This window comes from Kocuria sp. KKT182 (assembly GCF_055635395.1).
Window position 1 is genome coordinate 1,077,857 of the sequence record NZ_CM145757.1, and the last position, 55,436, is coordinate 1,133,292.

Below are 55,436 nucleotides of genomic sequence, written 5' to 3' on the forward strand. Positions count from 1 at the left end.
AGCGGGCCGGGGTCCCGGCCGGGTTCTTCCAGCGGAACAGGTGCTCCGGGGGCACCTCGGCCTCGCCGCCCGCCCCGAGGTCCCGCACGACGTGGCCGATCTGGACCCGCAGCACGCCCTCGAGGACGCGTACGCGCATCCCGAACCGTCGGTGGTAGTGGGCGAGCACCTCTCCCCCGGGCTCCACCTCGACGTGCAGCAGGGCGTGCTCGCCCTCGGTCTCGGCGCCGGTGCGCAACCACGTGATGGTGTCCCGTTGCACGGGATTGCGGTGCTGCGGGCGTCCCGCGCGCATCGCCTCGATCTGGTCGTCCGTCCGGTCCATGCTGATCGCCCCCGTGTCCCAGGCTACGCCGGAGCGCCCGGGTGTGTGCAGATGACGTCCACGACGACGACGGTCCGGCCCGCCCTCCGCGGAGGGCGGGCCGGACCGTCGTCGTCGTCGTGCAGGGCGCTCAGCCGAGCTGGGCGGCGAGGGCGCGCAGGCGGGTCAGGGAGGAGTCCTTGCCGAGGATCTCGAGGGACTCGAACAGGGGCGGCGAGATCCGCCGGCCCGAGACGGCGGTGCGGACGGGGCCGAAGGCCAGTCGCGGCTTGATCCCCAGCCCGTCCACGATGGCTTCGCGGAGCGCGGTCTCGAGGGCGGCGGCGCTCCAGTCCTCGAGCGGCTCCAGGGCGGCGAGCGCGGCCCGCAGGACGTCGCCGGCGGAGTCCTTGAGCTGCTTGCGGGCGTCGTCGGCGACCTCGATCTCGTCGTCGGCGGCGAAGAGGAAGGACAGCAGCTCGGGGGCCTCGCCGAGCAGGTTCATCCGCTCCTGGACCAGCGGGGCGGCCCGGTCGAGGATGTCCCGCTGGCGCTCGTCCAGGGTGTCCCCCAGCACGCCGCCGGCCTGCAGGTAGGGGACGAGCCGGTCGCGGAAGTCCTCGGGGGCGAGCCTGCGGACGTGGGTGCCGTTGATCGCGGTGGCCTTCTTGAGGTCGAAGCGCGCGGGGTTCGCCAGGACGTCATGGACGTCGAAGTGCTCCACGAGCTGCTCCACGGTGAAGACGTCCTCGTCCGCGGACAGGGACCAGCCCAGCAGGGCCAGGTAGTTGAGCAGGCCCTCGGGGACGAAGCCGCTGTCCCTGAGGTGGAAGAGGCTGGACTCGGGGTCGCGCTTGGACAGCTTCTTGTTGCCCTCGCCCATGACGTAGGGCAGGTGGCCGTACTCGGGCACGTACTTCGCGAAGCCGATCTCGACCAGGACGCGGAACAGCGCGATCTGGCGCGGTGTCGAGGAGAGCAGGTCCTCGCCGCGCAGCACGTGGGTGATCTCCATGAGGGCGTCGTCCACGGGGTTGGTCAGCGTGTACAGCGGCTGGCCGTTGGCGCGCACCACCACGTAGTCCGGGATGGAGCCGGCCCGGAAGACGATCTCGCCGCGGATCATGTCGTGGACCACGATGTCCTCGTCCGGCATCCGCAGCCGCAGCACGGGCTCCCGGCCCTCCGCCCGGTACGCCGCGATCTGCTCCTCGGTGAGGTCGCGGTCGAAGTTGTCGTAGCCGAGCTTGGGGTCGCGGCCGGCCGCCCGGTGCCGGGCCTCGACCTCCTCCGGGGTGGAGTACGCCTCGTAGACCGCCCCGTGCTCCCGGAGCCGGGCGGCCACGTCGCGGTAGACGTCCAGGCGCTGCGACTGCCGGTACGGGGCGTGCGGACCCCCGGTCTCGACGCCCTCGTCCCAGTCGATCCCCAGCCACGCGAGCGCCTCGAGCAGCTGCTGGTAGCTCTCCTCCGAGTCGCGCAGGGTGTCGGTGTCCTCGACGCGGAAGACCATGGTGCCGCCGGTGTGGCGGGCGTGGGCCCAGTTGAACAGCGCGGTGCGGATCAGTCCCACGTGCGGGGTGCCCGTCGGGGACGGGCAGAAGCGCACGCGCACGGGCGAGGAGGTGGTCGAGGCGGTGGCCGGGGTGGCGGGCGTGTCGGTCATGGCTCTTTCGTGGATCGGTCGGGGTCTGGGCGGGGTCGTGCGGTGGTGCGGGGCGCCGCGGTGCCCGCACGGGTCGGCGGTGCGGACCGGCGCCGGCCGGCGGTGCGGGTCAGCGGCGCAGGACGGTCGGCAGGACGCCGATGCCCTCGACCTCCACCTCGATCCGGTCGCCCTCGTCGACGATGCCGACGCCGGCGGGCGTGCCCGTGAGGATGACGTCGCCGGGCAGGAGCGTGAACGCCTGGGAGACGTAGGAGACGAGGAACGGGACGTCGAAGACCATGTCCCGGGTGTTGCCGTCCTGCTTGGTCTCGCCGTTGACGCGGCTGCGCACGGCGAGGGCGGAGGTGTCGAGGTCCGTCTCGATCCAGGGCCCGAGCGGGCAGGCCCCGTCGAAGCCCTTGGCGCGCGCCCACTGCCCGTCGGTCCTCTGCACGTCGCGGCCGGTGAGGTCGTTGGCGGCGGTGTAGCCGAAGACCACCTCGGGCACGCGCTCCACGGGGACGTCCTTGCACATCCGTCCGATGACGACGGCGAGCTCGGCCTCGTAGGAGACCTGCTCGGTCCACGCGGGCAGGGTCACGGGGTCGCCGGGGCCGGCGACGGACGTGTTGGGCTTGAAGAACAGCATCGGCGAGGTGGGCAGCTCGTTGCCCAGCTCCGCGGCGTGGTCGGCGTAGTTGCGGCCGACGCACACGATCTTGGAGCGCGGGATCACGGGGGCGAGGAGGCGGACGTCGGCGATGTCGTGGCGCTGCTGGGTGGGGTTGATCCCGGTGTAGAAGGGGTCGCCCGCGAGGACGGTGACCGTCTCCTCGCCGGCGGCGCCCTGCACCGCGCCGAAGTGGATCTCGCTGTCGACCGTGAACCTGGCAATTCGCATGGGACCAGGCTATCCCACGGTCCGCGGGCGGCCGCGCGGCCCCGGTGGCGCCACCGGGGCCGCGCGGGGCTCAGACCAGGCGGGTGAGCCAGCCGTGCGGGTCCTCCGCGCGGCCCGTCTGGATCTCCAGGAGCTGCCGGCGGATGTCCATGGTGACCTCGCCGGGCCGGGCGCCCTCGTCGCCGATGGTCTCCTCGGTGGAGACGAGCCGGCCGATGGGGGTGATGACGGCGGCGGTCCCGCACGCGAACGCCTCGGTGATGGTCCCGGCCTGCCAGCCCTCGCGCCACTCGTCGAGGGTGAAGCGGCGCTCCTCGACGGTCATCCCGCGGTCCTTCGCGAGCTGGATGATCGAGCGGCGGGTGACGCCCTCGAGGATCGTGCCGGTGAGCTCGGGGGTCACCAGGCGGCCGTCGTCGTAGACGAAGAACACGTTCATGCCGCCCAGCTCCTCGACGGCGTCGCCGCGGTCGCGGTCCAGGAACATCACCTGCTGGCACCCGTGGGCGTCGCCCTCCATCTGGGCGATCAGGGAGGCGGCGTAGTTGCCGCCGCACTTGGCCGCTCCCGTGCCGCCGCGGCCGGCGCGGGCCCAGTCGCGGGAGAGCCAGATGTCCACGGGCTTCACCGGGCCGCCGAAGTAGTTGCCGGCCGGGGAGGCGATCACGGAGTACAGCACCTGGCGGGACGGGCGCACGCCCAGGAACGCCTCCGTGGCGATCATGAACGGGCGCAGGTACAGGGACTCCCCGTCCCCGTCGGGCACCCACTGCTCGTCCACCGACACGAGCTCGCGCAGCGAGTCCAGGAACAGCTGCTCGGGCAGCTCCGGCAGCGCCAGCCGGCGGGCCGACAGGTTGAGCCGGGCGGCGTTGGCCTCGGCCCGGAACGTCCACACGGAGCCGTCCGCGTGCCGGTAGGCCTTGAGCCCCTCGAAGATCTCCTGGCCGTAGTGCAGCACGGCCGCGGCGGGGTCCAGCACCAGCGGACCGTACGGCTCGACCCGCGGGTCGCTCCAGCGGCCCGTGCCCTTCTCGACGTCCCCGAACCAGTCGATCTTCACCATGTGGTCCGTGAAGTTCGTGCCGAAGCCCGGCTCGGCGAGGATGGCCGCCCGGACCTCCTCCGGGACCGGGTCCTGGCTGAGGTGGTGGGCGAAGGTGGTGGGCTGTGTGGTCACTGCGTCTCCCTGCGAGGTCGACCCCGTGGCGACCGGCACGCGGGGCTCAGCTGTTGGTTCCGTGCCCCAGCCTATCCCCGGAGCACGGCCGGATCGGCTCAGGCGAGGGCGGCGAGCACGCCGTCGCCCACCTGGGCGGTGGTGCGGGACTCGTTGCCGTGGGCCGCGAGGTCCTGCTGCACGGCGGCCTCGATCCGGGCCGCCGGCCCGGAGTGGCCGAGGTGCTCCAGCATCATGGCGGTGGCGAGGATCGCCGCCACGGGGTTCGCCTTCTGCTGCCCGGCGATGTCCGGTGCGGAGCCGTGCACGGGCTCGAACATCGAGGGCGCCGTGCGGTCCGCGTTGATGTTGCCGGCCGGGGCCAGTCCGATGCCGCCCGTCACCGCGCCGGCGAGGTCGGTGAGGATGTCCCCGAAGAGGTTGTCGGTGACGATGACGTCGAAGCGCGCCGGGTCGGTCGTGAGGAAGATCGTGGCCGCGTCCACGTGCAGGTAGTCGACGGCGACGTCGGGGAACTCGGCACCGATCTCCTCGACGAGGCGCGCGTAGAGGCGGCCCGCGTTGACGAGCACGTTGTGCTTGTGGACGAGGGTCAGCCGCTTGCGCTCCCGCCCGGCGGCGAGCTCGAAGGCGTAGCGCACGAGGCGGCGCACGCCGTAGGCGGTGTTGAGCGAGACCTCGGTGGCGATCTCGGCGTCGGTGCCGCCGCGCAGCACCCCGCCGTTGCCGGCGTACGGGCCTTCGGTGCCCTCGCGCACCACCACGAAGTCGATGTCCCCGGGGTGGGAGAGCGGGCTGGTGGTGCCCGGGAAGAGCTTGGACGGGCGGAGGTTGACGAAGTGGTCGAGGCTGAAGCGCATCTTCAGCAGCACGTCGCGCTCGATGATCCCGGACGGGACCCGCCGGTCCCCGGGGGCGGCGCCGACCGCGCCGAACAGGATGGCGTCGTGGGTCCGCAGCTCGTCCAGCGTCCGGTCCGTGAGGGTCTCCCCCGTGTCCAGCCAGTGCTGCGCGCCGAGGCCGAACTCCGTCCTCTCCACCGTGACGCCGGCCGCGGCGGTCACCGCGTCGAGGACCTTCACCGCCTCGGCCACGACCTCGGGGCCGATGCCGTCACCGGGGACGAGGGCGATCTTCAGGTGGGCGGGGGCGGCTGCGGGCGTCGGCTGGCTCATGGCCCCAGGATAGGAGCCGACCGACCCGTCCGACCACGGTGTGGACGGACGTCTCACATGATGGACAGCCGATCGCCGCTCAGGACTGGAGTGCGGCGGGCTCCTCGTAGCGCGGGAACACCGGCGCGGGCGGGGGCAGCTCCGTGCCCGCCACGAGGGGCGTGTCCAGGGCGGTGAACAGGCGGGCGTCGCCCTCGGCCTGGCCGAGCACGTCGAGCAGCCGGGCGGCGGCGTCCGGCACCACCGGCTGGACCAGGATGCCGACCGTGCGCACCACCTCGAGCGTCACCCAGAGCACGGTGGCCATCCGCCCGGCGTCGGTCTTGCGCAGCTTCCAGGGCTCCATGGCGGTGAAGTACCGGTTGGCCTCGGCGACCACCCGCCAGATCCGCTCGAGCGCCCGGTGGAACTGCTGCTCGTCGAACTCGGCGCGCACCGGCGCGCAGAGCCCGGCGGCCGCGGCGAGCATGGCCCGGTCCTCGGGGGTGAGCTCCCCCGGCGCGGGGACCCGGCCCTCGCAGTTCTTGGCGACCATCGACAGCGAGCGCTGGGCGAGGTTGCCGAGGTCGTTGGCGAGGTCGGAGTTGATGCGGTTCTTGATCCCGTCGTGCGAGTAGCTGCCGTCCTGGCCGAACGGCACCTCGCGCAGCAGGAAGAAGCGCAGCGGGTCGAGGCCGTACTCGGCCACGAGGGCGTGCGGGTCGATGACGTTGCCCACGGACTTGGACATCTTCTCGCCCTGGTTGAACAGGAAGCCGTGGGCGAAGACGCGCCGGGGCAGGGGCAGGCCGGCGGACATCAGGAACGCCGGCCAGTACACGGCGTGGAAGCGGGCGATGTCCTTGCCGATCACGTGGGCGTCGGCGGGCCAGTACCGCTGGAACGTCTCGGACGCGGTGTCCGGGAAGCCCACGCCGGTGAGGTAGTTGGTGAGGGCGTCCACCCACACGTACATCACGTGGTCCGGGTTGCCGGGCACGGGCACGCCCCAGTCGAAGGTGGTGCGGGAGATGGAGAGGTCCTCCAGGCCCGAGCGCACGAAGGACGCGATCTCGTTGCGCCGGGTCTCGGGGTGGACGAAGCCCTCCCGCTCGTAGAGCTCCAGCAGCCGGTCCTGGTAGGCGGAGAGGCGGAAGAAGTAGGACTCCTCCTCGGTCCAGGTGACCTCCGTGCCGGTGCCCGTCGAGCACCGCACGCCGTCCGCGCGGAGCTCGGTCTCGTCCTCGCCGTAGAACGCCTCGTCGCGCACGGAGTACCAGCCGGCGTACTTGCCGAGGTAGATGTCCCCGGCCTCCTCCATCCGGCGCCAGAGGGCCGCCGACGCCGCGTAGTGGTCGGCGTCCGTGGTGCGGATGAAGCGGTCGTAGGAGATGTTCAGGGCGTCGTCCATCTCGCGGAAGCGCGCCGAGTTGCGGTCCGCGAGCTCCCGGGCCGTGAGGCCCTCCTTCTCCGCGGTCTGCTGCATCTTCTGGCCGTGCTCGTCGGTGCCGGTCAGGAAGCGGACGTCGTAGCCGTCCAGCCGCTTGAACCGGGCCATGACGTCGGTCGCGATGACCTCGTAGGCGTGCCCGATGTGCGGGGTGCCGTTGGGGTACGCGATGGCCGTGGTGATGTAGTACGGGGTGCGGTGGGAGGAAGTCACGGCCTCCACTCTACCGACCGCGGGGGCCGTGCGCGCCCGGGGCGGCCGGCGCTCGGGGCCCGGCCGGGTCGGCTCACCGCCGGGGGCGCCCCGCGCCCAGCCGCCCGCGGGTGAGGGCCACGACGAGCAGCGCGGCCCCGGCGTAGGTGCCGAACAGGACGAGGTCCACGGTGTCCAGCAGCCCGGTGTGCACCGGCTCCGCGGCCAGCAGGACGAGGTGGTCCTGGGCCGGCGTGAAGCTCGCGTGCAGCAGCACGCACAGCAGCACGCTGCCCGTGCGGTTGTACAGCGGCGTGTAGAGGAACGCGAGGACGAACGGCACCGCGAAGCCCAGCGGCCCGTAGAGCGGGACGTGCCACACCCCCCACAGCAGACCGAGCAGCGCGGTCGCCCGGAGCGGGCCCAGCCGCTCCTGCAGCCGGGGCAGCGCGAAGCCGCGCCAGCCGGGTTCCTCCAGGCCGCCCCCGAGCACCGCCACGAAGACGAAGGTCGCCAGGTAGGCGGGGGCCCGCTCGAGGGCCAGGGACCAGTCGACCTCCCGGCCCAGCGCCGCGAGCAGGGCGTTGACGACGGCGTACAGCAGCGCGGGCAGCCCCAGCGCCCAGGCCCACCAGCGGGCCGGGACCCGCCACCGCACGATCGCCCGGGCCCAGTCCCGCACCGGCTCCCCCGACAGCCACGTGACGGCCCACGCCGCCACGAACGGGCCGAGGCCGCCGAGCAGGAGCAGCGGCGTGCCGCCCGCCCCGAGCAGCAGGGGCGCCCAGCACGTCCAGGACCACGCGTACGTCAGGACGAAGAAGGCCGGCAGCTGGTGCCGGGCGACCCGCCCCCGCAGGCCCGGCCCGGGCTGCTGTGCCCGTGCTCCGACGTCCGCCATGCGGACCACCCCCCGGGATCGCGGCGACCGGCTCCGCCCCCAGGGTAGGACGCCGGACGCGGCGAGGGGCCGCGTCCGCACGGAATGCTCGGCGCATGACGTGCGGACGCGACCCCTCGGCCGGTGCCCCCGCGCCGCGCGCGGCGGTGGGGCGGGTGCGGATCAGCGGGCCGCGGTGCCCTCGACGTAGTCGGCGTCCGGCGAGGTCCACGCGAAGAGCTTGCGCAGCTCCCGGCCGGTGACCTCGATCGGGTGGGACTCCTCCTTCTCGCGCAGCTTCTTGAACTCGGCGCCCCCGTTGTCCTGGTCCTCGATGAAGCGCTTGGCGAAGGTGCCGTCCTGGATGTCGGCCAGCACGGCCTTCATGTTCTCCTTGACCGTGGGGCTGATCACCCGGGGGCCGGAGACGTAGTCGCCGTACTCGGCGGTGTCCGAGATGGACCAGCGCTGCTTGGCGATGCCGCCCTCGACCATGAGGTCCACGATGAGCTTGAGCTCGTGCAGGACCTCGAAGTAGGCGATCTCCGGCTGGTAGCCGGCCTCGGTCAGGGTCTCGAAGCCGTACTGGACCAGGTGGGACATGCCGCCGCACAGGACCGCCTGCTCGCCGAAGAGGTCGGACTCGGTCTCCTCGGTGAAGGTGGTCTTGATGACGCCCGCGCGGGTGCCGCCGATGCCCTTGGCGTAGGACAGGCCCAGCTCGAGGGCCTTGCCGGAGGCGTCCTTCTCCACGGCCACGAGGGCGGGCACGGCGCGGCCGGCCTCGAACTCGCGGCGCACGGTGTGGCCCGGGCCCTTCGGGGCGACCATGACGACGTCGACGCCCGCGGGGGCCTCGATGTAGCCGTAGCGGATGTTGAACCCGTGGGCGAAGAAGATGGCGTCGCCCTGCTCCAGGTTCGGGGCGATCGACTCGGCGTAGACGTGGCGCTGGACCTGGTCCGGCGTCAGGATCATGATGACGTCGGCTTCCTTGACGGCGTCCGCGACGGTGAGCACCCGCAGGCCCTCGGCCTCGGCCTTGGCCCGGGAGCGCGAGCCCTCGGCGAGGCCGATGCGCACGTCCACGCCGGAGTCGCGCAGGTTCAGCGCGTGGGCGTGGCCCTGCGAGCCGTAGCCGATGACGGCCACGGAGCGGTCCTGGATGATCGAGAGGTCGGCGTCGTCGTCGTAGAAGATCTCTGCCATGGGATTGTCTCCTTGAAGCATGGGTGGGCGCGGCGGGGGCACCGCCGCGAGGTGGTTGGGGTGTCTGTGGGCCGGCGCCCGCGTCCACCGCCGCCCGGGGGCGTCAGTGGCGCAGGGCGCGGTCGCTCATCGACTTGGGACCACGTCCGAGGGCCAGCGTACCGGCCCGGACGATCTCCCGGACGCCGAAGGGCTCCAGGATGTCCAGCAGCGCCCGGAGCTTCTCCGGGGCGCCGGTGGCCTCGATGACGAGCGACTCGGTGGAGACGTCGACAACGGTGGCCCGGAACAGGTCCGCGGCTTGGGTGACCTGCAGACGCGTCGCGGCGTCGGCGCGGACCTTGACCATGATGTGGTCCCGCTGCACCGACGAGTCGGGGGTGAGCTCGACGATCTTGATCACGTTGATGAGCTTGTTCAGCTGCTTGGTGACCTGTTCGAGCAGCTCGCCCTCGGCGTCCACCACCACGGTGATGCGGGAGACGCCGTCGAGCTCCGTGGGTCCCACGGCGAGCGAGTCGATGTTGAAGGCGCGGCGCGCGAACAGTCCGGCCACCCGGGTCAGCACGCCCGGCTTGTCCTCGACCAGCACGGAGAGGGTGTGTCGGCTCATGGGTCAGTCCTCCTCGTCCCAGTCGGGGGTCATGTTGCGGGCGATCTGGATCTGGTCGTTGGACACGCCGGTGGGCACCATCGGCCACACCATCGCGTCGGCGGAGACCACGAAGTCGATCACCACGGGGCGGTCGTTGATCTCGAGGGCCTGCCGGATGACGTCGTCCACGTCCTCGTCCCGGGTGCAGCGCAGGGCGGCGCACCCGTAGGCGTCGGCGAGCTTGACGAAGTCCGGCACCATGATGCTGTCGTGGCCCGTGTTCAGGTCGGTGTTGGAGTACCGGCCGTCGTAGAACAGGGTCTGCCACTGGCGCACCATGCCCAGCGAGGAGTTGTTGATCACCGCCACCTTGATCGGGATCTTGTTGATCGTGCAGGTGGCGAGCTCCTGGTTGGTCATCTGGAAGCAGCCGTCGCCGTCGATCGCCCAGACCACGCGGTCGGGCTGGGAGACCTTGGCCCCCATCGCGGCGGGCACGGCGAAGCCCATGGTCCCCAGTCCGGCCGAGTTCAGCCACTGCCGGGGCCGCTCGTACTGGACGAAGTGGGAGCTCCACATCTGGTGCTGGCCCACGCCGGAGACGTAGACGGCCTCCGGGCCGGTCAGGGCGGAGATCCGCTCGATGACGTGCTGCGGCGAGCCCAGCCCGTCCGCCGGCTTGGGGTAGCCCAGCGGGTAGGTGGCCTGCAGGCTGCTGAGCGCGGTCCACCACGAGGAGAGGTCGGGGCTGCCGCTGCGCTCGAACTCCTGGCGCACGGCGGTCACGAGGTCCGGCAGGATCTCCTTGACGTCGCCCACGATCGGGACGTCGGCGGTGCGGTTCTTGGAGATCTCGGCGGGGTCGATGTCCGCGTGGATGATCTTGGCCGTGGGGGCGAAGGTCTCCAGGTGGCCCGTGACGCGGTCGTCGAAGCGCGCGCCGAGGGTCACCAGCAGGTCGGCCTGCTGCATCGAGTACACCGCCGGGACGGTGCCGTGCATCCCTGGCATCCCCAGGTTCTGCTCGTGGGAGTCCGGGAACACGCCCCGGGCGGTCAGCGTGGTCACCACGGGGGCGCCGGTCAGCTCGGCCAGCTCCATGAGCTCGGCGGCCGCGTCGGCGCGCACCGTCCCGCCGCCCACGTAGAGCACGGGCCGCTGGGCCGCCGCGATGAGCTTGGCGGCCTCCCGGATCTGCTTGGCGTGCCCGCGCGTCACGGGCCGGTAGCCGGGCAGGTCCATCCGGGGCGGCCAGGAGAACGTCATGGTGTCCTGCTGGGCGTCCTTGGCGATGTCCACGAGCACCGGTCCCGGGCGCCCGGTCGAGGCCAGGTGGAACGCCTCGGCGAGCACCCGCGGGATGTCCTCGGCGTGCGTCACCAGGTAGGAGTGCTTGGTGACCGGCATCGTCATCCCCACGATGTCCGCCTCCTGGAAGGCGTCGGAGCCGATCACCTTGGACGAGACCTGCCCGGTGATCGCGACCATGGGGATGGAGTCCATGTGCGCGTCGGCGAGGGCGGTGACGAGGTTCGTGGCGCCGGGGCCGGAGGTCGCGATGCAGACGCCCACGCGGCCCGAGGCGAGGGCGTAGCCCTCGGCGGCGTGGCCGGCGCCCTGCTCGTGGCGGACCAGGATGTGGTTGATCCGGTCCGAGTCCAGGAGCGGGTCGTAGGTCGGCAGGATCGCGCCGCCCGGGAGGCCGAAGACGTCGGTGACGCCGAGCTCCTCCAGCGCCCGGATGACGGCCTGGGAGCCGGTCATCTCCGTGGGGGCCACCGTGCTGCCCGGGCCCATGACGGACGGGACGGCGGGGACGGACTTCTCCGGGGCCCCCGGGGGCCGGTGGTCAGCGGCGGTCTCCGCGCGCTTGGTGGCCATCAGCGCTGGGCTGATCGGCTGTCCCTTGCTCATGTCACTGTCCTTCTGGTCTGGCCTTCTGGGCTGGTGCTGCTGTTCCGGCTCGACTGTCGCTCCGCCGTGGGCGCCGGGCAAGAAAAAAGGCCCTCGCGGCACCGGGAGGTGCGACAGGGCCCGTGCGCTCGACCGGTCGTCGGCTCAGGCCCCGCGTCCGACGAGGACGCGTACCGTGAGCTGGACGACACCGTGGCTGAGTTGCATGCTCCCATGCTCTGCCGCCCGGCCGGGCGTGTCAATCTTCGGACTCCGTGTCCCACGATGTGAGACACGGCACGTCCGGATCACTCCTCCGCGTCCGCCGGGACGTCCAGCCGCCCCTCCTGCTGCAGGAACAGGGGCCGCTCCCCCGCGGCGATGCGCTCGAGCTGGGTCCGCAGCAGCCGCCGCACGCGCGGCTTGTAGGACGTGCAGGAACCACCGGTGTGCGGGGTGAGGATCGCCCCGGGGGCACGGAACAGCGGGTGGTCGCCGGGGAAGGGCTCGGGCTCGACGACGTCGAGGGCGCAGCGGAGCCGCCCGGACACGACCTCCGCGGTCAGCGCGGGGGTGTCGACCACCCGGCCGCGGCCCACGTTGACCACCAGGGCGTCGTCGGGCAGCAGGGACAGCACGCGGGCGTCGACGAGGCCGTCGGTCGCCGGGCTCGCGGGGAGGGCCACCACGAGCACGTCGGCGTCAGGCAGCAGGGCCGGCAGCTCGTCGATGCCGTGCACGGGGCCGCGCTCGTCGGTCCGGGCCCGGGAGGCCACCCTCGTGACCTCGACCTCGAAGGGGAGCAGCCGGTCGACCACGGCGGAGCCGATCTCGCCCACGCCCAGCACCAGGACGCGGCTGTCGGCCAGTGTCCGGGTCTCGAAGCGGCGCCAGATCCCGTCGCGCTGCTGCAGGACGGCGCGGTCGAGCTCCCGCTGGGCGGCGATCATCAGCCCCAGGGCCAGCTCGGCGGTCCCGGCGGCGTGCACCCAGCCCGCCGTCGAGAGGGCGAGGTCGGGCCCGATGGCCTCCGGCACGCCGTCGAAGCCGGTGCTCTGCAGCTGCACGAGCCGCAGGCGGGTCGCGGCGGGCAGGGCCCCCACCCAGCGGCCGGTGAAGTACGGAGCCACCGCCACGTCGATCTCATCGGCGCGGGCCCCGACCGGGTCCCCGGCCATGTCCCACAGGACGTAGCGGAAGCCCGGGACGCGGGCGCTCAGGTGGTCCACGAGCTCCTGCTCCGGGAGGGAGACCACGCGGAGTTCGGAGAGCGGGACGGACGGGGCGGACGGCGCGGGGGTCTGTGCGGAGGGCATGACGGCCATGCTAGACGCCGCCGCCGTCCGGACGGCGGCGGCGGAATGGACAAGGCGGGACGAGCTGGTAGAGTACTCTCTCGTTGCGAGGCGGGACCCGGCGGAAGCCGGCCGGCGCGATTCGGCCCCGGGCCGGGAGCGTGCTAGTGTTCTTGCCGCACCACCAGCGCCTCTAGCTCAATTGGCAGAGCAATTGACTCTTAATCAATGGGTTCTCGGTTCGAGTCCGAGGGGGCGCACCACAGGAGGACCCCACCGCGGAGCACCGCGGTGGGGTCCTTCGTCGTCCCCGGGGCACGGCGGCCCGCGGGCACGAAAAAACCCGGGGTCGTCGTGCCCCGGGTGCTCCCGCCGGAGGCCGCCGTCCGGCGACCTCGCGCGCCCTCGTGCCGGGGTCGTCCTCGACCCCGTGCCGACCCGCCCCGCGCCCGTCCGTGCCGGGACCGCGGGCCGCGGCCGTCTCAGGACGCGGTGTCCCCCGCCGTGCCGGCCTCGGCGATGTCGCGCGACTGCTCGGGCGTGGTCGCGTCGGCGGACCCGGCGTCGGTGACGGTCCCGTCCGGCTGGACCCGCAGCTTCCAGCGGGCGCCGCCGAGCGTGGTGATGATGTCGGCCAGCGTGCGGCGCAGGTTCTCGTCCGTGAGCAGCCCGTGGTCCACCAGCTCGTCCTCGAGCTGGGTGGCGGCCTCGAGAATGCGCAGGCCCTCCGGGGTGATCGACACGAGGTGGCTGCGGCGGTCGTGGACGTTCTTGGACCGGTTGACGTGGCCGTGCAGCTCGAGCCGGTGCAGCGTCTTGCCCATGGTCTGGGCCTGCACCCGGACGCGGTGCGCCAGCTGGGCCTGCGTCATGCTCCCCGCCGTCTTCAGCACGTCCAGCGCCATGACGCCCGCGTGGGTCACCCCGAGCGTGGCCAGGCGCTCGTTCCACGCGTGCTCCACGAGCCGGGCCGCGGTGGAGAGCAGTCGGTTGGTCGGCCATTGAGTGGTGAAAGGCATGCAAAGCAGTCTACCGACCTGCACCACGGAATACAGCACCATGCTAAGCAAACTGACGAGCATTTCTCCGCGGGCGGATCCGCGGCGGTCCTGAGCGCTCCCCCGGGACGGCCGGGACCACCGGGACGAGCGCCGGTAGTGTTCGTGGTCCGGGGCCGTCCCGCGGCACCCGACCCTCGCCCGGGCCCGGCCCGGACGGCACCACCGAACCGACGGAGGAACATCCCCATGGCAGCACGTCTCGAACCCGGCAGCCCGGCCCCCGACTTCTCCCTGCCCGACGCCCGGGGCGGGACCGTCTCCCTCGCCGACCACCGCGGGCGGCGGGTGGTCGTCTACTTCTACCCGAAGGCCTCGACCCCCGGCTGCACCACGCAGGCGTGCGACTTCCGCGACAGTCTGGAGCGCTTCGCCGCGGACGGGTTCGCCGTGCTCGGCATCTCGCCGGACTCCCCGGAGGCCCTCGCGCGGTTCGCCGAGGCCGAGTCCCTCACCTTCCCGCTGCTCTCCGACCCGGACCACCGGGTCGCCGAGGCGTACGGCGCCTGGGGCGAGAAGAAGAACTACGGCAAGACCTACGAGGGCCTGGTGCGCTCCACCGTGGTGGTCGGGCCCGAGGGCGAGGTGGAGCTCGCGCAGTACAACGTGCGCGCCGCGGGCCACGTGGCGAAGCTGCGCCGCGACCTCGGCCTGGAGGGCTGAGGCTAGGATGGGCGGGGGCCCGGACGGGCCCTTCGGCGCGAGTGGTGGAACTGGCAGACACGCAGGATTTAGGTTCCTGTGCCCTGACCGGCGTGCGGGTTCGAGTCCCGCCTCGCGCACCCCGCCGTCCCCGGGCACGCCCCGGGGCCGGCCCACGACGACACCCACGACAGATCCGGTGAGGCGGCGAAGGACCCATGGCGCCCAGGCGAACCCCCCGCACCGCGGCCGCGCTCGCGCTCGTCGCGGGGCTCCTCGCCCTCGGCGGGTGCGCCCCTGCGGGCGAGGGGCCCGGCACCCCCACCGCCGCCCGGTCCGTGCCGAGCGGGGAGTTCGTGTTCGCCAACGCCGCCGCCGCCCCCACCCTGGACCCGGCCACGGTCAACATCCTGGAGACGTCCCGGATCGGGGCCCAGATGCTCGAGGGGCTCGTCTCCGCCGACCCCTCCACGGGCGAGGCGGTGCCGGCCCTGGCGCGGTCGTGGGAGACCTCCGAGGACGGGCTCACCTACACCTTCGACCTGCGCCGGGACGTGCGCTTCCACGACGGCACCGCCCTGGACGCGGCGGCGGTGTGCGCGAACTTCGAGCGCTGGGAGGCCCTCGCCGCCGACGGGGCACGGACCCCCTTCGCCACGGTCCTGCGCACCGGCGCCCCCGGCATCGATTCCCTCTACGCGGGGTGCGCCGCGGCGTCGGAGTCCACGGTGGAGCTCTCGCTGACCGCGCCGCACACGCCCCTGCTCCGGGCGCTGACGCAGCCCGCGTTCGGGATCGCGTCCCCCGCGGCCCTGGCGGCCGGCACGCACGAGACGCACCCCGTGGGCACCGGCCCCTTCCGCTACGAGTCGGGGGACGGGACGAACGTGGTGCTGGTCGCGAACCCCGACTACTGGGGCGAGCTCGGGGACATCGGCCGGCTCGAGTTCCGCACGATCGCCGAGCCGGAGCTGCGCTACGTGGCGCTGCGCCTCGGCCAGGTGGACGGCTACGACCAGGTGGGCCTGGACTCCTTCGCCCCGCTCGCGCGCGAGGGCGTGCAGGTCCTCCAGCGCGACCCGTACTCCGTGTCCTACCTCGGCATCAACCAGGACGTGGAGCCCCTGGACGACCCCGAGGTGCGGGAGGCGATCGCCGCCGCCGTGGACCGCGGCGCGATCGTGCGCGAGCACTACCCCGACGGCACCCGGGTGGCGAACCAGTTCCTGCCCGCCCGCTTCGCGATGGACGGGACCGACCTGCAGGTCCCGTCCTACAACCCGCAGCGGGCGCGCGAGCTGCTGGCGGCGTCCTCCTACGCCGGCGAGCCGCTGCGGTTCTACTATCCCCGCGGCACCTCCCGCACCTACATGCAGGAGCCCGAGAAGATCTACGCCGACATCGCGGCCCAGCTCGTGCGGGCGGGGTTCGTGATCGAGCCCGTCCCGGTGGCCTGGTCGGACGGCTACGTGCAGCAGGTCCAGGACCCGGAGGGCGACCACGCCCTGCACCTGCTCGGCCTCAACGGCGGCTACCGCGACCCGGACTACTTCACGGCCGCCCTGTTCGGCGCCCCCCGCGGGGAGTTCGGCGCGGACGCCGTGTCACTGTTCGGCGCCGTCAACCGCGCGGCGGCGCTGCCCGACGGCGAGGACCGCTCGAGCGCGTACGTGTCGATCAACAACCGCGTCTCGCGGCTGCTGCCCGCCGTCCCGCTGGCCCACCCGATCTCCGCGGTCGCCGTCGGGGACTCCGTGACGTCCTTCCCCCTGAGCTCCACCGGCAACGAGGTCTTCAACCGGGTGGACCTCGGCGCCGCGCCGTGAGCACCGGCCCCGGCGCGCGCCCGGCCGCATTCGGGGTTCGTCCGGGCGTGGCGATAGTCTGATCCCGACCATTCACCGGCGCAGCGCCGGGCGTTCAACGGGAGCATCGACTGTGACATCACCTCAGACAACGGAATCGACCGACGTCCTCCTGATCGGCGGAGGCATCATGAGCGCCACCCTCGGCGTGTTCCTCAAGGAGCTCGAGCCGCAGTGGGACATCACGATGCTCGAGCGCCTCGACCAGGTGGGCGCGGAGAGCTCCAACGTCTGGAACAACGCCGGCACCGGCCACTCCGCGCTCTGCGAGCTCAACTACGCGCCCCAGGCCGCCGACGGGTCCGTGAGCCCGGAGAAGTCGCTCGGCATCAACGAGCAGTTCCAGCTCTCCCGCCAGTTCTGGGCCTCTCTCGTGTCGGAGGGCAAGCTGCGCGAGCCCGGCTCCTTCATCAACCCGGTGCCGCACATGTCCCTCGTCTTCGGCGACGCGCACAGCGACTACCTGCGCCGCCGCTGGGAGGCCCTGCAGCCGAACAAGCTCTTCGAGCGCATGGAGTACACCGAGGACCGTGAGAAGATCGCGGAGTGGGCGCCGCTGACCATGCACGGCCGCGGCGCGGGTCGCGTGGCGGCCTCCTGGTCCCCCGAGGGCACCGACGTCGACTTCGGCGAGCTGACCCGGCAGCAGGTCGCCCACCTGCAGGCCCGGGGCGGGGAGGTGCGCTACGGCCAGCAGGTCACGGACCTCGACCGGCAGGGCGACGGCACCTGGGTGGCGAGGGTCAAGAACCGCCTCAACACCGAGGGCGACCGGCTCGTGCGCGCGAAGTTCGTGTTCGTGGGGGCCGGCGGCGGCGCCCTGCCGCTGCTGCAGAAGTCCGGCATCCGGGAGGCCAAGGGCTACGGCGGGTTCCCGGTCTCCGGCCTGTGGCTGCGCAACTCCGACGAGGACGTGGCGGCCCAGCACAACGCCAAGGTCTACGGCCAGGCCTCCGTGGGCGCCCCGCCCATGTCCGTCCCGCACCTGGACACCCGCTACGAGCACGGACGGCGCGCGCTGCTGTTCGGCCCCTACGGCGGGTTCAAGCCCAACTTCCTGAAGCAGGGGTCCTACCTGGACCTGCCCCTGTCCGTGCGCCCGCACAACCTCTACCCGATGACCCGCGCGGGCCTGGCCAACCTGGATCTCGTGAAGTACCTGCTGAGCGAGCTGGCCAAGTCCAAGGGCCAGCGGGTCGAGGCGCTGCAGCAGTTCTACCCGACCGCCGACGGCTCGCAGTGGGAGCTGATCGAGGCCGGCCAGCGCGTGCAGGTCATGAAGCGGGACAAGCAGAAGGGCGGCGTGCTCCAGTTCGGCACCGAGCTGATCACCGCCGCGGACGGCTCCATCGCCGGCCTGCTGGGAGCCTCCCCCGGCGCGTCCACCGCGGTGCCCATCATGCTCAACCTCCTGGCGAAGTCCTTCCCGGCGCGGATGTCCGGGTGGGAGCCGCGGATCAAGGAGCTCATCCCCTCCTACGGCGTGAAGCTCAACGACAACCCGCAGCTCGCGGACGAGGTCATGGGCCGCACCGCCCAGGTGCTCGGCATCAGCTGACACCGCCCCGACGGGCACCGCTCCGCACGCCGCGGTGCCCGCGCGACGAGGCCCCGGACCGGCCGGTCCGGGGCCTCGTCGTCGTCCGGTCCGCCCCGGCCCCCCGGCCCAGCAGGCCCGGGTGACCTGTCGGTACGCGGCGGTACGCTGAGGGGCGTGCGCCCCGGCCCGGCCGGGACGCCCTCGCCCATCCCTCCCCAAGGAGCACGAGTGTTTCTCCTCGCCCGCGCGTCGATGGCCAACCGCGCCCTGATCGTGCTCATCACGCTGTTCGTCGCCCTCTTCGGGGTGCTCAGCATGCGCTCCATGAAGCAGGAGCTCATCCCGTCCCTGGAGATCCCCGCCATCAGCGTGGTCTCGGCGATGCCCGGCGCGTCCGCGGAGGTCGTCGACGAGCAGGTGGGCCGGCCCCTGGAGCGGGCGCTCAACATCGTGGAGGGCCTCGAGAGCTCGGCGTCCACCTCGCGCAGCGGGCTGTCCGAGATCCGGCTCGGCTTCGAGTACGGCACCGACCTGGACCGGGCCCGCAACCAGGTGGAACGGGCGATCTCCAACGTGCGCACCCAGCTGCCCGACGACGTCGAGCCCACCGCGTTCGCCGGCTCCGTCGCCGACTTCCCCATCGTCTTCCTCGCCGTGTCCTCCGACGAGGACCTCAGCCCGCTCGCCGCCGACCTGGAACGGCTCACGGTCCCGGACCTGCAGCGGATCGAGGGCGTGCGCTCCGCCGAGGTCAGCGGCGCCCCCGAGCAGGTCGTCTCGATCCTGCCGGACCGCGCCGACCTCGCCCGGGCGGGCGCCACGCCCGCGGACATCCGCACCGCGCTGGAGGAGAGCGGCGGGCTGGTGCCCGTGGGCACCGTGGACGACGGGGCCACGACCCTGCCCGTCCAGGCCGGCTCCCCCCTCGACTCCCTCGAGGCCGTGGAGAACGTCCCGCTGCCCCTCCCCGAGGACGCGCCCGACGCCGCCGAGCCCACCACCGTGGGCGCCGTGGCCGCCGTGGAGCTCGCCGAGCAGGAGCAGACCTCGATCACCCGCACCAACGGGGCCCCGACGCTCGCCCTGTCCGTCACCAAGACCCCGGACGGGGACACGGTCGGGATCTCCCAGGCGGTCGGCGAGATGATCCCCGAGCTCGAGGAGGACCTCGGCAACGGCGCCGAGATCACGGCGGTCTTCGACCAGGCCCCCTACATCGAGCAGTCGATCGAGGACCTCACGGTCGAGGGCCTCCTGGGGCTCGCGTTCGCCGTGCTCGTCATCCTGGTGTTCCTGGCGTCGCTGCGCTCGACCCTGGTCACCGCGATCTCCATCCCGCTGTCCCTGCTCGCCACGTTCATCGGGATCAACGCCCTGGGCTACTCGCTGAACCTGCTGACCCTCGCGGCCATCACCCTGTCCGTGGGGCGGGTGGTGGACGACTCGATCGTGGTGATCGAGAACATCAAGCGCCACTACGGGACGGTCGACCTGAGCACCGACCCCGCCAACGCGAAGCGCCGGGCCATCCTCACCGCCGTGCGCGAGGTCGCGGGGGCGATCACCGCCTCCACCCTCATCACGGTCGCGGTGTTCGTGCCCATCGCGTTCGTGGGGGACGTGACCGGCGAGCTGTTCCGGCCCTTCGCCCTGACCACCACCATCGCGCTGCTGTCCTCGCTCGTGGTGTCCCTGACCATCGTGCCCGTGCTGGCGTTCTGGTTCCTCCGGGACCCCCGCCTCGCGCGGCGGGCCCGCCGGGCGCCGGCGGGGCGCCCCGCCCCCTGGGCCGACGGCACGGCCGGTCCCCCGCCCGGCGCCGCGGCCGGGACGCCGCCCCGGCTGGCCCAGGGCTACCTGCCGGTCCTGCGCGGCACGCAGCGCCACCCGTGGGCCACCCTCGGGGTGAGCGTCCTGATCCTCGGCGGCACGGCCGCCCTGCTGCCGGTGCTGCCCACCAACCTGCTCGGGGACACGGGGCAGAACACCATGACGATCGAGCAGGACCTGCCGCCCGGCACCGCGCTCGCGGTGACCTCCGAGCAGGCGGGCCGCGCCGAGGAGGTGCTCGACTGGACCGACGGCATCGAGGACGTCCAGGTCACCATGGGCCCCGGCGGCGGCTTCTCCGCGTTCCTGCCGGGCAGCGGCACCAACAGCGCCACGTTCTCCGTGACGACGGACGCCGCGGTCGACCAGGAGCGGCTGCGCCGCACCGTCGGCGAGCGCCTGGACCGGCTGGACGGCGCCGGCGAGTTCTCGGTGCGGGGCGCCCAGGGCTTCACGAGCAACGACGTCGAGATCTCCGTCACCGCCACGGACCAGGCGACGCTGGCGGAGGCCGACGACGCCGTGGTGCGGGCCATGCGGGAGCTCGGCTCCGCCGGGCAGGTCACGAGCAACCTGGCCGCCACCCAGCCCACCGTCGTGGTCACGGTCGACCGGGCGGCCGCCGCCGCCCGCGGCCTGAGCGAGGAGCAGGTCACGGGGGCGCTCGCCGGCACCGTGAACCCCCTCCCCGCCGGGTCCATCGACCTGGACGCCGACTCGGTGGCGGTGACGATCGGCGAGGGCCGCGCCGTCGAGGACATCGAGGCGCTGCGGGCACTGCCGGTGCCGGCCGCGGGCGGGACCGTCCGCCTCGACGAGCTGGCCGAGGTCGAGGAGGCGCTCACGGTCGAGACCATCACCTCGAGCAACGACCAGCGCACCGCCACCGTGGCCGTCACCCCGGGCGGCGACGACCTCGGCGCCACGAGCGCGGAGGTCCGGGACGCGCTCGCGGGCCTGGACCTGCCGCAGGGCGCGGCGGCCGAGCTGGGCGGGGCCGCCACGGAGCAGGAGACCACGTTCCGGCAGCTGGGCCTCGCCGTGCTCGCCGCGATCGCGATCGTCTACGTGGTGCTCGTGGCGACCTTCAAGTCCCTCGTCCAGCCGCTGGTCCTGCTGGTCTCGATCCCCTTCGCGGCGACGGGCGCGGTGCTCGCGCTGCTGGCCTCCGGGGTGCCGCTGGGCCTCGCCTCGCTGGTGGGCGTGCTGATGCTCGTGGGCATCGTGGTGACCAACGCGGTCGTGCTGATCGACCTCATCAACCAGTACCGGGGCCGGGAGCACCGCATGGACCTGGAGGAGGCCATCGAGAAGGGGGCGACCCGCCGGCTGCGCCCCATCGTGATGACGGCCCTGGCGACCATCCTGGCGATGACGCCCATGGCGCTGGGGATCACGGGGCAGGGCAGCTTCATCTCCCAGCCGCTGGCGGTCGTGGTGATCGGCGGGCTGATCTCCTCGACCCTGCTGACCCTGGTGCTCGTGCCGGTGCTGTACCGGCTCGTGGAGGCGCGCAAGGAGGCACGGCTCCGGCGCCGGGAGGAGCGGATCGCGGCGCTGGCCGCAGCCCCGGGGCGCGGCGCCGGGGCGCGGCGCCCGCAGAAGTTGACGTGACACTCGTCACCGTGCGCTCTTTCGTGGACGTTTGCTTCTGAAAACACTCGCGGGCGCACCCCGGTCACTCCCCGTCCACAGGGTGCAGAAGGTATCATCGCCGCTGGTCACAGGGGGATTCGGTGCTGTGGAGCGGGCGGCGTGCGGGGAGCCCCCGGGAGGCATCCCCCGAAAGGGGGGACACCGGGGCCCGGTGCACCGATGTAACCGGGCCGTAGCATTATCCTGTGACCCGCAGAGAAACAGATCGTGTGCAGAACAGCGCCGACGCCTGGGAGGCCCTCTTCAGGGCCCAGGTGACGGTCATGCGGCGTCTCCAGCGCCAACCCGAGTTCGCGGAGCTCTCCGCCCGCGAGTACGACGTCCTCTTCAACCTCTCCCGCTCCGACGAGGCCGGCATGCGGCTCAACGAGCTCAACGAGTACGTGCTCCTCACCCAGTCGAGCCTCAGCCGGATGCTGGAGCGTCTCGAGCTCAAGGGGCTGGTGCACCGCTGGCAGGACCCGCAGGACCTGCGAGGGCTGCGGATCCGGCTGACCGACCGGGGCCGGCAGATGCAGGTGCAGATCGCCGAGCAGTTCCGGGTGCACGTGCACGAACTGATGTCCGCGGGCCTGGACCCGGAGGAGCTGCGCATCCTGACCCGGCTCGCCGACCGCCTGCGGGAAGCCGTCAACGAGCTCTGAGCCGCGCTCCCCCGCCGCGCTACAGCGGGAGGACGACCCTGGCCCCCGGGTCCTCGCGGCCGCGGACGGAGGACTCCGCGGACACCCGCATCCCGCCCAGCGTGATCTCCCCCTGGAGCGTGGTCAGGAACGCCGCCTCGGAGGCGTCCGCGCCCGTCGCGATGCGCACGAACTCCGTGCGCGGGGCGAGCCCGGTGGCGTCGAGGACGTACCAGGCGCCGTCGTGCCAGGCCTCGACCACCGCGTGGAAGTCCATGGGGGACAGCCCGGGCGCGTAGACCGACGCGAGCCGCGCCGGCACCCCGAGTCCCCGCAGCAGGGTGATGAGCAGGTGGGCATAGTCCCGGCACACGCCCTGCCGGGTGAGGAACGTGTGCACCGCGGTGTCGGTGGCCGTCGAGGAGCCGACCACGTAGTCCAGGTGCTCGTGCACCCAGTCCCGCACCCGCTGGAGCGTCTCGTAGCCGCCGCCGCGGGCCCCGGGGAAGAGGGCGTCGGGGGTGCCGGCCATCTCGTCGAAGGGGCAGAACCGGCTGGGCCGGGTGTAGCGGACGAAGTCGACCGGCTCCGCCGGAGGCGGTGACCCCGCCGGGCCGTCCAGCTCCAGGGCATAGGACACCGTGCACTGCGTGCCGCCCGGCACCCGGGCCAGGTGCAACCGCGTGCCGTGCAGGTCCTCCGCCTCCTCGAGCGCGACCTCGGTCCCGTCCACGCGCAGGCTCAGGTGCTCGCCGGGGCGGGCGCCTCCGCCGGGGCGGGCGGCCGCGAGGGAGAACACCGCCAGGTGGTCGGTCTCCGAGGCGAAGTCGACCTCCGCGGAAACGGTGCGCCGGGTGGTGGGCACGAAGGGCCTCCTGGTCGGGGGGAATGTGCGGCGGACCGGTGGCCCGTCCGCTCCATTGTCGCTCACGGGGGCGATTCATCAGTACACTGATCCACGAGACATCCCCCACACGCCCCGCCGCCGGCCGGAGCCCGCGCGCTGCACCCGGCGGCCGACCGCGAAGGACGCAGCATGGCCCAGGACACCACCCAGGACAGCCGCTCCAAGGAGCGCACCGCACCGGATCCCGAGGATCCCCGCAAGCCGGACAGTCCCACCGAGATCAGCAAGCCCTCGTGGGGCTACGTCGTCAAACGTGCGATCTCGGAGTTCTCCAAGGACGACTGCACCGACCTCGCCGCGTCCCTGACGTACTTCGCGGTGCTCTCGCTCTTCCCCGCGCTGCTCGCCATCGTGTCCCTGCTCGGCGTGTTCGGCCAGGGGCAGGCCACCACCCAGGCGATCACCGGGTTCCTCGAGGGCGCGGCCCCGCCCGAGCTCGTGACCCTGCTCGAGGATCCCATCAACAACCTCACCTCCGGCACCGGCGCCGGGCTCGCCCTCGTCGTCGGCATCGTCGGCGCACTGTGGACCGCCTCCGGCTACACGGGGGCCTTCGGCCGGGCCATGAACCGCATCTACGAGGTCGAGGAGGGCCGGCCCATCTGGAAGCTGCGGCCGATGAACCTCCTCGTCACGCTGATGCTGGTCCTCATCGTGGTCCTCATCATGCTCATGGTGCTGATCTCCGGGGGCATCGCCCAGTGGGTGGGCGACCTCGTGGGGCTCGGCACCACGGCCGTGACGGTGTGGAACATCGCCAAGTGGCCGGTCGTCGTCATCCTCGCCGTCCTGCTCATCGCGGTGCTCTACTACTTCACGCCCAACGTCCAGCAGCCCAAGTTCCGCTGGATCAGCATGGGCTCGATCGTCGCCCTGGTCGTGGCGGCCGTGGCTGCACTGGCCTTCACCTGGTACGTGAGCAACTTCGCGTCCTACAACGCCACCTACGGCATCATCGGCTCCGTCATCGTCCTGCTGCTCGGTCTGTGGATCATCAACAACGTGCTGCTGCTGGGCGCGGAGATCGACGCCGAGGTGGAGCGCGGCCGCCAGCTGCAGGGCGGGATCAAGGCCGAGGAGACCATCCAGCTCCCGCCGCGCGACACCCGCCAGGTCGACAAGAAGGACAAGAAGGCGGAGAAGCTCGTGGACCAGGGCCGGAAGCTGCGCCTCGAGCACGAGCACCTCGACTACTCCTCGGACGACTCCGGGAAGGACGCCGACAAGGCCTCCGGCAGGAGCTGACGGCCGACCCCGGCGGCGGACCCGTGGTGCTGATCCGCGGGTCCGCCGCTTCGTCGTGCCCGGCCCGGGGCCGCCGCCCTCCGGCGCCGCACCGCGCGCCCCCGGCGTCCTTCCCTAGACTGGGGAGCGGTGTTCCGGACCGGAACCGTCACGTCGTCCGCAGGAAGGTCCCACTCATGCACGAGGTCAGAGCCGTCGTAGTCACCGCGAAGAACGCACCAGCCACCCTCGAGACGATCCTCGTCCCGGACCCCGGGCCCGGGGAGGCGCTCGTGGACGTCCTCACCTGCGGGGTCTGCCAGACCGACCTGCACTACAAGGTCGGTGCCGTGGGCGACGACTACCCCTACCTGCTCGGCCACGAGGCCTCCGGCGTGGTCGCCGCGGTCGGCGAGGGCGTCACCGAGGTCGCCGTCGGGGACAAGGTCATCCTCAACTGGCGCGCCGTGTGCGGGGAGTGCCGGGCCTGCCGCAGGGGCGAGCCCTGGTACTGCTTCGCCACCCACAACGCCACCCAGAAGATGACGCTCGCCGACGGCACGGAGCTCTCCCCCGCCCTGGGCATCGGGGCGTTCGCCGAGAAGACCCTGGTCGCGGCCGGTCAGTGCACCAAGATCGAGGGCGAGCTCGAGGACCACCAGTACGCCGCGGTCGGCCTGCTCGGCTGCGGCGTGATGGCCGGCATCGGCGCCGTCCTCAACACCGCGAACGTCCGGCGCGGGGAGTCCGTGGCCGTGATCGGCTGCGGCGGCGTCGGCACCGCGGCGATCGCCGGGGCCCAGCTCGCCGGGGCCACCACGATCATCGCCGTGGACCTCGACGACGAGAAGCTCGCCACGGCGCAGACGTTCGGCGCCACCCACACGGTGAACTCGAAGGAGCAGGACCCCGTCGCGGCGATCCAGGAGCTCACGGGCGGGCACGGCGCCGACGTCGTGGTCGACGCCGTGGGCGTCGCCGCGACCTTCCAGCAGGCCTTCGAGGCCCGCGATCTCGCCGGACGGCTGGTCCTGGTGGGCGTGCCCGCCCCCGGCACCACCTGGGAGATCCCGCTGGACGAGGTCTTCGGCCGCGGCGGGTCCATCAAGTCCGCCTGGTACGGCGACACCCTGCCGAACCGGGACTTCCCGATGCTCGTGGACCAGTACCGGCTGGGCCGGCTGGACCTCGACGGCTTCGTCACCGAACGGATCGGGATCGAGGACGTCGAGCCCGCCTTCGAGCGGATGACCGCCGGCAAGGTGCTGCGCTCCGTCGTGGAGCTCGGCCGATGAGCGCCGTCGACGGCCACGACGGCGAGGCACTGCCCGACCGGGAGCGCGCCCACCCCGCCGACCGCGGCGCCGTCCCGGTGCGGCCCGCCGAGGGCGCCGGCCGGGCCCGCATCGACCGGCTGGTCACCTCCGGGACGTTCTCCCTCGACGGCGGGACCTGGGACGTCGAGAACAACGTGTGGATCGTGGGCGACGACGACGAGTGCGTGGTGATCGACCCGGCCCACGACCCCGCCGCGGTGGTGGAGGCCGTCGCCGGGCGCACGGTGACCGCGGTCCTGCTCACCCACGCCCACGACGACCACATCCGCTCCGTCAAGGAGGTGGCCGGGCAGGTGGGCGGGACGATCCACCTGCACCCGGAGGACACGGTGCTGTGGGAGCAGGTCTACCCGAAGACGCCCTTCGACGCGGCGATCGCCGACGGGGACGAGTTCACCGTGGCGGGGACGACCCTCACCGCGCTGCACACCCCGGGCCACTCCCCCGGGTCCGTGTGCTTCTGGGCGCCGGAACTGGGCGAGGGCGGGGTGCTGTTCTCCGGGGACACCCTGTTCCAGGGCGGTCCCGGCGCCACCGGCCGGTCCTGGTCGGACTTCCCCACGATCGTGGACTCCATCCGCGAGCGGCTGCTGACGCTGCCCGAGTCCACGGAGGTGCTCACCGGGCACGGGGACACCACTACGATCGGTGCGGAGGCCCCGCACCTGCAGGAGTGGATCGACCGCGGCCACTGACCGCGCCCCCGGGCCACCCGCCGCGGCTCCCGGGCCCGGCGGGTGGCCCGGGACGGCGGTGCCCCCCGTTACCTTCTTCCCAACTCCTCGGTCCGACAGGATGGAGGGGTGCTGACCGGCCGGTCCTCGGCATGATCGTTTGCCCCCAGTCATCCATGATCCGGGGGGTGTAGTCACCGAGGACCGGTCCGGTGATCGCGGATCGCTAATAGAGGCAGGGCCCGCTGGATTAGGGCCTTCGTAACGTGGATGCCGAGCGTGATCACCATCCGGCCGGCCAGCATGCTCGTACAGCAGCGGATGAGAAGGGGCCCGGCCATGTCAGAGCAACCACAACCGGCGGTGTTCGTCGGCCTCGACGTCGGCAAGTCCGACCACCACGCCGTGGCGGTGACGGCTGCGGGGAAGACGGTCTACGACAAGGCCCTGCCTAACGACGAGACCCGGCTGCGGGCCATCCTCACCGACCTGGCCGCGGCCCATGGGCCGGTGCTGATGGTCGTGGACCAGCCGGCCACGATCGGGGCGTTGCCGGTGGCCGTCGCCGAAGGCACCGATGGCGTACAGGTGGCCTACCTGCCCGGGCTGGCGATGCGCCGGATCGCCGATCTGCACCCGGGCACGGCCAAGACCGACGCCCGCGACGCACTGATCATCGCCGAGGCCGCCCGGACCATGCCGCACACCCTGCGTGACATCCAGGTCGATGAGGCCCAGATCGCCGAACTGGCCGTGCTGGCCGGCTTCGACGACGACCTCGCCACCCAGATCACCGCCACCTCCAACCGCCTACGGGGCATGCTCACCCAGATCCACCCCGCCCTGGAACGGGTCCTGGGATCGCGGGTGACCCACCCGGCGGTCGCCGATCTGCTCAGCCGCTACCCGACCCCGGCCAAGCTCGCCGCGGCCGGCAGGGGCCACGTGCGGGCAAGGCTCAAGAAGCACGCACCCCGGCTGGCCGAGACCCTCACCGAGGAAATCTTCGACGCTCTGGGGCAGCAGACCGTGGTCGTGGCCGGCACCGAGGCCGCCGCCACCGTCGTGCCGATCCTGGCCGGGCAGCTGGCCGGCCTGATCCACCAACGGGCCACGGTGGCCGCCCAGGTCGAGGCCCTCGTGGAGGCCCACCCTCTTTGCCCGGTCCTGACCTCGATGCCCGGGATAGGGGTCAGGACCGCCGCGAGAATCCTCACCGAGGTCGTCGGCAAGGACTTCCGAGATGCCGGGCATTTGGCCTCCTACGCCGGGATCGCCCCGGTCACCCGAAGGTCGGGAACCTCGATCCGCGGCGAGCACGCCGCCAAGGGCGGCAACAAACGCCTGAAGCGGGCACTGTTCCTCTCGGCCTTCGCCTCACTCAACCACCCACCCTCGAGGGCCTACTACGACCGGAAACGCGCCCAGGGCAAACGCCACAACCAGGCGATCATCGCCCTGGCCCGCCGACGGACCGACGTCCTGTTCGCCATGCTGCGCGACGGCACCCTCTACCAAGACCCCACCGAGCCCCAGAACACGTCACCGGTGGCCCTGGCCGCTTGACGGAAACCATAGAGGCACCCCCCCCTGCCGCCCCGGTCCCGGCCCCGGTGGGCTCAGAGGTCCCCGGGACCGATGCGCCGCCAGCGGTGCACGAAGGTCAGGGCTGTGGCCAGCAGGACCGCCGCGGAGAGCACCGGCACCAGTGCGGCGCTCCGGTAGCCCCAGGACTCCCCCCACCACCCGGACAGGGCGAGCCCCCCGGTCAGCCCCACGCTCATCACCGCGGTCATGACGGTGGTCAGGGCCGTGACCCGGGAGCTCGGGGCCACGAGCCGGGCGATCTCGTAGACCGCCACCAGGCACGGTCCGGTGGTCAGCCCGGCCAGCGCCAGCACGACCACCATCCCCGCGGAGTCGTCCGGGATGGTCAGGAGCATCGCGGCGAGCACGGCCCCGGCGGCCGCCGCCACCCAGCGGTTCCACAGCCGCAGCTCCTCGGTGCGGGCGGACGCGGCCACCGCGGCCAGCGCCGAGGTGAACCCCGAGACCGCGTACAGCCAGCTGACCGAGACCACCGCGTCCACGGCGGTCGCGAAGACGAGGACCGCTCCCAGGGTCGACCCCACGAGGGCCCCCAGCGCCCCCATCCCCAGCACGGGGAGCAGCCGGAGCTGCCGCGCCCGGCGGCGGCGGTTGCGGGCCGCCCGGTTCGGTGCGGCCGCGACGGGCGGCAGGAAGTGGACGAGCCCCCGCGGCAGGCGGGCCGAGCAGTGCAGCAGGAACACGGTGGTGCCCACGAGGGTCAGGGTGGCCGCGAGCACCAGCACGGCCACCGGCCCGAGGGTCACGGCCACGAGCCCGGTCACCGCGGCCGCCAGGACGGTGGCCAGCGAGTCCATGACGCTCTCGTGGCGCAGCGCGGTGTCGAAGAGGTCCTCCCGGGAGTCCCGGCGCAGCAGGGACCACCAGCGCAGCCGGCACGCCACGCCCATCTGCGGCAGCACGAGCCCGGCGAGCAGGCACGGGAGCACCAGCTGGGCGGGGGCCGCCCCGGGGTCGGCGGCGAGGTCCGGGAGCCGGCGCACGAGCCACCACACCACCAGCGGGTTCACGAGGGTGAGCAGCACCAGGCCGAGCTGGCGCCGGCGCCACGAGGCGGCCGCGCCCATGGCCAGCCCGCACACCGCCGAGCCGAACGTCACGGCGGCGGCGCAGAAGGCGCCCAGGGCCGGGGACCCGGAGATCAGCGCCACCGTGGTCAGCACGCCGAGAGGCACCATGGTCTGGGGCAGCCGCACGAGCAGGGTCAGCACGGGGTACAGCGCGCCGCTGACGGCGGCGAGCTCCCGGGAGTCGGCCAGGGGCGAGCGGGCGGCCGTGCTGAAACCCCCGAGGGGCTCGGCGGCGCGCGCACTGCTCACGAGGTACCTCCGCATCCTCCCGACGGCGGCCGGGCACGGACCAGCCTAGCCCCGCCGCCCGGAGGATGACGGAAAGCGACGGCCCCCCGCGACGGGCGGAGGATCCGGCGGCCCTGCCGGACCCGGCAGGGCCGCGGGCTCACCGCTCCCGGACCGGCGCGGCGGACGCGGCGGGCGTCGCCTCCGCGGCCGGGGCGTCCTCCTCCGCGGCGGGCGCCCCGGCGCCGCGGCGCGGCCGGGAGAGCGTCGCCGAGCGGTGGACCAGACCGGCCACGAGGCCGCCGAGCAGCGGGGCCACCCAGAACAGCCACAGCTGGCCCAGGTGGCCGGCGCCGGCGACCACGGCGGCGCCGGTCGAGCGGGCGGGGTTCAGCGACCCGCCGTCGAACGGCGCGGTGATCGTGAGCAGGAACGCGAGGGCCGCACCGATGGCCACGGGGGCGAGCACCGCGTTGGCCCGCGGCGCGGTGGAGCCCAGGACCACGAGGGCGAACAGGGCGGTCGCCACGAACTCGACGAGCAGCACGGTGGTCCACCCGGCCTGGGAGGTGGAGTTCTCCCCGAAGCCGTTGGAGACCGCGCCGAGGACCTGCGCGGTGGTCGAGGAGTCGAGCAGGCTGATGAGCACCGCCCACAGCACGCCGGCCGCGGCCAGGGCGCCGAGCACCTGGGCCACCACGTAGCCGATCGCGGCCCGTGCGGGCGTGCGCCCGGCCACGACCGCGGCGAGCGTCACCGCGGGGTTGAAGTGCCCCCCGGAGACGTGCCCGAAGGCGACGATCGCGGCGACCAGGCCGAGACCGAAGCCGAGCGCGGAGTCGATGACCTCGGTGGCGAACATGCCCGTGCCCAGCCCGGCGAAGACCAGCAGCGCCGTCCCGGCGAACTCGGCGGCCCACTGGGCCGGCGCGGACGCGGCCTCCGGGGCGCCGGCGGGCACGGTGTCCTTGCGCGCGGCGACGGGCACGGGCGCCGCGAGGCCCGCCGTGCCGGGGGCGGCGCCGTCGTGGACGGCGCTGTCGGCGCCGTCGGCGCCGGGGCGCGCGGTGGTGCCGGGAACGTGGTGACTCATGGATTTCTCCTCAGGGATCGGGGCGGCACGGTGGGGGTGCCGTGCCGGCGGGGCGCCGGGCGCCCGTGCCATGCAACCACAGTGACCTGAAGGGCGGTTGAACCCGCCCCGGGCCGTGTCGGCCGCCGACTACACTGACCGCATGCCCGCACCCCTGCTCTCGCCCGACGCCGGCCTCGACCCCGCCTGGCCCGAGTACGCCGACTCCGTGCGCGCCGCCCTGCTGGGCGGAGCCCTCGGGGACGCGCTGGGCGGCCGCGCGAGCTCCGGTCCGCGCTCCCGCTCCGCGGCGGCCGGCGCGGACGCCCCCGCCGACGCCGAAGGCAGCGCGGTGCTGCGGATCTCCGACGCCACCCAGCTGACCCTCTACACCCTGGACGCCCTGCAGGAGGTCGTCGAGTGGGCGAACCAGGGCCACGGCGCCGACGAGACCGCGTGCCTGTGGCTGGCCTACCTGCGCTGGCTGGGGACCCAGGGCGAGCGCCACCCGGCCGAGGCGCCGCGGCCCCTGCCCCGCCCGATCGACGAGCACGAGGTCCTGCACGCCGTGCGGGAGCCGGACGGAACGGTGCTGGCGGCCCTCCGCTCCGGCCGGATGGGCGAGGTCGAACGCCCCCTGCAGCCGGAGGCCAAGGGCGCCGGACCGGTGCTGCGCTCCTCGCCGTTCGGTCTGCTCCCCCACGTCGGCTGGCGCACGCTCGCGCCCCTGGCCATCAACGGCGCCGCCCTGACCCACGGGCACCCCGAGGCGCAGACCGCGGCGGCCGTCCAGGGCTTCGTGGTCCACGCCGCCGTGCGCGCCCGCCGGGAGGGCCTGCCGCGGCCGGTCGCGGCCGCCGTGGCCGCCGCCCGCGAGACCGCCGGGAACCTCACGCGCCCGGTGGCCGAGACCCTCGCCCGGCTCGAGGACGCCGTGCGCGCCGCCATGCGGGAGGACCCCGACCCCGCGGCGCTCGACCGGCTGCTCGGCGCGGGCGGGGCCGCCCCGGAGACCCTGGCGGGCGGCCTCGGCGCGGCCCTGCGCGCGGAGGCCGAGGCCCCGGGCGCCGGGGACCCGCAGGCCGTGTTCCGCCGCGCGGTGGAGCTGGCCACCGCCGGCACCGGCCACCCGGTCGCGGCGGGGGCGATCGCCGGCGCCGTGACGGGCGCGGCCCTCGGGACGGCCGCGCTGCCGCCGGAGTGGCGCGCCCGGCTGGACGCCGGGGACGTGGTGTCGGAGACGGCCGAGCGCTGGCTCAGGGAAGTGGGGGCGCCGCCAGCCGCTTGACGTTCAGTCCCGCGCCGGCGAGCAGCTCCCGGACGGTGCCCGCACCGGCCCGGTGGACCAGGTCCACCACGATCCCCGCGCAGGCCCGGGCGTCCTCGAGGGCGTCGTGGTGGCGGCGCAGCGGCACCCCGGCGGCCTCGGCCGCCCGGGGCAGCGCGTAGGACGGCAGGTCGTAGCCGCGCCGGGCCAGCGCCAGGCTGCACGCGTACGCCAGCGGGGCGTGCCGCGTGTCCGTCTCCGCGCACGCGGCGCGGATCACGCCCATGTCGAAGGCCGCGTTGTGCGCCACCACGAGCTCGTCGGGGTCCTCGGCCAGGATCCAGTCCTCGATCCGCGGCCACAGCTCGGCGAAGCCGGGGTGGCCCGCCACCGTGTGCTCGGTGATCCCGTGGATGCGCGTGTTCCCGGGGTCGAAGTCCGCGCGGGTGCGCGGCGGGCGCATGTAGGCGGAGCGCTCCGCCACCACCCGTCCGCCGCGGACCCGCACGAGGCCCACGGCGCACGGCGAGCCGATGAAGCGGTTCGCGGTCTCGAAGTCGATGGCGGTGAAGGAGAGGGACGACGGATCCGCGGCGGGCCGGTCGGTGGTCGTGTCGGGGGAAGCGGGACGAGGCACCGGAACAGCCTACTGCGCCCGCTCAGGCGGAGACACCGCGCAGGTTGGTCTCGATCCAGTCGTCGGCCCGGGCGATGGACTGGTTGACCTGGGCGGTGTCGAGGTCGTGGTGCAGCGCGTAGGCGACCGCCTGCAGCGGGAACGTGCGCGCGTGCAGCCGGGCCCGCTCGTAGACGGTCTCCGAGACGGCGGCGCGCAGGGTGTCCCAGCCGTACCACAGCCCGAGGGACGCGGCGTCGTGCGCGGGGTCGGACAGACAGGCGTGGTCCCAGTCGATGATGCCCGTGAGCTCGTCCCCGTCACCGTCCCACAGCATGTTGTGCCCCATGAGGTCCCCGTGCACCAGGGTCGGCACCACGGTCGGCAGCGCCGCGAGCTCGGCGACGGCCCGCCGCGCGGCCTCCTGGTTGCGGGGCAGCAGCCGCGGGATGACCTCGTCGAGCAGCACGTGCCGCCGCCGGTGGCCGCCCCAGTGCTGGCCGGGACGGTCGAGGTACCGCGCGAAGCCGGAGGTGTCGACCTCGGCCAGCTCGGTCAGCACCCGGTGCAGCACGGCCGGGTCGCCGTGCCCGGGCGGGTGCGGGTGCCCGGGCAGCCACGTCAGGCCCACCCCGGTGTAGCCGTGGGAGACCACCACGCCGGTGAGCGGCCGCGGGGTCGCGAACGAGAAGCGGGGCAGCCTCCGCAGCACCTCCGTGCGGCGCTGGACGTGCTCGCAGACCGTGGCGTTCTTGGCGATCCGCACGGAGATCACGTGGCCCACGTTCACCACCACGTGGGCGGACCCGCCGGCGTGGACCTCCCACTGGCCGGGGTCGGCGCTCATGCCGGCTTCGCGCAGCACGGCCTCGACGGCGCCGGCGAACGGCAGGTGGTGGAGCTGCGACCAGGGCATGGTCAACTTCCTCGGTTCGGACGTGGGTCAGTCGGGGACGGCGGCGGGGTCGAGGGCGGTCAGCAGGTGCGGGAGCAGGGCCCGCATCGCGCGCCCGCGGTGGCTGATGGCGTTCTTCTCCGCGCGCGTGAGCTCGGCGCAGGTCCGGTCGGACCCGTCGGGGCGCAGCAGGGGGTCGTAGCCGAAGCCGCCGTCCCCCACGGGCTCCCGCAGCAGGGCGCCGCGCAGCGTCCCGGTCTCCACGTGCTCGCGTCCGTCCGGGGTGACGAGCGCGGCGGCGCACACGAACTGCGCGCCGCGGTGGACGTCGGGGACGTCGGAGAGCTGGGCGAGCAGCAGCCGCAGGTTCGCGGCGTCGTCGCCGTGCCGGCCGGACCAGCGCGCGGAGAAGATCCCGGGGGCTCCGCCCAGCACGTCGACGGCCAGGCCGGAGTCGTCGGCCACGGCGATCAGCCCGGTCGCGGCGGCGGCGGCGCGGGCCTTGAGCAGGGCGTTGGCCTCGAAGGTGGTGCCGTCCTCGACGACGTCGGGGGCCCCGGCCGCGGCGGCGTCCACGACCAGCCGCTCGACGTCGGCTCCGGGCAGCGCGGGCGCGAGCAGGTCCCGCAGCTCGGCGAGCTTGCCCCGGTTGTGCGTGGCGAGCACCACCCGGGCGCCGTGGTGGTCACCCATCGCCGGCCTCGCGCAGGGTCTCGACCTGGATCTGGGTGAGCTGGGCGCAGCCGGCCAGCGCGAGGTCGAGCAGGGCGTCCAGCTCGGCGCGGTCGAAGGGGGCGCCCTCGGCGGTGCCCTGCACCTCCACGAAGTCGCCGGACCCGGTGACCACCACGTTCATGTCGGTCTCGGCCCGCACGTCCTCGACGTACGGGAGGTCCAGCATCGGCACGCCGTCGATGATGCCCACGGACACGGCGGCCACCGTGTCGGTGAGCGGCTGCGCGCGGCGGGCGACGAGCCCCTCGGCCCGGGCCCATCCGATCGCCTCGGCGAGGGCCACGTAGGCGCCGGTGATGGCCGCGGTGCGGGTGCCGCCGTCGGCCTGGAGGACGTCGCAGTCCAGGACCACGGTGTTCTCGCCGAGGGCGGAGAGGTCGATGACCGAGCGCAGGGAGCGGCCGATGAGCCGGGAGATCTCGTGGGTGCGCCCGCCGATCTTGCCCTTCACGGACTCGCGGGCGGACCGGGTGGACGTGGCCCGCGGGAGCATCGCGTACTCGGCGGTCACCCAGCCGCGGCCCTCCCCCTTGAGCCAGCGCGGGACGCCCTCGGTCACGGACGCGGTGCACAGCACCCGGGTGCTGCCGAACTCGATGAGGGCGGAGCCCTCCGCCTGCTGGGACCAGCCGCGGGTGATCGTGATGGGTCGCAGCTCACCGGGCGAACGGCCGTCCGACCGGGTCACCCCCGAGGTCGAGAGGGCCGGTGCGGTCTGGTCGACGGGGGAATCCATGTGGTCCACCTTACCCCGCGGCACCGACCGCCCGGCCCGGCCGCCGGCGGCGGGGCTCACGGCCCGACGGCGGCCGCGGGACGACCGCTCCCCCGCCGGACGATCCGGTAGGTGTAGGCGGGCTCGGCCACCCCGATGGGTCCCGCGAAGACCTCCTGCGCCTCCTCCACGGCCCGCGTCGGGGAGTTCCACACCGGCAGGTGCGTCAGCAGCAGCTGGCGGGCCCCGGCGTCCCGGGCGGCCTCCGCCGCGCGCCGGCCGGTCAGGTGGATGCCGCGCAGCGCGTCGTCGCGGCCCTCGTGGTAGGCGGCCTCGCACAGGAAGACGTCGGCGTCCCGCGCGGCGCGCACGAGCCCCTCGCACGCGTCGGTGTCCCCCGAGTAGGCCAGGGTGCTGGGGCCCATGACGCCGTCGTAGTCGATGCGCAGGGCGTAGGGCTCGGGGGTGGGGTGCTCCACCCGGAAGGGCGTGATCGCGAACGGCCCCACCCGCACGGGCTCCTCCGGGACCCAGGTGTGGAAGTCGAACTCCCCGTGCATCCCGGGCTCCGTGGGGAGCCCGTGGGTGCTGCTGAGGTACTCGTGGAGGCCGGTGGGCGCCCACAGCGGGATCGGGGGTCGGCCCCAGCCGCGCGGGTCCCACTTGATCGCCACGTGCAGCCCGGCCAGGTCGATGCAGTGGTCGGGGTGCAGGTGGCTGACGAGCACGGCGTCGATGTCGTGCAGGTCGATGTGGCGCTGCAGCACCCCGAGGGCGCCGTTGCCCATGTCCAGCAGGATGCGCCAGGTCCGTCCCTCGGCGTCCTCACCGCTGACGAGGTAGCAGGAGGCCGGGGAGTTCGGCCCCGCGAAGGAGCCGGTGCATCCGATGATGGTGAGTTTCATGGGCGAGAGCCTTCCAGGAGGTGCCGGTGGGACGGCGGCCGCACCGGCCGCGGAGCTGCTCAGGGCGCGGACGGGCCCGCTCCCCCGATCATCTCCGGGGTGATCCGCGCGAGCGAGCCCGTGGGGTACTGCTCCGCCACGGAGCTGGTGTGCCGGACGCGGGCGACCTCCGGCCCCAGGAACCGCCGGGCGAGGACCTCGAAGGACGCGGCGTCCCCGGTGGCGAGGAACTCGTGCCGGGCGGGCCCGCCCGGCACCCCCGGCTCGCGCTCGAGCCCGTGGCTGACGAGCGCCCGGTAGACGTCCTTGGCGGTCTCCTCCGCGCTGGAGACCAGCGTGACGGCGTCGCCCATGACGTAGGAGATCACGCCGGTGAGCAGGGGGTAGTGGGTGCAGCCCAGCACCAGCGTGTCCACGTCGGCCTCGCGCAGCGGGTCCAGGTAGGCCTGGGCCGTGGCCAGCAGGCCGGGCCCCGTGGTGACGCCCGCCTCCACGTAGTCGACGAACGCGGGGCAGGCCACCGAGTCGATCCGCAGGTGGGGGGCGGCGGCGAACGTGTCGTCGTAGGCGCGGGAACCGACCGTCGCCTCCGTGCCGATGACGCCGATCCGGCCGTTGCGGGTCGAGGCGACCGCCCGGCGCACCGCCGGCTGGATGACCTCGACCACCGGGATCCCGTAGACCCGGGTGTAGCGCTCCCGGGCGTCGCGCAGCACCGCCGCGGACGCCGTGTTGCAGGCGATCACGAGCAGCTTGACGCCGGAGTCGACGAGCTCGTCCATGATCCGCAGGGCGTGCGCCCGGACCTCGGCGATCGGCAGCGGCCCGTAGGGCCCGTGGGCGGTGTCCCCCACGTACACGATCTCCTCGTGGGGCAGCTGGTCGATGATGGCGCGGGCCACGGTGAGACCGCCCACCCCGGAGTCGAACACGCCGATGGGTGAACCGGGGTTGGGGCGCCGGGCGGCCCGGCCGCCGGCCCCGAAGACGTCGTCATCCTGCATATCGTCAAGAGCGTAGTCCCGGGCGTGCCGCCGTCCCAAACCGCGCCGCGGCCGTGCCGCCGTGAGCCGCGTCACCCCCGGCCGGGGCGGGGGCCGCCCGCGGTGTCGTGCCCGGTCAGTCCCGGGGCAGGTCGTGGAGGAGGGCCTCCATGAGGGTCTCCTGCAACCACGAGACGAAGTTGTACAGGAGCGACATGTACGTCTCGACGTCCTCGATCGCGGACCAGTCGTCGTAGCGACCCACGCGCTCGGCGTCGGCCTCGCTGCGGATCCCGAGCCGGTCCGCCAGCACCAGCCGCACGTCGTTGAGGGCCTGCCCGAAGGCCTGCGCCTGGGCGGGGTCCAGCCGCACGGGCTGGGCCTCCAGCGCGAGGGCCGCCTGCTGCAGCACGCCGCGCTTGGTCTCCCGCAGCCCCCGCTCCGTGTACCGGCGGAACTCGGCGGCGCGCTCGGGGTCCAGGCTCCCGTCGGGCAGCAGCCGCCGCAGCGCGGAGTCGTCGGGGACGGTGGCGTCCCCGGACACGCCGAGCATCCGCTCGAGCGAGTCCTCCGAGGCCGGCTGCTCGGGGGCGAGCGCCTGGGCGACGTCCGCGAACAGCTTCTGGAGCAGCTCCTTCTCGGGCTCCTCGAAGCGGGCGGTGATGCCCCGGCGGGTGGACCGGAAGCCCTGCGCCATCAGTGGCCCCCCGCCTGCTCGAAGGTGGCCCACAGTCCGAAGCCGTGCATCGCCGCGGTGTGGGTCTCGGCCTCCTCGAGGGAGCCGCTGGCCACCACGGAGCGCCCGTGGTGGTGGACCTCCAGCATCAGGGAGCGGGCCTTCTCCTCCGGGTAGCCGAAGTAGGAGCGGAACACGTAGGTGACGTAGCTCATGAGGTTGACGGGGTCGTCCCACACGACCACGTTCCACGGGGTCTCGGTCTCAGTGGCCACGGACGTCGCGCCGGTGGGCCGGGTGCCGGTCTCCGGGGTGGCGGTGGCCGCGGGGCGGGCGGCGGCGGGAGTAGCGCAGTGCATGGTCCGTCCATCGTAGCGAGTGCCGGAGACGGGGCGCACCGGCGGCGTCGCTAGAGTGGTGCCCGTGAACCAGCGCAGCCACCGGTGGGCCCCGCCGCCCACGTCCCTGATGACCGACCACTACGAGCTGACCATGCTGCAGGCCGCCCTGCACGCCGGCACCGCGCAGCGGCGCAGCGTGTTCGAGGTCTTCGCCCGGCGGCTCCCCGCTGGGCGGCGCTACGGCGTGGTGGCGGGCACGGGGCGCCTCCTCGAGGGGCTCGGGAGCTTCCGCTTCGGCGACGAGCAGCTGCGCTTCCTGTCGGACACCGGCGTGGTCAACCGAGCCACCCTGGACTACCTCGCCGACTTCCGCTTCACCGGCTCGATCTCCGGCTACGCCGAGGGCGAGGCGTACTTCCCCTCGTCGCCGCTGCTCGTGGTCGAGGCCACCTTCGCCGAGGCGTGCGTGCTCGAGACGTACTTCCTGTCGGTGCTCAACTACGACAGCGCCGTGGCCTCGGCCGCCTCCCGCATGGTGGGTGCCGCGGCGGGGCGCCCGTGCATCGAGATGGGCTCCCGGCGCGCCCACGAGGAGGCCGCCGTCGCGGCCGCGCGGGCGGCGGTCATCGGCGGCTTCGACTCGACGTCGAACCTCGAGGCCGGGCACCGCTACGGGATCCGGACGGTCGGGACGGCCGCCCACTCCTTCACGCTCCTGCACGACACGGAGGAGGACGCCTTCCGCGCCCAGCTCCAGTCCATGGGCCGGGACACCACCCTGCTCGTCGACACCTACGACGTCGAGACCGCGGTGCGCAAGGCCGTGGAGCTCGCGGGTCCCGGGCTGGGCGGCGTGCGCCTGGACTCGGGCGACCTCGTGACCCAGGCCGCCTGGGTGCGCGGGCTCCTCGACGAGCTCGGCAACCCGGACACCCGCATCACCGTCACCTCGGACCTGGACGAGTACGCGATCGCGGCCCTGAACGCCGCGCCCGTCGACGCGTTCGGCGTGGGCACCCGCGTGGTCACCGGTTCCGGCGCGCCGACGTCGTCGATGGTCTACAAGCTGGTGGCCCGCGAGGACTCCTCGGGCGAGCTGCGGCCCGTGGCGAAGGCCGCGAAGGGCAAGGTGTCCGTGGGCGGGCGCAAGCACGCCCTGCGGCGCCGGGACGAGCGGGGCACGGCGACCCACGAGATGGTCGGCATCGGCCGGCTGCCCGACGACGACGGCGACGACCGGCCGCTGCTGGAGGACTTCGTCCGCCGCGGCGAGCTGCTGGACGGCTGGACGGGCCCGGAGGGGGTCCGCCGGGCCCGGGAGCGGCACGCGGCGTCCGTGGCGGAGCTGCCCCGCTCGGCCCGGCGGCTCAGCGAGGGCGACCCCGTGATCCCGACCGTCCTGGGGCCCGAGGCCCCGGCCTGAGCGGCCGTCCGGGCGGCGCGCGCCGGGCGGGATCCGCCCAGCGGCACCCGCCGGAGGAGCACCACCGGGCGAGAAGCACGAGCGTGAAGCACCGAACAGAGGGAGGAACACCATGAGGACCGCACTGATCGTCGTCGACGTGCAGAACGACTTCTGCGAGGGCGGCTCGCTGCCCGTCGCCGGAGGCGCGGCGGTGGCCGCCGCCGTGTCGGAGCACCTGGAGGACCACCACGGGGACTACGCGGCCGTCGCGGCCACCCAGGACTGGCACGTCGACCCCGGGGCGCACTTCTCCGACGAGCCGGACTACGTGGACTCCTGGCCCGTGCACTGCGTCGCCGAGTCCCGCGGGGCCCACTCCCACCCGGACCTGGACACGGACTGGATCCAGGCGTGGTTCCGCAAGGGCGAGCACGACGCCGCCTACTCCGGCTTCGAGGGGCTGCTCGCCCCGGACGCGGACGTGCCGATGGGCGACGACGAGGACGTCGACGACGAGCCGGACGTGAGCCTCGACGACTGGCTGCGGGAGCACGAGATCGAAGCCGTGGACATCGTGGGCCTGGCGACCGACCACTGCGTGCGGGCGACCGCCCTGGACGCCGTCGAGGCCGGCTACGACACCCGGGTGCTGGTGGAGCTCACCGCGGGCGTCGCCGCGGAGTCCACAGAGCGCGCCCTGCGGGAGATGGCCGAGGCGGGGGTCGAGGTCGTCCGGTCCTGACCCGTGCCCGGCAGCGGACCGCCCCGTCCCGGGCGGTTCGCGTCCCGGGTGCGACTCACTTGCGCCCGATGAACCAGTCCTGCAGCTTCTTCACCCGCGCCTGGAGCTGCGCCTCGTTCGCCTGCGCCACCGCGGGTCCGCCGCACACCCGGCGCAGCTCGTTGTGGACCATGCCGTGCGGGGTGCCGGTGCGGGACGCCCAGGCCGAGACGTTCTTGGACAGGGTGGCGCGCAGCTCCTTGAGCCGCCGGTGGTCGGGCACCGCCGGCTGCTCCGGGGTGCGGGCGGCGCCGGGGCGCCGCCGGGCGTGCTGGGACTGCCGCTCCCGCAGCAGCGCCGAGACCTGGTCGGCCTCGAGCAGGCCCGGGATGCCGAGGAAGTCCGCCTCCTCCTCCGAGCCCACCGCCACGCCGCCGCCGAAGGCGCCGCCGTCGAAGAGGACCCCGTGGAAGGACGCGTCCGAGCCGATGGCCTCGAACCGGCCCTGGGCGAGGGCCGCGGACGCCTTCTCCTCCCGGTTGGCCTCCTCGAGCAGGTCGTCGTCCCAGCCCTCCTCGAGCGGGTCGGCCGGCAGGCCGGTCTCCTCCGCGGCGGGCTTGTCGAGGGCGTGGTCCCGCTCGGCCTCCATCTCGTTGGCGAGCTGCATCAGCGCCGGCACGGACGGCAGGAACACGGAGGCCGTCTCCCCGCGCTTGCGGGCGCGCACGAAGCGGCCGACCGCCTGGGCGAAGAACAGCGGCGTGGACGTGGACGTCGCGTAGACGCCCACGGCGAGCCGGGGGACGTCGACGCCCTCGGAGACCATCCGCACGGCCACCATCCAGCGGCTGTCCCCCGCGGAGAACTCGTCGATCCGGTCCGAGGCGCCCTTGTCGTCGGAGAGGACCACGGTGGGGTTCTCCCCCGTGATCCGGCGCAGCTGCGCGGCGTAGGCCTTCGCGTCCTGGTGGTCGGTCGCGATGACCATCGCCCCGGCGTCCGGCACGGTGCGCCGCACCTCCGTGAGCCGCTGGTCCGCGGCCTGGAGCACCGACGGGATCCACTGCCCGTTCGGGTCGAGCGCCGTGCGCCACGCGTGGGCGGTGATGTCCTTCGTGAAGCCCTCGCCGAGCTCCGCGGCCATCTCCTCCCCCGCGCTGGTGCGCCAGCGCATCTGTCCCGAGTAGGCGAGGAAGATCACGGGCCGGACCACGTGGTCCTTGAGCGCGTCGCCGTAGCCGTAGGTGTAGTCGGCGCTCGAGCGGCGGATGCCGTCCCCGTCCTCCAGGTAGCGCACGAACGGGATCGGCGCGGTGTCCGAGCGGAAGGGGGTGCCGGTCAGGGCGAGCCGGCGGGCGGCGGGGTCGAAGGCCTCCTGGAGCCCGTCGCCCCACGTGAGGGAGTCCCCGGCGTGGTGGATCTCGTCCATGATCACCAGGGTCCGGCCCGCCTCGGTGCGGGCCCGGTGCAGGAGCGGCTTCATGGCCACCTGCGAGTAGGTCACGGCGGCGCCCAGGTAGTCCCGGCCGTGGGAGCCGTCCGCGTTCTTGAAGTTCGGGTCGATCGCCAGGCCCACGCGGGCGGCGGCGTCCGCCCACTGCCGCTTGAGGTGGTCCGTGGGCGTCACCACCGTGATCCGGTTGACGGTCCCGCGGTCGAAGAGCTCCTTGGCCACGCGCAGCGCGAAGGTCGTCTTGCCGGCCCCGGGGGTCGCGACGGCCATGTAGTCCCGGGGCTGTGCCTCGAAGTAGCGCTGCAGCGCCTCCGCCTGCCAGGCGCGCAGCTTGGGGGCCGTGCCCCACGCGGCGCGGTCCGGATAGGCCGGGGGGAGGTCGGCGGCGGCTGCGCCGAACAGGGAGAGCTGGTCGTCCTGGGACACTCTGGCGACGTCCTTTCGCTCGTGGTGCCGCGGCCTCGTGGCCGCGGTGGATGACGGGGGGCGCGGCGGCGGGCCACGCAAAAGCGCCCGCCGGCGGCGGGCGCTTGCTCGGCCGGGGGTGCTCAGCCCTGGTCGTCGCCCTGGTCGTTCGGGGGGCGGAGTCCGTCGTAGATCTCCTTGCAGGTCGGGCACACCGGGAACCGCTGCGGGTCGCGGCCGGGGACCCAGACCTTGCCGCACAGGGCGATCACGGGCTCGCCGGAGAGGGCGGACTCCATGATCTTCTCCTTGCGCACGTAGTGCGCGAAGCGCTCGTGGTCGCCCGGCTCCTGGAGCTCCCTGGTCTCCTCGCGCTCGATCGTCGAGGTGCCCCCGGCCGGCTGCGCCGGATCGGCACCGTACGGGGTGTCGTCCGGGCCGTTCGTCGGGGTGCCGGTGGTCGCCGCTGAGACATGCATGGGCGCCAGTTTACCCCGTCCCCGCCGGCCCCCGTGCGCCGGGAGCGCCCGTCCCGCTCAGCGGAACTGGGCGACCTCCTGGAGCAGCTCGGGGGCCCGCCGGTCGTACCAGCGCCCGCCGAGGACGATCCCGCCCCAGCACAGCAGCGGGCCGAGCACCGCCCCGGCGGCCAGCCCCGCCCAGCCCCACACGGGGTCGCCGGTGAAGACCTGCACGAGGAGGGGGACGGCGGCCGGCAGCACGAGGACGAGGATCAGCCCCAGCGCCACGAACTGGACGAGGACGTTCAGGACGGTGAAGCCCTGCGGCGTCTTCAGCGGGGACGCGCCCGGCGGGGCCACGGGGTAGGTGTACCGGGCGGACATCACCGAGGACAGGCCCGCCCCGCCCAGCAGCGCCAGCAGCGCGGTGCCCGCGACCCCGGGCAGCAGCTGCCACCGGCCCTCGACCGCGAACGGCAGCAGCAGCCCGGCCGCCGTGAGCGGCACGGCGATCACGAGCAGCGCGAGCACCCGGCCCGCGCGGTCGTGGACGCCCCGCACACCGGTGAGGACGTGCAGGTGCAGGGCGGTGTTGTCGTAGGACACGTCGCCCGAGATCTGGTACGCGAGCAGCGCCGCGATCATCGGGCCCAGGGCGTAGAGGAGGACGCCGCCTCCCTCCGGGTCCCGGGAGAACCACATGAGCACGGCGAGGGCCGGGATGACGAGCAGACCGGCCGAGTAGCGGGGGTCCCTGACCCAGTAGACCAGGCACCGGGCCGCGACGGCCGCCCACGCGCGCCGGGGCGCGAGGTCGAGGAGCCCCGCGCCGGCGGCCCCCTCGCGCGGGGCCGCGGTCCGCCCGCCGGCCGTGCTGGTGAGGGCCCGCTCCTGCGCGACCCGCCAGACGAGGACGAGGACGACGACGGTCAGGACCGTGACGGCCAGCCGGGCGGCGGCGGTGCCCCACCGGCCGGCGGCGACGTCGGCCGGGACCGCCCAGACGGCTCCGACCGGTGTCCACGCGAGCACGCCGGCGTACTGCGGCAGCCGGTCCCACAGCCGCTCCAGCCCGCTCAGCAGGCCGGTGAGGATCGGGCCGAGCAGCACCAGGGCCACGAGCGCGGCCAGCGAGACCAGCTCCGTGAGGCGCCGGCGGCGGCCGAGACCGACGGCGAGGGCGGTGACGCAGCGGGATCCGGTGACCACGAGGGCCAGCGCGAGCGGCACGCACAGGAGGGCCGCGAGCAGCGCGGCCGCGGACGAGCGCCAGGAGCTCACCGTGGCGAGGAGCGCCACGACGGTGAGCGCACCCGGCACGCCGACGACCGCGCCGAGGGCCTGGCCCCACTGCACCTGGCCCACGGACAGGGGCAGGAGGGCGAGGCGGGCCGGGTCCAGCGTGGCGTCGGCCCGCGCCGCGAGGATGGGCAGCAGCCACCAGGCCAGCACGGCCGCCGACCCGGCCAGCACGAGGACGGTGCGCACCAGGGACAGGTCCTGACGGCCCAGCAGGAACAGCGCGACGACGGCCAGGCCCAGCAGGAACACGAAGTAGGCGGCGCCCAGCACGGTCCCCACGAGCACCCAGGTGCTGCGGGTGAGGGTGTTGACGAGGATCCTCGCCTTGAGGCCCACGAGGCGCCCGGCCAGGGCGGCGGTGCCCGCCCGGGCGGGGGCGAGGCCCTCCGGGGCCGGGGCGAGCTCCGGGCTCACTCCGGGCGCAGCCACGGCAGGCCCTCCCCCGTCTCCCGGCGCCCGCCGACCAGTTCGACGAACCGGTCCTCGAGCGTGGCCCCGGCCCGGACCGCGTCGACCGTCCCGGCGGCCAGCACCCGGCCGCGGTCCATCACGGCGACGTGGTCGCACATCCGCTGCACGAGGTCCATGACATGGCTGGAGACGACCACGGTCCCGCCGGCGGACACGAAGCCGTGCAGGATCTCGCGGATGTTCGCCGCCGAGACGGGGTCGACCGACTCGAACGGCTCGTCGAGGACGAGCAGGCTCGGGGCGTGGATGAGGGCGCCGGCCAGCGCGATCTTCTTGGTCATGCCGGCGGAGTAGTCCTGGACCTGGGTCCCGGCGTCGGCCGTGAGGTCCATGGCCCGCAGCAGGTCGTCGGTGCGCTCGGCCACGACGTCCCGGTCCATGCCGCGCAGCAGGCCGGCGTAGGTGACGAGCTGGCGTCCGGTGAGCCGGTCGAACAGGTGCAGTCCGTCCGGCAGCACGCCCATGAGCTGCTTGGCCCGCCGGGGCTCGGCCCAGACGTCGACACCGGCCACGCGGGCGCTGCCCGCCGTGGGGCGGAGGAGTCCGGTCGCCATGGACAGCATCGTGGTCTTGCCGGCGCCGTTGCGTCCCACGAGGCCGAAGAAGGAGCCGCGGGGGACGTCGAGGTCCACGCGGTCCACGGCGACCTTGGCCTCGGGGGTGCCGGGGCGGCCGAAGACCCGGACGAGCCCGCGCACGCTCAGCGCCGGCGGCCCGCCGGACGGGGGCGCCGGGGTGTCCGGCGCGGGGGCGCCGGTCCGTTCCGGGGCGGCCTGCGGGAGGTGCTGGTGGCTCATGCCCCCAGCGTAGGCAGGCGGGACCGGGCGCGCCTCCGGCGCGCGGCGGAGCCGGCCCCACCGGCGCGCGGGATGCGCTCCACCGTGCGGCGGAGGACGCGCCCCGCGCGCCGGCGGACGGTGGCCGTGCGGGCGGGGCGGTCAGGGGGTGCGTCAGGGGCGGGGGCTCAGAACAGGGCGCGCATCAGGGCGCCCCGGGCGGTCACCGTGCGCGGGTCCTCGGCGCCCACCACGTCGAAGAGCTCGAGCAGGCGCAGCCGGGCGGCGTCCCGCTCCTCCCCGGCGGTGCGCCGCACCAGCTCCAGCAGCCGGCGGAAGGCGTCCTCCACGTGGCCGCCCGAGACGTCGAGGTCGGCGACGGCCAGCTGCGCCGCCACGTCCTCCGGGGCGGCGGCGGCCTCGGCGCGGACCGTCGCGGCGTCCAGCGGCAGCACCCGCTGGAGCAGGTGCACCTGGGCGAGGGCGAGCTTCGCCTCCCGGTCCCCGGGGTTCTCGGCGATCGCCTTCCGGTAGGCGGCTTCGGCGGCGTCGACGTCCCCGGCCTCGAGGGCGTCCACGGCCTCCTGATGCAGCGGGGGCAGCGGCTCCGGCTCGTCGTCGGGGCGGACGGGCTCCACGGTGCCCGTGATCCCGTTCTGCTCGGCGAGCGCGAGCAGCTCGTCCAGCAGCTGGGTCACCTGCTCGGCCGGGACCGTGGAGTTGAACAGCGGGACGGGCCGCCCGCCGAGCAGCGCCACCACGGTGGGCACGGACTGCGCCTGGAACATCTGCGCGATCTCGGGGACCGCCTCGGCGTCCACGGAGGCCAGCAGGAGCCGTCCCCGGTAGCGGTCCACGACCTGCTCCAGGGTGTCGGTGAACGCCACGGACTGCTCGCTGAAGCGGGCCCAGAGGGCGAAGACCACGGGGACCCGGGTGGAGAGCTCGGCGACCTCCTGGAAGTCCGCCGCCGTCACCTCCCGGCGGTACCCGCCCGGCCGGCCCTCCCCCGCGGGCTGCCCGCCCGGCCCGGCGGCGGGCACGGCGCCCAGGTCCACCGCGCCCCGCACCGACGATGGGAGCGGGGCCTCCTGCGGCGGCGGAGCGGTCTCGGCGGTGCGGCGGGGCTGCTGGTGCTGGAACTCGTTCACGGGGCGTCTCCTGAGGGCTCGTCGACGGGCACGGCGGTCCGCTGGGCCGTCGGTGTCGGGGCGGGATCGGTGGTCCGGTCCGCCGGGCCGGGGCGGCGGCCGGCGGCGGGACGGCGCCCGGCGGGCGCCGCGGGTCTTCCACGATTATCGGCCGCCGGGGGCGGCTCGGCCACCGGTGCGCCCGCGTGTCCGCTCCCGGCGTGACGCCGTGACGGCGGCCGCGCCGGGCGGGGCCGGGCTCAGCGGCGGGTGCGCCAGCAGCGCTCGTGCCAGTGGCGGCGGTCCTCGAAGGCGCTGCGCGCCCCCAGCAGGGAGTCCTGCTGCCAGACGACCAGGTGCGCGATCCCCGGCGGGATCGACCGGCCGCAGCCGGGGCAGGTGTAGGTCTTGACCGCGTTGGCGGGCCGGACGTGGCGGACCAGCCAGTCCCCGTCCGCCGAGCGCTCCACCGTGGGCGCCGGCTCCAGAACGCGTTCGACCGACCACGGCTCCTGGGCGGCGCCGCGCTGCCACTTGCTCGCGCGCGGGCCGCTGCCGGGGCCGCCGTGGCGGCGTCGGGAGGAGTGGTTGGAGCGTGGCACCGCGCCATCGTCTCACAGCGGGGGCCTCCGGGTCCGGGCCGGGTCCCGCGGAGCGCTAGGCTGGTCCGCGTGCGTCTTGTCATTGCCGATTGCTCCGTCGACTACGAAGGGCGTCTGCGCGCCCACCTGCCCGCCGCCCGGCGTCTCCTCCTCGTGAAGGCGGACGGTTCCGTGCTCGTCCACTCGGACGGCGGCAGCTACAAGCCCCTGAACTGGATGAGCCCGCCCGCCCGCCTGCACGTCGGCGAGCCGGAGGCCGAGCTCGCGGCCGAGGGCGTGCTGCAGACGTGGACCGTCCAGGCCGCCAAGAGCGACGACCGCCTCGTCATCCAGGTGTTCGAGATCCACGAGGACGTCTCCCACGAGCTGGGCACCGACCCCGGGCTGGTGAAGGACGGCGTCGAGGCGGACCTGCAGCGCCTGCTCGCCGAGCAGATCCACCGCCTGGGCTCGGGTCACACCCTGGTCCGGCGCGAGTACCCCACCGCGATCGGGCCCGTGGACATCCTGGCCCGCGACGCCGCCGGCGCCACCGTGGCGGTCGAGCTCAAGCGCCGCGGCGACATCGACGGCGTCGAGCAGCTCACCCGGTACCTCGAGCTGCTCAACCGGGACCCCCTCCTGGCGCCCGTGCGCGGGGTGTACGCCGCCCAGCTCATCCGGCCCCAGGCCCGGGTGCTCGCCGAGGACCGGGGCATCGCGTGCCTGACCCTCGACTACGACGAGATGCGCGGGCTCGACGACAGCGGCTCGCGCCTCTTCTGAGCCCACTCCCCCGGGCCCACCGGCGCGGGCCCGGGTCCGCGCCGGGCGCCGCCGGGGTCACGCGCTCGGCGAACAGCCCGCAACACGCGATGATCAGCAGGCGAACAACGTTGACCGCCCCCGGGGAGTGTGTGAAGCTGAACGTGTTCTTCGTTCCATGTTTTGCATGCTCGCAGAACGGGTAAGCGAGCGTGACGTTCGACCCTGGCCCTGGTCCTCCTCCTTCGGGAACGGAGACCGCGGCCCTCGGCTCATCTCGTGGTACCGCCCTTCAGTGCACGACCTGTGCACACGTTTCGCACCATCTCGCAAGGAGAGATCTTCATGGCCCAGGGCACCGTCAAGTGGTTCAACGCCGAAAAGGGCTTCGGCTTCATCACCCCCGACGACTCCGACTCGGACGTCTTCGTCCACTACTCGGAGATCCAGTCGGGCGGCTTCCGCACCCTCGAGGAGAACCAGCGCGTCGAGTTCGAGATCGGCCAGGGCCAGAAGGGCCCGCAGGCCACCGGCGTCACGCTCATCTGATCCGCTTCCCGCGCACCGGCTGAGCACGGAGCCCCGCACCCGTCCCGGGTGCGGGGCTCCGTCGTGCCGGCGTGCTCAGTACGCGGTGCCGACCAGGTGCCGTTCGACGGCGGCCCCCGCGGCCCCGAGCTGCTCCACGAAGTGCTCGTAGCCGCGATCGACGTGCTGGACGCCGCTCACGTCCGTGGTGCCGACGGCGGCCATGCCCGCGATCACGAGGGCCGCGCCCGCCCGGATGTCCATGGCCTCCACCGGCGCCCCGGAGAGCACCGGCATCCCCGCCACCAGGGCGTGGTGGCCGTCGAGGCGCACGCTCGCGCCCAGCCGCTCGAGCTCGGCCGTGAAGCCCCAGCGGGCCTCGAAGACGTTCTCCGTGACCATGCCGGAGCCCTCGGCCACCGCATTGAGGGCCACCACGAACGGCTGCAGATCGGTGGGGAAGCCCGGGTACGGCAGCGTGGACACGTTGATCGCCCGCGGCCGCCGCGGTCCGGCGACCACGAAGCGGCCCCCGTCCGTGTCCACGCGGCAGCCCGCGGAGCGCAGCTTGTCCAGCACCACGGTCAGGTGGCCGGGCTCCGCGCCCTCGATCTCCACCGTCCCCCCGGTCACGGCCGCGGCGAACGCCCAGGTGCCCGCGACGATCCGGTCGGGCACCGTCCGGTGCTCCACCGGGCGCAGGGACGCCACCCCGGCGACCGTCACGGTACTCGTGCCGAGCCCCTCGATCCGGGCGCCCATCGCCTGCAGCATCCGCCCGATGTCCACGATCTCCGGCTCGCGGGCCGCGTTGTCGATGACGGTGGTGCCCTCGGCCAGCGTCCCCGCCATCATCAGGTTCTCCGTGGCGCCCACGGAGGGGTAGTCCAGGCGGAAGTGCGTCCCGCGCAGGCTGCGCGGCACGGACGCCACGAGATAGCCGCGCTCGATCTGCAGCACCGCGCCCATCGCCTCGAGACCCGCCCGGTGCATGTCCAGGCCGCGGGAGCCGATGGCGTCCCCGCCGGGCAGGGCGACCTCGGCCACGTGGCACCGGGCGACCAGCGGACCGAGCACGGAGATCGACGCGCGCATCGCCCGCACCAGGTCGTAGTCCGCCTGGTGGTGCAGGACCGCCGGGACGTCGATGCGGACGGTCTTCTCGGCGCGCTCGTAGACCACCCCGCAGCCGAGCCGGCGCAGCAGCTCCGCCATGATCGTGACGTCGTGGATCTCGGGGACGTTCGTGATGGTCGACTCGCCCTCGGCCAGCAGGGTCGCCGCCATCAGCTTCAGCACGCTGTTCTTCGCGCCGGAGACGCGCAGGGTGCCGTTGACCGCGGTGGGTCCGTGCACGACGATCTTCTCTTCCATCCACTCTCCTGGGCGGTCTCGCCGGGGTCCCTGCGGGGCCCCGGGTACGGCCGCGGCCTCCGCACCGGTGGTGCGGAGGCCGCGATGTGCTGGGCGCGCGGGGCGGGGCCCCGCGCGGACGGGCGGGATCAGGCGGCGGCGGCGCCGGGCAGCTCCACGTTGTCCGCCACGATCGTCACCCGGTCGTTGTCGACGAACACGAAGCCTGCGTCGATCGTGCCCTCGAGCCGGGAGCCGTCCACGGGGTCCACCGCGAAGTCGCCGGGCTTGAGGATGCCGGCCACGGCCTCGTGGCCGGGCAGGATACCGATGTCGCCCTCGGACGTGCGGACCCGCACCATCCGGGCGGTGCCGGTCCACACGGCCTGCTCGAGGGAGACGATTTCGACGATCATCTCAGCCATGACTACTTGCCACCGGTCCGCTTCTTGATCTGCTCCCACTGCTGCATGACGTCGTCGAGACCGCCGACGTTGTAGAACGCCTGCTCCGGCACGTGGTCGAACTCGCCCTCGCAGATCTTCCCGAACGCCTCGATGGTCTCGGCGAGCGGGACCGTGGAGCCCTCGACACCGGTGAACTGCTTGGCGGTGTAGGTGTTCTGGGAGAGGAACTGCTCGATGCGGCGCGCGCGCGAGACGACGACCTTCTGCTCCTCGGAGAGCTCCTCGACGCCGAGGATCGCGATGATGTCCTGCAGCTCCTTGTTCTCCTGCAGGATCGACCGGACGCGGATCGCGACGTCGTAGTGCTCCTGGCCCACGATCTGCGGGTCGAGGATGCGCGAGGTCGAGGTCAGCGGGTCGATCGCCGGGTACAGACCGCGGGAGGCGATGTCACGGGAGAGCTCGGTGGTCGCGTCCAGGTGGGCGAACGTCGTGGCCGGGGCCGGGTCGGTGTAGTCGTCGGCGGGCACGTAGATCGCCTGCATCGAGGTGATCGAGTGGCCGCGGGTCGAGGTGATGCGCTCCTGGAGCACGCCCATCTCGTCCGCCAGCGTCGGCTGGTAGCCCACGGCGGAGGGGATGCGGCCCAGCAGGGTCGACACCTCCGAGCCGGCCTGGGTGAAGCGGAAGATGTTGTCGACGAAGAGCAGCACGTCCTGGTTCTGCACGTCGCGGAAGTACTCCGCCATCGTGAGCCCGGTCAGGGCCACGCGCAGACGCGTTCCCGGCGGCTCGTCCATCTGGCCGAACACGAGGGCGGTGTCCTTGAGCACGCCCGCCTCCTCCATCTCGACCCAGAGGTCGTTGCCCTCACGGGTGCGCTCGCCCACGCCGGCGAAGACCGAGGTGCCGCCGAAGTTGCGGGCCACACGCGTGATCATCTCCTGGATGAGCACGGTCTTGCCCACGCCGGCGCCGCCGAACAGGCCGATCTTGCCGCCCTTGATGTAGGGGGTCAGCAGGTCGATCGACTTGATGCCGGTCTCCATCATCTCCGTGGAGCCCTCGAGCTCCGCGAAGGACGGCGCCTTGCGGTGGATCGGCCAGCGCTCGGTGATCTCCAGGGAAGAGGTCTCGACGTCGAGGGCCTCACCGAGGACGTTGAAGATGTGGCCCTTGACCACGTCGCCCACGGGCACGGAGATCGGCTCGCCGGAGTCCTTGACCTCGGTGCCGCGCACCAGGCCGTCGGTCTGCTGCAGGGCGATCGCGCGGACCATGTTGTCGCCCAGGTGCTGGGCGGTCTCGAACGTGATCGTCCGCTTCTCGCCGTTGAGCTCGTACTGGGCGGTCAGGGCGTTGTAGATGCCGGGCACGGCGTGCTCGGGGAACTCGACGTCGACGACCGGCCCGATGACCCGGGCGATGCGTCCCGTGGCACCGCCCGAGACCGGCTGCCCGGCCTGTTCGCTGATGGTGGCAGTCATATCTCTCACTTCACTTGTTCGTGGTGGACACTTGCTGGATCGCCGGGACGGCCCGTCACAGGGCCTCGGCGCCGCTCACGATCTCGGTGAGCTCGGTGGTGATTTCGGCCTGGCGGGCGTTGTTCATCAGGCGCGTGTACTTCTTGATGAGGTCGTCGGCGTTGTCGCCGGCCGCCTTCATCGCCCGCTGCCGGGCCGCGAGCTCGCTGGTGGCTGCGTGCGCCAGGCTCGCGAAGAGTCGCGCGTCGATGTAGCGCGGCAGGACGGCGTCGAGGAACTCCTCGGGGTTCGGCTCGAACTCGAAGGTGCTGTCGGGCTCCTCCAGCTCCTCGAACTCCCGGGCGACCTCGTCGGTCAGCGCGTTGGCGTCCACGACCTCGAGCGGCAGCAGCCGGAGCACCCGGGGCTCCTGGACGACCATCGACTGGAACGACGTGTAGACGAGGTGGATCTCGTCGACGCCGCCGTCCTCGTACGCGGTCTCCAGGTCCTCGATCAGCACCTTGCGCAGCTCCCGCGCACGGTCCGGCCGGGCGTTGTCCGTGTCCCCGGTCCAGTTCCGCTCGTACGGACGGCTGCGGAAGTCGAAGTACGCCTGGGCCTTGCGGCCGATCAGGTAGACCTTGGTCTCCTTGCCCTCCCCGTGCAGCAGCTCCAGCAGGCCCTCGGCCTCCTTGAGCACGTTGGACGAGTAGGACCCGGCCAGACCGCGGTCCGAGGTCATGATCACCACGGCCGACCGGCGCACCTCGTCGGCCCTCGTGGTCAGGGCATGGGAGACGTTGTGCTGGGTGGCGACCTGTGAGACCGCCCGGGTCAGCGCGTTCGCGTAGGGACGCGCCGCCTGCAGACCCTGTCGGGACTTGTTGATGCGCGAGGTCGCGATCATCTCCATGGCCTTGAAGATCTTCTTCATGGACTTGGTCGACGCGATCTTGTTCCGGTAGACCCGAATCTGCGCTCCCATGTGACTTCCTTTCGTCACCGTGTCCGGTGCGCCGCCGCGGCGGCGCACCGGACCGACCGGTTACTTCCTGACGATCCGTTCCTGGTCGACCGCGGACGCGTCGAGGGGCTCGTGCTCCTCGTGGCCCGGCTCGATCCCGTGCTTGGTGCCCCGGAAGTCCCGCTTGACCTCGGCGACGGCCGTCTCCAGCGCGGCGACGGCGTCGTCCTCGAGCTTGCCGGAGCCGACGATGGAGTCCATCACGTTGGTGGTGCGGCGCACGTGCTCCAGCAGGGCCTGCTCGAAGTCGAGCACGTCGGCGACCTCCACCTCGTCGAGGTGGCCGTTGGTGCCGGCCCAGATGGACACGACCTGGTCCTCGACCGGGTACGGGGTGTACTGCTTCTGCTTCAGCAGCTCCATCAGCCGGGCGCCGCGGGTCAGCTGCTGCCGGGACGCGGGGTCCAGGTCGGAGGCGAACATCGCGAAGGCCTGCATCGAGCGGTAGGACGCCAGCTCGAGCTTCAGCGTGCCGGAGACCTTCTTCATGGCCTTGACCTGCGCGGCGCCGCCGACGCGGGACACCGAGATGCCCACGTCCACGGCCGGGCGCTGGTTGGCGTTGAACAGGTCCGACTGCAGGAAGATCTGGCCGTCGGTGATGGAGATGACGTTGGTGGGGATGAACGCCGAGACGTCGTTGGCCTTCGTCTCGATCATCGGCAGCCCGGTCATCGACCCGGCGCCCAGCTCGTCGGAGAGCTTGGCGCAGCGCTCGAGGAGGCGGGAGTGCAGGTAGAACACGTCGCCCGGGTAGGCCTCGCGTCCCGGCGGGCGGCGCAGCAGCAGCGAGACCGCACGGTAGGCCTCGGCCTGCTTGGACAGGTCGTCGAAGACGATGAGGACGTGCTTGCCGCCGTACATCCAGTGCTGGCCGATGGCCGAGCCGGCGTAGGGGGCGAGGTACTTGATGCCCGCGGCCTCGGAGGCGGGGGCCGCCACGATGGTCGTGTACTCCAGGGCCCCGTTGTCCTCGAGGGTCTGGCGCACGCCGGCGATGGTGGACGCCTTCTGGCCCACGGCCACGTAGATGCAGCGCACCTGCTTGTTGACGTCGCCGGACTCCCAGTTGGCGCGCTGGTTCAGGATGGCGTCCACGGCGATGGCCGTCTTGCCCGTCTGCCGGTCGCCGATGAGGAGCTGGCGCTGGCCGCGGCCGATCGGGATCATCGCGTCGATGGCCTTGATGCCGGTCTGCAGGGGCTCGTGGACCGACTTGCGCATGGTCACGCCGGGCGCCTGGGTCTCGAGGGCGCGGCGGCCCTCGGCCTCGATGGGGCCGAGGTCGTCGATGGGCGTGCCCAGCGGGTCGACCACGCGGCCGAGGAAGGCGTCGCCCACGGGCACGGAGAGGACCTCCCCGGTCCGCTGGACCTCCTGGCCCTCCTCGATGCCGCGGAAGTCGCCGAGGATCACGACGCCGATGTCGCGGGTGTCGAGGTTCTGCGCGAGGCCGAGGACGCCGTTCTCGAAGCGCAGCAGCTCGTTGGCCATGACCGAGGGCAGGCCTTCGACCCGCGCGATGCCGTCGGAGGCGCTGCTGACGCGGCCGACCTCGGTTCGTTCTGCGGTGCCGGGCTCGTAGGACGCGGCGAATTCGCTCAGCGCGCTACGGACGTCGTCGGCATTGATGGTGACTTCGGACATGTCCTGTCCCTGCTCTCCTAGTTCGTGATCACTGCCGTCAGCGGTGACCGTGAGTCCAAATCTGTGGCGGAACGCTGCGCTGGTCCACCGGCTGCTGCCGTTCGGCCGGTGGGGCGCCCGCCCGCGGCGGCGTCGTGGGCGCCCCCGGCGCTCAGGCGCCGATCCGCTGGCGCAGCTCGTCGAGCCGGGCCGCGACGGAACCGTCGATGACCTCCTCGCCGACCTGCACCTTGAGCCCGCCGAGCAGCGCCGGATCGACGTCCACGGTGAGCTTGAGGTCCTTGCCGTACAGCGTGTTCAGCTGCTGCTGCAGCCGGCCGCGCTGGTCCTCGGTCAGCGGTCGCGACGTGGTCACGTGCGCGATCCACCGCTGCCGGCGGGCCGCCACCTCCTCCGCGAAGCGCTCGACCAGACGGCCGACCAGGGCTCCGCGCGGCGAGAGCACGGCCTGCTCCACGAGGAGCAGTGCCTCGTCCGAGGCGCCCGGGGTCAGCCGGTGCGCCAGTCGCGTCTTGGCCTCGACCCCGGCGCGCTGGTCGCTGAGGGCGCGTTGCAGCTCGTGCGAGCCGTCCAGCACCCCCTTGAAAGCGATCAGCTGGTCCACGACCTGCTCGAGACCCTGGAGTCCGGCGCGGTTCTCGGCGGACGCCGCGGTGAGGGACACCCCGGCGTGCTCGAGGGCGTCGGCGAACTCGCGGTCGTCGCTCCAGCGCCGACCGGCGAGGTGCGCGACGATCTCCACGGCGTCCGGGGAGACCTTGTCGGCGAAGATCCGGCGCACGACCTGCTCGCGCCGCGGCCCCTCATAGGAGGGGTCGGCCAGCGCGCGCCGCAGGGCGCCGTTCTCGTCGAGGATGGCGAGCACGGCGAACAGCTCACGGGCGAGCGCGGGGCTGGCGGAGCCGGCCCAGCGCTCGACCTCACGAGCGCTCTGCTGGGTGAATTCGTTCGCTGCGTCTGCCATTACCGCGCCGCACCTGCGTTCCGCTCCTGCTCCTGCTCGAGGTCGGCGAGGAAACGGTCGACCACCCGGTTGGACCGGGCGTCGTCGTCGAGGGACTCGCCCACGATCTTCGCCGCGAGCGTGGTCGCCAGGGCGCCCACCTCGTTGCGCAGGGAGACCACGGCCGCCGAGCGCTCCGCCTCGATGGTGCGGTGGGCGTTCTCGGTGATGCGCGCCGACTCGGCGTTCGCCCGGTCCTTGAAGTCCGCGAGGATCTTCTCCCCCTCGAGGCGGGCCTCCTCGCGGATCTTCTGAGCTTCCAGGCGCGCGCTCTCGAGCTGCTGGTTGTACTCGTCGCGGGCGGCGGCGGCCTCGGCCTGCGCGGCCTTCGCCTTGGCCAGGCCACCTTCGATGGCCTCGGTGCGCTCACGGTAGACCCGCTCGAACGCCGGCACGACGAACTTGACGACGAGGAAGAGCAGGATCAGGAACCCGATGCCGGTGATCAGCATTTCCCAGACATTGGGGAAGAGGGGGTTCGCCCCTTCCTCGGCTGCCAGCAACAGTGTCATGTGCGCGATTCCTGTTCTCTCAGAAGGACGTGTACTTGGTCAGGCACTCAGGCGATGAACGCGAGCACGAAGCCCAGAATCGCGAGGGCCTCGACCACGGCGAAGCCGAAGAACAGCATCGGCTGGAGCACGCGCTGCGACTCGGGCTGGCGGGCGACGGACTGCATGTACGCGGCGAAGATCAGACCCACGCCGATGCCACCGCCGATGGCAGCCAGACCGTAACCAATAGCGCTGAGCGAACCAGTCATGAGGGGTATTTCCTTTCTAGGTGCCCGGGGGCCGGGCGTCGTAGCCGTGTCGGCTCTGAACATTTCGAGGATGGACTGCGGGGTCCGGCCGGGGCCGGGGCTGCTCCACCGGCGTCAGTGGCCCTCTTGCAGGGCGCCCTGGACGTACACGGCGAAGAGGAGGGTGAAGATGTAGGCCTGGAGGACCTGGATCAGGATCTCCAGGAAGTAGATGAACACGCCGAGCACGGTCGAGCCCAGGGCGACGACGCTGATGGCGCTGGCCTGGGAGAGCAGGTAGCCCGTCATGGACGCCGCGACCATCAGGGCGAGGTGACCGGCGAACATGGTGGCGAACACACGCAGGGCGTGCGTGACCGGGCGGATGATCAGGTTCGAGAGGAACTCGATCGGGATGAGGAAGATGTAGAGCAGCTTCGGGACGTCCGGCGGCATGGTCATCTTGCCCATGAAGCCGCCGAGGCCGTGGCGCTTGATGCCCATGAAGACCCAGGTGACGTAGGCGATGCCGGCCAGGACGTAGGCGGAGCCCGCGTAGGAGAGGGTCGGCAGCTGCAGCACCGGGATGGAGCCGAACAGGTTGTTCACCAGGATGAAGAAGAAG

General features: G+C 73.3%; 52 protein-coding genes and 2 tRNA genes (2 of these 54 running past the window's edge). 16 read left to right on the forward strand and 38 right to left on the reverse strand.

The window, feature by feature from the left end:
* The 11 genes from ACZ2G1_RS04940 to ACZ2G1_RS04990 form a co-directional block, all read right to left on the reverse strand.
* Window positions 1–325 carry the 5' portion of a cupin domain-containing protein gene (locus ACZ2G1_RS04940; RefSeq protein ID WP_336649763.1) on the reverse strand. 254 nt of this gene lie to the left of the window's left edge, so 325 of the gene's 579 nt are visible here — the first part of the coding sequence; it begins with the start codon at window positions 323–325; the stop codon falls past the left edge of the window.
* 130 nt (window positions 326–455) lie between these two features.
* The gene (gene gltX / locus ACZ2G1_RS04945; protein WP_095651664.1) at window positions 456–1,970 is read right to left on the reverse strand and encodes a glutamate--tRNA ligase; all 1,515 of its coding nucleotides are present in this window, start codon (window positions 1,968–1,970) and stop codon (window positions 456–458) included.
* 109 nt (window positions 1,971–2,079) lie between these two features.
* Window positions 2,080–2,853 carry a fumarylacetoacetate hydrolase family protein gene (locus tag ACZ2G1_RS04950; RefSeq protein ID WP_017833212.1) on the reverse strand — a complete coding sequence of 258 codons (774 nt, stop codon included), beginning with the start codon at window positions 2,851–2,853 and terminating at the stop codon, window positions 2,080–2,082.
* Between the two features lie 70 nt (window positions 2,854–2,923).
* Window positions 2,924–4,033: a branched-chain amino acid aminotransferase gene (locus ACZ2G1_RS04955; protein WP_035928893.1), complete on the reverse strand. Its 1,110-nt coding sequence runs from the start codon at window positions 4,031–4,033 to the stop codon at window positions 2,924–2,926.
* Window positions 4,034–4,131: 98 nt separating this feature from the next.
* Window positions 4,132–5,208, reverse strand: coding sequence for a 3-isopropylmalate dehydrogenase (locus tag ACZ2G1_RS04960; protein WP_017833214.1), 1,077 nt, complete (start codon window positions 5,206–5,208; stop codon window positions 4,132–4,134).
* 79 nt (window positions 5,209–5,287) lie between these two features.
* Window positions 5,288–6,850 carry a methionine--tRNA ligase gene (metG, locus tag ACZ2G1_RS04965; protein WP_017833215.1) on the reverse strand — a complete coding sequence of 521 codons (1,563 nt, stop codon included), beginning with the start codon at window positions 6,848–6,850 and terminating at the stop codon, window positions 5,288–5,290.
* 73 nt (window positions 6,851–6,923) lie between these two features.
* Complete coding sequence (locus ACZ2G1_RS04970; protein WP_470377549.1) at window positions 6,924–7,730, reverse strand: CPBP family intramembrane glutamic endopeptidase; 807 nt, start codon at window positions 7,728–7,730, stop codon at window positions 6,924–6,926.
* Window positions 7,731–7,892: 162 nt separating this feature from the next.
* The gene (gene ilvC, locus ACZ2G1_RS04975; protein WP_017833217.1) at window positions 7,893–8,918 is read right to left on the reverse strand and encodes a ketol-acid reductoisomerase; all 1,026 of its coding nucleotides are present in this window, start codon (window positions 8,916–8,918) and stop codon (window positions 7,893–7,895) included.
* 103 nt (window positions 8,919–9,021) lie between these two features.
* Complete coding sequence (gene ilvN / locus ACZ2G1_RS04980) at window positions 9,022–9,531, reverse strand: acetolactate synthase small subunit (RefSeq protein WP_017833218.1); 510 nt, start codon at window positions 9,529–9,531, stop codon at window positions 9,022–9,024.
* A 3-nt stretch (window positions 9,532–9,534) separates the two neighbouring features.
* Window positions 9,535–11,427 (reverse strand): acetolactate synthase large subunit, encoded by a 1,893-nt coding sequence (locus ACZ2G1_RS04985; RefSeq protein ID WP_017833219.1) that lies wholly within the window; start codon window positions 11,425–11,427, stop codon window positions 9,535–9,537.
* Between the two features lie 287 nt (window positions 11,428–11,714).
* Window positions 11,715–12,731 carry an NAD(P)-dependent oxidoreductase gene (locus ACZ2G1_RS04990; protein WP_017833220.1) on the reverse strand — a complete coding sequence of 339 codons (1,017 nt, stop codon included), beginning with the start codon at window positions 12,729–12,731 and terminating at the stop codon, window positions 11,715–11,717.
* A gap of 157 nt (window positions 12,732–12,888) precedes the next feature.
* On the opposite strand from ACZ2G1_RS04990, the gene ACZ2G1_RS04995 reads away from it, so the two are divergent.
* Window positions 12,889–12,964 (forward strand) — tRNA-Lys (locus ACZ2G1_RS04995).
* A 219-nt stretch (window positions 12,965–13,183) separates the two neighbouring features.
* Here the strand turns inward: ACZ2G1_RS04995 and ACZ2G1_RS05000 are convergent.
* Complete coding sequence (locus tag ACZ2G1_RS05000) at window positions 13,184–13,720, reverse strand: MarR family winged helix-turn-helix transcriptional regulator (RefSeq protein WP_017833221.1); 537 nt, start codon at window positions 13,718–13,720, stop codon at window positions 13,184–13,186.
* 228 nt (window positions 13,721–13,948) lie between these two features.
* Between ACZ2G1_RS05000 and bcp the strand changes: the two genes are divergently transcribed.
* The 6 genes from bcp to ACZ2G1_RS05030 all read left to right on the forward strand — a co-directional run bounded on the left by bcp (window position 13,949) and on the right by ACZ2G1_RS05030 (window position 21,936).
* Complete coding sequence (gene bcp / locus ACZ2G1_RS05005; protein ID WP_017833222.1) at window positions 13,949–14,422, forward strand: thioredoxin-dependent thiol peroxidase; 474 nt, start codon at window positions 13,949–13,951, stop codon at window positions 14,420–14,422.
* Window positions 14,423–14,457: 35 nt separating this feature from the next.
* Window positions 14,458–14,541 (forward strand) — tRNA-Leu (locus tag ACZ2G1_RS05010).
* Between the two features lie 78 nt (window positions 14,542–14,619).
* Complete coding sequence (locus tag ACZ2G1_RS05015; protein WP_115162818.1) at window positions 14,620–16,227, forward strand: ABC transporter substrate-binding protein; 1,608 nt, start codon at window positions 14,620–14,622, stop codon at window positions 16,225–16,227.
* 169 nt (window positions 16,228–16,396) lie between these two features.
* Window positions 16,397–17,824, forward strand: coding sequence for a malate:quinone oxidoreductase (locus ACZ2G1_RS05020; protein ID WP_017833224.1), 1,428 nt, complete (start codon window positions 16,397–16,399; stop codon window positions 17,822–17,824).
* Between the two features lie 210 nt (window positions 17,825–18,034).
* Window positions 18,035–21,250 (forward strand): efflux RND transporter permease subunit, encoded by a 3,216-nt coding sequence (locus ACZ2G1_RS05025; protein ID WP_470377550.1) that lies wholly within the window; start codon window positions 18,035–18,037, stop codon window positions 21,248–21,250.
* Between the two features lie 251 nt (window positions 21,251–21,501).
* Window positions 21,502–21,936, forward strand: coding sequence for a MarR family winged helix-turn-helix transcriptional regulator (locus tag ACZ2G1_RS05030; protein ID WP_017833225.1), 435 nt, complete (start codon window positions 21,502–21,504; stop codon window positions 21,934–21,936).
* 19 nt (window positions 21,937–21,955) lie between these two features.
* Here ACZ2G1_RS05030 and ACZ2G1_RS05035 read toward each other — a convergent pair whose 3' ends face one another.
* Entirely contained in the window at window positions 21,956–22,780 is an 825-nt protein-coding gene (locus ACZ2G1_RS05035) for a transglutaminase-like domain-containing protein (protein WP_470377551.1), read from the reverse strand.
* A gap of 171 nt (window positions 22,781–22,951) precedes the next feature.
* On the opposite strand from ACZ2G1_RS05035, the gene ACZ2G1_RS05040 reads away from it, so the two are divergent.
* The 4 genes from ACZ2G1_RS05040 to ACZ2G1_RS05055 all read left to right on the forward strand — a co-directional run bounded on the left by ACZ2G1_RS05040 (window position 22,952) and on the right by ACZ2G1_RS05055 (window position 27,623).
* On the forward strand, window positions 22,952–24,067 hold the full coding sequence (locus ACZ2G1_RS05040) for a YihY/virulence factor BrkB family protein (RefSeq protein ID WP_136341679.1): 1,116 nt from the start codon (window positions 22,952–22,954) through the stop codon (window positions 24,065–24,067).
* 176 nt (window positions 24,068–24,243) lie between these two features.
* Window positions 24,244–25,341: an S-(hydroxymethyl)mycothiol dehydrogenase gene (locus ACZ2G1_RS05045; protein WP_470377552.1), complete on the forward strand. Its 1,098-nt coding sequence runs from the start codon at window positions 24,244–24,246 to the stop codon at window positions 25,339–25,341.
* Window positions 25,338–26,078, forward strand: coding sequence for an MBL fold metallo-hydrolase (locus ACZ2G1_RS05050; RefSeq protein ID WP_470377553.1), 741 nt, complete (start codon window positions 25,338–25,340; stop codon window positions 26,076–26,078). Before ACZ2G1_RS05045 ends, ACZ2G1_RS05050 begins: the two co-directional genes overlap by 4 nt.
* A gap of 318 nt (window positions 26,079–26,396) precedes the next feature.
* A complete protein-coding gene (locus ACZ2G1_RS05055; RefSeq protein ID WP_058857733.1) occupies window positions 26,397–27,623 on the forward strand; it encodes an IS110 family RNA-guided transposase in 1,227 nt (408 codons plus the stop codon).
* A gap of 53 nt (window positions 27,624–27,676) precedes the next feature.
* Here ACZ2G1_RS05055 and ACZ2G1_RS05060 read toward each other — a convergent pair whose 3' ends face one another.
* Both ACZ2G1_RS05060 and ACZ2G1_RS05065 read right to left on the reverse strand, forming a co-directional pair.
* Window positions 27,677–28,984 (reverse strand): hypothetical protein, encoded by a 1,308-nt coding sequence (locus ACZ2G1_RS05060; protein ID WP_470377554.1) that lies wholly within the window; start codon window positions 28,982–28,984, stop codon window positions 27,677–27,679.
* A gap of 139 nt (window positions 28,985–29,123) precedes the next feature.
* Window positions 29,124–30,056, reverse strand: coding sequence for an aquaporin (locus ACZ2G1_RS05065; protein WP_158279206.1), 933 nt, complete (start codon window positions 30,054–30,056; stop codon window positions 29,124–29,126).
* Between the two features lie 142 nt (window positions 30,057–30,198).
* Between ACZ2G1_RS05065 and ACZ2G1_RS05070 the strand changes: the two genes are divergently transcribed.
* Window positions 30,199–31,323 (forward strand): ADP-ribosylglycohydrolase family protein, encoded by a 1,125-nt coding sequence (locus tag ACZ2G1_RS05070; RefSeq protein WP_470377555.1) that lies wholly within the window; start codon window positions 30,199–30,201, stop codon window positions 31,321–31,323.
* On the opposite strand, the gene ACZ2G1_RS05075 is transcribed toward ACZ2G1_RS05070, so the two are convergent.
* The 8 genes from ACZ2G1_RS05075 to clpS form a co-directional block, all read right to left on the reverse strand.
* Window positions 31,292–31,939, reverse strand: coding sequence for a 3'-5' exonuclease (locus ACZ2G1_RS05075; RefSeq protein ID WP_020380579.1), 648 nt, complete (start codon window positions 31,937–31,939; stop codon window positions 31,292–31,294). The genes ACZ2G1_RS05070 and ACZ2G1_RS05075 overlap by 32 nt on opposite strands.
* 22 nt (window positions 31,940–31,961) lie before the next feature.
* A complete protein-coding gene (locus ACZ2G1_RS05080; RefSeq protein ID WP_035928873.1) occupies window positions 31,962–32,834 on the reverse strand; it encodes a phosphotransferase family protein in 873 nt (290 codons plus the stop codon).
* A gap of 27 nt (window positions 32,835–32,861) precedes the next feature.
* On the reverse strand, window positions 32,862–33,506 hold the full coding sequence (rdgB, locus tag ACZ2G1_RS05085; RefSeq protein ID WP_109222126.1) for an RdgB/HAM1 family non-canonical purine NTP pyrophosphatase: 645 nt from the start codon (window positions 33,504–33,506) through the stop codon (window positions 32,862–32,864).
* Window positions 33,499–34,284, reverse strand: a complete 786-nt coding sequence (rph, locus tag ACZ2G1_RS05090) for a ribonuclease PH (RefSeq protein ID WP_035928869.1) — start codon at window positions 34,282–34,284, stop codon at window positions 33,499–33,501. The genes rdgB and rph overlap by 8 nt, the downstream gene beginning before the upstream one ends.
* Window positions 34,285–34,340: 56 nt before the next feature.
* Window positions 34,341–35,168 (reverse strand): MBL fold metallo-hydrolase, encoded by an 828-nt coding sequence (locus tag ACZ2G1_RS05095; protein ID WP_017833240.1) that lies wholly within the window; start codon window positions 35,166–35,168, stop codon window positions 34,341–34,343.
* A 59-nt stretch (window positions 35,169–35,227) separates the two neighbouring features.
* The gene (murI, locus tag ACZ2G1_RS05100; RefSeq protein ID WP_035928866.1) at window positions 35,228–36,172 is read right to left on the reverse strand and encodes a glutamate racemase; all 945 of its coding nucleotides are present in this window, start codon (window positions 36,170–36,172) and stop codon (window positions 35,228–35,230) included.
* A gap of 115 nt (window positions 36,173–36,287) precedes the next feature.
* Window positions 36,288–36,848 carry a DUF2017 domain-containing protein gene (locus ACZ2G1_RS05105; RefSeq protein ID WP_017833242.1) on the reverse strand — a complete coding sequence of 187 codons (561 nt, stop codon included), beginning with the start codon at window positions 36,846–36,848 and terminating at the stop codon, window positions 36,288–36,290.
* On the reverse strand, window positions 36,848–37,186 hold the full coding sequence (clpS, locus tag ACZ2G1_RS05110; protein WP_017833243.1) for an ATP-dependent Clp protease adapter ClpS: 339 nt from the start codon (window positions 37,184–37,186) through the stop codon (window positions 36,848–36,850). The genes ACZ2G1_RS05105 and clpS overlap by 1 nt, the downstream gene beginning before the upstream one ends.
* A gap of 55 nt (window positions 37,187–37,241) precedes the next feature.
* Here clpS and ACZ2G1_RS05115 point away from each other — a divergent pair, with 55 nt between their 5' ends.
* Both ACZ2G1_RS05115 and ACZ2G1_RS05120 read left to right on the forward strand, forming a co-directional pair.
* Window positions 37,242–38,591: a nicotinate phosphoribosyltransferase gene (locus ACZ2G1_RS05115; RefSeq protein WP_373994751.1), complete on the forward strand. Its 1,350-nt coding sequence runs from the start codon at window positions 37,242–37,244 to the stop codon at window positions 38,589–38,591.
* Window positions 38,592–38,703: 112 nt separating this feature from the next.
* Window positions 38,704–39,315: an isochorismatase family protein gene (locus ACZ2G1_RS05120; protein WP_017833245.1), complete on the forward strand. Its 612-nt coding sequence runs from the start codon at window positions 38,704–38,706 to the stop codon at window positions 39,313–39,315.
* 55 nt (window positions 39,316–39,370) lie between these two features.
* Here the strand turns inward: ACZ2G1_RS05120 and ACZ2G1_RS05125 are convergent, their stop codons facing one another.
* The 6 genes from ACZ2G1_RS05125 to ACZ2G1_RS05150 form a co-directional block, all read right to left on the reverse strand.
* Window positions 39,371–41,173, reverse strand: a complete 1,803-nt coding sequence (locus tag ACZ2G1_RS05125) for a DEAD/DEAH box helicase (protein ID WP_095651715.1) — start codon at window positions 41,171–41,173, stop codon at window positions 39,371–39,373.
* Window positions 41,174–41,295: 122 nt separating this feature from the next.
* Entirely contained in the window at window positions 41,296–41,631 is a 336-nt protein-coding gene (locus ACZ2G1_RS05130) for a DUF3039 domain-containing protein (RefSeq protein WP_035928859.1), read from the reverse strand.
* Between the two features lie 57 nt (window positions 41,632–41,688).
* Entirely contained in the window at window positions 41,689–43,344 is a 1,656-nt protein-coding gene (locus ACZ2G1_RS05135; protein WP_470377556.1) for a hypothetical protein, read from the reverse strand.
* Complete coding sequence (locus ACZ2G1_RS05140) at window positions 43,326–44,183, reverse strand: ABC transporter ATP-binding protein (RefSeq protein WP_035928856.1); 858 nt, start codon at window positions 44,181–44,183, stop codon at window positions 43,326–43,328. The genes ACZ2G1_RS05135 and ACZ2G1_RS05140 overlap by 19 nt, the downstream gene beginning before the upstream one ends.
* Window positions 44,184–44,350: 167 nt before the next feature.
* Window positions 44,351–45,313, reverse strand: a complete 963-nt coding sequence (locus ACZ2G1_RS05145; protein WP_336649754.1) for a tetratricopeptide repeat protein — start codon at window positions 45,311–45,313, stop codon at window positions 44,351–44,353.
* 239 nt (window positions 45,314–45,552) lie between these two features.
* Window positions 45,553–45,894, reverse strand: coding sequence for a hypothetical protein (locus ACZ2G1_RS05150; RefSeq protein WP_017833251.1), 342 nt, complete (start codon window positions 45,892–45,894; stop codon window positions 45,553–45,555).
* Between the two features lie 69 nt (window positions 45,895–45,963).
* Here ACZ2G1_RS05150 and nucS point away from each other — a divergent pair, with 69 nt between their 5' ends.
* Both nucS and ACZ2G1_RS05160 read left to right on the forward strand, forming a co-directional pair.
* Window positions 45,964–46,659, forward strand: coding sequence for an endonuclease NucS (gene nucS, locus ACZ2G1_RS05155; protein ID WP_031282930.1), 696 nt, complete (start codon window positions 45,964–45,966; stop codon window positions 46,657–46,659).
* A gap of 324 nt (window positions 46,660–46,983) precedes the next feature.
* Window positions 46,984–47,187, forward strand: coding sequence for a cold-shock protein (locus ACZ2G1_RS05160; protein ID WP_017833253.1), 204 nt, complete (start codon window positions 46,984–46,986; stop codon window positions 47,185–47,187).
* Between the two features lie 75 nt (window positions 47,188–47,262).
* Here ACZ2G1_RS05160 and murA read toward each other — a convergent pair whose 3' ends face one another.
* The 9 genes from murA to atpB form a co-directional block, all read right to left on the reverse strand.
* Window positions 47,263–48,540 (reverse strand): UDP-N-acetylglucosamine 1-carboxyvinyltransferase, encoded by a 1,278-nt coding sequence (gene murA / locus ACZ2G1_RS05165; protein ID WP_017833254.1) that lies wholly within the window; start codon window positions 48,538–48,540, stop codon window positions 47,263–47,265.
* A 128-nt stretch (window positions 48,541–48,668) separates the two neighbouring features.
* Window positions 48,669–48,944, reverse strand: coding sequence for a F0F1 ATP synthase subunit epsilon (locus ACZ2G1_RS05170; RefSeq protein ID WP_031282932.1), 276 nt, complete (start codon window positions 48,942–48,944; stop codon window positions 48,669–48,671).
* Between the two features lie 2 nt (window positions 48,945–48,946).
* Window positions 48,947–50,413 (reverse strand): F0F1 ATP synthase subunit beta, encoded by a 1,467-nt coding sequence (gene atpD / locus ACZ2G1_RS05175; RefSeq protein ID WP_017833256.1) that lies wholly within the window; start codon window positions 50,411–50,413, stop codon window positions 48,947–48,949.
* 55 nt (window positions 50,414–50,468) lie between these two features.
* Window positions 50,469–51,380 (reverse strand): F0F1 ATP synthase subunit gamma, encoded by a 912-nt coding sequence (locus tag ACZ2G1_RS05180; RefSeq protein ID WP_017833257.1) that lies wholly within the window; start codon window positions 51,378–51,380, stop codon window positions 50,469–50,471.
* A gap of 60 nt (window positions 51,381–51,440) precedes the next feature.
* The gene (atpA, locus tag ACZ2G1_RS05185; RefSeq protein WP_017833258.1) at window positions 51,441–53,066 is read right to left on the reverse strand and encodes a F0F1 ATP synthase subunit alpha; all 1,626 of its coding nucleotides are present in this window, start codon (window positions 53,064–53,066) and stop codon (window positions 51,441–51,443) included.
* A gap of 151 nt (window positions 53,067–53,217) precedes the next feature.
* Window positions 53,218–54,030 carry a F0F1 ATP synthase subunit delta gene (locus ACZ2G1_RS05190; RefSeq protein WP_017833259.1) on the reverse strand — a complete coding sequence of 271 codons (813 nt, stop codon included), beginning with the start codon at window positions 54,028–54,030 and terminating at the stop codon, window positions 53,218–53,220.
* Window positions 54,030–54,581 carry a F0F1 ATP synthase subunit B gene (locus ACZ2G1_RS05195; protein WP_031282934.1) on the reverse strand — a complete coding sequence of 184 codons (552 nt, stop codon included), beginning with the start codon at window positions 54,579–54,581 and terminating at the stop codon, window positions 54,030–54,032. Before ACZ2G1_RS05195 ends, ACZ2G1_RS05190 begins: the two co-directional genes overlap by 1 nt.
* 47 nt (window positions 54,582–54,628) lie before the next feature.
* Entirely contained in the window at window positions 54,629–54,832 is a 204-nt protein-coding gene (gene atpE, locus ACZ2G1_RS05200; protein WP_017833261.1) for an ATP synthase F0 subunit C, read from the reverse strand.
* 114 nt (window positions 54,833–54,946) lie between these two features.
* Window positions 54,947–55,436, reverse strand: the 3' portion of a protein-coding gene (gene atpB, locus ACZ2G1_RS05205; protein ID WP_109243480.1) for a F0F1 ATP synthase subunit A. The gene runs 305 nt beyond the window's last position; only the last 490 of its 795 coding nucleotides appear in the window; its start codon lies beyond the right edge, outside the window — the gene reads right to left on this strand; its stop codon occupies window positions 54,947–54,949.

Excerpts from the sequence above, each read along its gene's own strand:
- gltX (WP_095651664.1), bottom strand. The coding sequence starts at position 1,970 with ATGACCGACACGCCCGCCACCCCGGCCACCGCCTCGACCACCTCCTCG.
- ACZ2G1_RS04950 (WP_017833212.1), bottom strand. The coding sequence starts at position 2,853 with ATGCGAATTGCCAGGTTCACGGTCGACAGCGAGATCCACTTCGGCGCG.
- ACZ2G1_RS04960 (WP_017833214.1), bottom strand. The coding sequence starts at position 5,208 with ATGAGCCAGCCGACGCCCGCAGCCGCCCCCGCCCACCTGAAGATCGCC.
- ACZ2G1_RS04970 (WP_470377549.1), bottom strand. The coding sequence starts at position 7,730 with ATGGCGGACGTCGGAGCACGGGCACAGCAGCCCGGGCCGGGCCTGCGG.
- ilvC (WP_017833217.1), bottom strand. The coding sequence starts at position 8,918 with ATGGCAGAGATCTTCTACGACGACGACGCCGACCTCTCGATCATCCAG.
- ilvN (WP_017833218.1), bottom strand. The coding sequence starts at position 9,531 with ATGAGCCGACACACCCTCTCCGTGCTGGTCGAGGACAAGCCGGGCGTG.
- ACZ2G1_RS04985 (WP_017833219.1), bottom strand. The coding sequence starts at position 11,427 with ATGAGCAAGGGACAGCCGATCAGCCCAGCGCTGATGGCCACCAAGCGC.
- ACZ2G1_RS04990 (WP_017833220.1), bottom strand. The coding sequence starts at position 12,731 with ATGGCCGTCATGCCCTCCGCACAGACCCCCGCGCCGTCCGCCCCGTCC.
- ACZ2G1_RS05000 (WP_017833221.1), bottom strand. The coding sequence starts at position 13,720 with ATGCCTTTCACCACTCAATGGCCGACCAACCGACTGCTCTCCACCGCG.
- bcp (WP_017833222.1), top strand. The coding sequence starts at position 13,949 with ATGGCAGCACGTCTCGAACCCGGCAGCCCGGCCCCCGACTTCTCCCTG.
- ACZ2G1_RS05015 (WP_115162818.1), top strand. The coding sequence starts at position 14,620 with ATGGCGCCCAGGCGAACCCCCCGCACCGCGGCCGCGCTCGCGCTCGTC.
- ACZ2G1_RS05020 (WP_017833224.1), top strand. The coding sequence starts at position 16,397 with ATGAGCGCCACCCTCGGCGTGTTCCTCAAGGAGCTCGAGCCGCAGTGG.
- ACZ2G1_RS05040 (WP_136341679.1), top strand. The coding sequence starts at position 22,952 with ATGGCCCAGGACACCACCCAGGACAGCCGCTCCAAGGAGCGCACCGCA.
- ACZ2G1_RS05045 (WP_470377552.1), top strand. The coding sequence starts at position 24,244 with ATGCACGAGGTCAGAGCCGTCGTAGTCACCGCGAAGAACGCACCAGCC.
- ACZ2G1_RS05050 (WP_470377553.1), top strand. The coding sequence starts at position 25,338 with ATGAGCGCCGTCGACGGCCACGACGGCGAGGCACTGCCCGACCGGGAG.
- ACZ2G1_RS05055 (WP_058857733.1), top strand. The coding sequence starts at position 26,397 with ATGTCAGAGCAACCACAACCGGCGGTGTTCGTCGGCCTCGACGTCGGC.
- ACZ2G1_RS05065 (WP_158279206.1), bottom strand. The coding sequence starts at position 30,056 with ATGAGTCACCACGTTCCCGGCACCACCGCGCGCCCCGGCGCCGACGGC.
- ACZ2G1_RS05070 (WP_470377555.1), top strand. The coding sequence starts at position 30,199 with ATGCCCGCACCCCTGCTCTCGCCCGACGCCGGCCTCGACCCCGCCTGG.
- ACZ2G1_RS05080 (WP_035928873.1), bottom strand. The coding sequence starts at position 32,834 with ATGCCCTGGTCGCAGCTCCACCACCTGCCGTTCGCCGGCGCCGTCGAG.
- rdgB (WP_109222126.1), bottom strand. The coding sequence starts at position 33,506 with ATGGGTGACCACCACGGCGCCCGGGTGGTGCTCGCCACGCACAACCGG.
- rph (WP_035928869.1), bottom strand. The coding sequence starts at position 34,284 with ATGGATTCCCCCGTCGACCAGACCGCACCGGCCCTCTCGACCTCGGGG.
- ACZ2G1_RS05095 (WP_017833240.1), bottom strand. The coding sequence starts at position 35,168 with ATGAAACTCACCATCATCGGATGCACCGGCTCCTTCGCGGGGCCGAAC.
- murI (WP_035928866.1), bottom strand. The coding sequence starts at position 36,172 with ATGCAGGATGACGACGTCTTCGGGGCCGGCGGCCGGGCCGCCCGGCGC.
- ACZ2G1_RS05105 (WP_017833242.1), bottom strand. The coding sequence starts at position 36,848 with ATGGCGCAGGGCTTCCGGTCCACCCGCCGGGGCATCACCGCCCGCTTC.
- clpS (WP_017833243.1), bottom strand. The coding sequence starts at position 37,186 with ATGCACTGCGCTACTCCCGCCGCCGCCCGCCCCGCGGCCACCGCCACC.
- ACZ2G1_RS05120 (WP_017833245.1), top strand. The coding sequence starts at position 38,704 with ATGAGGACCGCACTGATCGTCGTCGACGTGCAGAACGACTTCTGCGAG.
- ACZ2G1_RS05130 (WP_035928859.1), bottom strand. The coding sequence starts at position 41,631 with ATGCATGTCTCAGCGGCGACCACCGGCACCCCGACGAACGGCCCGGAC.
- ACZ2G1_RS05140 (WP_035928856.1), bottom strand. The coding sequence starts at position 44,183 with ATGAGCCACCAGCACCTCCCGCAGGCCGCCCCGGAACGGACCGGCGCC.
- ACZ2G1_RS05160 (WP_017833253.1), top strand. The coding sequence starts at position 46,984 with ATGGCCCAGGGCACCGTCAAGTGGTTCAACGCCGAAAAGGGCTTCGGC.
- murA (WP_017833254.1), bottom strand. The coding sequence starts at position 48,540 with ATGGAAGAGAAGATCGTCGTGCACGGACCCACCGCGGTCAACGGCACC.
- ACZ2G1_RS05170 (WP_031282932.1), bottom strand. The coding sequence starts at position 48,944 with ATGGCTGAGATGATCGTCGAAATCGTCTCCCTCGAGCAGGCCGTGTGG.
- atpD (WP_017833256.1), bottom strand. The coding sequence starts at position 50,413 with ATGACTGCCACCATCAGCGAACAGGCCGGGCAGCCGGTCTCGGGCGGT.
- ACZ2G1_RS05180 (WP_017833257.1), bottom strand. The coding sequence starts at position 51,380 with ATGGGAGCGCAGATTCGGGTCTACCGGAACAAGATCGCGTCGACCAAG.
- atpA (WP_017833258.1), bottom strand. The coding sequence starts at position 53,066 with ATGTCCGAAGTCACCATCAATGCCGACGACGTCCGTAGCGCGCTGAGC.
- ACZ2G1_RS05190 (WP_017833259.1), bottom strand. The coding sequence starts at position 54,030 with ATGGCAGACGCAGCGAACGAATTCACCCAGCAGAGCGCTCGTGAGGTC.
- ACZ2G1_RS05195 (WP_031282934.1), bottom strand. The coding sequence starts at position 54,581 with ATGACACTGTTGCTGGCAGCCGAGGAAGGGGCGAACCCCCTCTTCCCC.
- atpE (WP_017833261.1), bottom strand. The coding sequence starts at position 54,832 with ATGACTGGTTCGCTCAGCGCTATTGGTTACGGTCTGGCTGCCATCGGC.